This is a genomic window from Kribbella catacumbae DSM 19601 (assembly GCF_000372465.1).
In the GTDB taxonomy this organism is placed as follows: Bacteria; Actinomycetota; Actinomycetes; order Propionibacteriales; family Kribbellaceae; genus Kribbella; species Kribbella catacumbae.
The window spans coordinates 399,906-457,576 of the sequence record NZ_AQUZ01000001.1 but is presented as its reverse complement, the minus strand read 5'-3'; the positions used below and the strand labels follow the sequence as shown (position 1 = coordinate 457,576).

Annotated in this window: 40 protein-coding genes (1 of these 40 only partly in view); 10 read left to right on the top strand and 30 right to left on the bottom strand. The window is 68.1% G+C overall.

Going from position 1 to position 57,671, the window contains the following annotated elements:
* From A3ES_RS0101965 to A3ES_RS0101870, 20 genes are all read right to left on the bottom strand, one after another.
* Positions 1-810, bottom strand: the 5' portion of a protein-coding gene (locus A3ES_RS0101965; protein ID WP_020385090.1) for an oligosaccharide flippase family protein. The gene continues 522 nt to the left of window position 1, outside the view; 810 of the gene's 1,332 nt are visible here — the first part of the coding sequence; the start codon lies at positions 808-810; its stop codon lies beyond the left edge, outside the window.
* Positions 807-2,096, bottom strand: coding sequence for an O-antigen ligase family protein (locus A3ES_RS0101960; RefSeq protein ID WP_020385089.1), 1,290 nt, complete (start codon positions 2,094-2,096; stop codon positions 807-809). Before A3ES_RS0101960 ends, A3ES_RS0101965 begins: the two co-directional genes overlap by 4 nt.
* The gene (locus tag A3ES_RS0101955) at positions 2,093-3,115 is read right to left on the bottom strand and encodes an aminoglycoside phosphotransferase family protein (protein ID WP_020385088.1); all 1,023 of its coding nucleotides are present in this window, start codon (positions 3,113-3,115) and stop codon (positions 2,093-2,095) included. The genes A3ES_RS0101960 and A3ES_RS0101955 overlap by 4 nt, the downstream gene beginning before the upstream one ends.
* The gene (locus tag A3ES_RS0101950) at positions 3,112-3,534 is read right to left on the bottom strand and encodes a hypothetical protein (protein ID WP_157630259.1); all 423 of its coding nucleotides are present in this window, start codon (positions 3,532-3,534) and stop codon (positions 3,112-3,114) included. Before A3ES_RS0101950 ends, A3ES_RS0101955 begins: the two co-directional genes overlap by 4 nt.
* The gene (locus A3ES_RS0101945; protein WP_020385086.1) at positions 3,531-4,691 is read right to left on the bottom strand and encodes a glycosyltransferase; all 1,161 of its coding nucleotides are present in this window, start codon (positions 4,689-4,691) and stop codon (positions 3,531-3,533) included. The genes A3ES_RS0101950 and A3ES_RS0101945 overlap by 4 nt, the downstream gene beginning before the upstream one ends.
* Positions 4,691-5,779: a hypothetical protein gene (locus A3ES_RS0101940; protein WP_020385085.1), complete on the bottom strand. Its 1,089-nt coding sequence runs from the start codon at positions 5,777-5,779 to the stop codon at positions 4,691-4,693. The genes A3ES_RS0101945 and A3ES_RS0101940 overlap by 1 nt, the downstream gene beginning before the upstream one ends.
* Positions 5,776-7,020 (bottom strand): GumC domain-containing protein, encoded by a 1,245-nt coding sequence (locus A3ES_RS0101935; protein WP_157630258.1) that lies wholly within the window; start codon positions 7,018-7,020, stop codon positions 5,776-5,778. Before A3ES_RS0101935 ends, A3ES_RS0101940 begins: the two co-directional genes overlap by 4 nt.
* 28 nt (positions 7,021-7,048) lie before the next feature.
* Entirely contained in the window at positions 7,049-11,236 is a 4,188-nt protein-coding gene (locus A3ES_RS0101930) for a right-handed parallel beta-helix repeat-containing protein (protein WP_020385083.1), read from the bottom strand.
* A gap of 68 nt (positions 11,237-11,304) precedes the next feature.
* Positions 11,305-12,765: an RtcB family protein gene (locus tag A3ES_RS0101925; protein ID WP_020385082.1), complete on the bottom strand. Its 1,461-nt coding sequence runs from the start codon at positions 12,763-12,765 to the stop codon at positions 11,305-11,307.
* Positions 12,766-12,792: 27 nt separating this feature from the next.
* A complete protein-coding gene (locus A3ES_RS0101920; RefSeq protein ID WP_157630257.1) occupies positions 12,793-14,274 on the bottom strand; it encodes a nucleoside-diphosphate sugar epimerase/dehydratase in 1,482 nt (493 codons plus the stop codon).
* Positions 14,271-15,488 carry a DegT/DnrJ/EryC1/StrS family aminotransferase gene (locus A3ES_RS45900; RefSeq protein WP_020385080.1) on the bottom strand — a complete coding sequence of 406 codons (1,218 nt, stop codon included), beginning with the start codon at positions 15,486-15,488 and terminating at the stop codon, positions 14,271-14,273. The genes A3ES_RS0101920 and A3ES_RS45900 overlap by 4 nt, the downstream gene beginning before the upstream one ends.
* Positions 15,489-15,579: 91 nt before the next feature.
* Positions 15,580-16,296: a response regulator gene (locus tag A3ES_RS50905; protein WP_020385079.1), complete on the bottom strand. Its 717-nt coding sequence runs from the start codon at positions 16,294-16,296 to the stop codon at positions 15,580-15,582.
* Positions 16,293-16,937 (bottom strand): response regulator transcription factor, encoded by a 645-nt coding sequence (locus tag A3ES_RS50900; RefSeq protein ID WP_020385078.1) that lies wholly within the window; start codon positions 16,935-16,937, stop codon positions 16,293-16,295. Before A3ES_RS50900 ends, A3ES_RS50905 begins: the two co-directional genes overlap by 4 nt.
* Complete coding sequence (locus tag A3ES_RS50895) at positions 16,934-17,572, bottom strand: sensor histidine kinase (RefSeq protein WP_020385077.1); 639 nt, start codon at positions 17,570-17,572, stop codon at positions 16,934-16,936. The genes A3ES_RS50900 and A3ES_RS50895 overlap by 4 nt, the downstream gene beginning before the upstream one ends.
* A gap of 282 nt (positions 17,573-17,854) precedes the next feature.
* Positions 17,855-19,186 carry a right-handed parallel beta-helix repeat-containing protein gene (locus A3ES_RS0101895; RefSeq protein ID WP_020385076.1) on the bottom strand — a complete coding sequence of 444 codons (1,332 nt, stop codon included), beginning with the start codon at positions 19,184-19,186 and terminating at the stop codon, positions 17,855-17,857.
* 272 nt (positions 19,187-19,458) lie between these two features.
* The gene (locus A3ES_RS0101890; protein WP_026162480.1) at positions 19,459-20,553 is read right to left on the bottom strand and encodes a sensor histidine kinase; all 1,095 of its coding nucleotides are present in this window, start codon (positions 20,551-20,553) and stop codon (positions 19,459-19,461) included.
* Positions 20,525-21,190, bottom strand: coding sequence for a response regulator transcription factor (locus tag A3ES_RS0101885; protein WP_020385075.1), 666 nt, complete (start codon positions 21,188-21,190; stop codon positions 20,525-20,527). Before A3ES_RS0101885 ends, A3ES_RS0101890 begins: the two co-directional genes overlap by 29 nt.
* Positions 21,191-21,366: 176 nt before the next feature.
* Positions 21,367-21,969, bottom strand: a complete 603-nt coding sequence (locus A3ES_RS0101880) for a COG1361 family protein (protein ID WP_020385074.1) — start codon at positions 21,967-21,969, stop codon at positions 21,367-21,369.
* A gap of 91 nt (positions 21,970-22,060) precedes the next feature.
* A complete protein-coding gene (locus A3ES_RS0101875) occupies positions 22,061-22,876 on the bottom strand; it encodes an ABC transporter permease (RefSeq protein WP_020385073.1) in 816 nt (271 codons plus the stop codon).
* Positions 22,876-23,835, bottom strand: coding sequence for an ABC transporter ATP-binding protein (locus tag A3ES_RS0101870; RefSeq protein ID WP_020385072.1), 960 nt, complete (start codon positions 23,833-23,835; stop codon positions 22,876-22,878). The genes A3ES_RS0101875 and A3ES_RS0101870 overlap by 1 nt, the downstream gene beginning before the upstream one ends.
* Before the next feature lie 287 nt (positions 23,836-24,122).
* Between A3ES_RS0101870 and A3ES_RS0101865 the strand changes: the two genes are divergently transcribed.
* The 6 genes from A3ES_RS0101865 (at position 24,123) to A3ES_RS0101840 (ending at position 34,262) form a co-directional block, all read left to right on the top strand.
* Positions 24,123-25,100 (top strand): hypothetical protein, encoded by a 978-nt coding sequence (locus tag A3ES_RS0101865; protein WP_020385071.1) that lies wholly within the window; start codon positions 24,123-24,125, stop codon positions 25,098-25,100.
* Positions 25,101-25,130: 30 nt separating this feature from the next.
* The gene (locus tag A3ES_RS0101860; protein ID WP_020385070.1) at positions 25,131-25,811 is read left to right on the top strand and encodes a response regulator transcription factor; all 681 of its coding nucleotides are present in this window, start codon (positions 25,131-25,133) and stop codon (positions 25,809-25,811) included.
* Positions 25,804-27,276 carry an ATP-binding protein gene (locus tag A3ES_RS0101855; RefSeq protein WP_237744830.1) on the top strand — a complete coding sequence of 491 codons (1,473 nt, stop codon included), beginning with the start codon at positions 25,804-25,806 and terminating at the stop codon, positions 27,274-27,276. Before A3ES_RS0101860 ends, A3ES_RS0101855 begins: the two co-directional genes overlap by 8 nt.
* Before the next feature lie 183 nt (positions 27,277-27,459).
* Complete coding sequence (locus A3ES_RS0101850) at positions 27,460-30,669, top strand: efflux RND transporter permease subunit (protein WP_020385068.1); 3,210 nt, start codon at positions 27,460-27,462, stop codon at positions 30,667-30,669.
* Entirely contained in the window at positions 30,662-31,090 is a 429-nt protein-coding gene (locus tag A3ES_RS0101845) for an efflux RND transporter periplasmic adaptor subunit (protein ID WP_020385067.1), read from the top strand. Before A3ES_RS0101850 ends, A3ES_RS0101845 begins: the two co-directional genes overlap by 8 nt.
* 40 nt (positions 31,091-31,130) lie before the next feature.
* Positions 31,131-34,262 (top strand): efflux RND transporter permease subunit, encoded by a 3,132-nt coding sequence (locus A3ES_RS0101840; protein WP_026162479.1) that lies wholly within the window; start codon positions 31,131-31,133, stop codon positions 34,260-34,262.
* 476 nt (positions 34,263-34,738) lie between these two features.
* Here A3ES_RS0101840 and A3ES_RS0101835 read toward each other — a convergent pair whose 3' ends face one another.
* The gene (locus tag A3ES_RS0101835; RefSeq protein WP_020385065.1) at positions 34,739-35,035 is read right to left on the bottom strand and encodes a chorismate mutase; all 297 of its coding nucleotides are present in this window, start codon (positions 35,033-35,035) and stop codon (positions 34,739-34,741) included.
* 35 nt (positions 35,036-35,070) lie between these two features.
* Here A3ES_RS0101835 and pta point away from each other — a divergent pair, with 35 nt between their 5' ends.
* Entirely contained in the window at positions 35,071-37,158 is a 2,088-nt protein-coding gene (pta, locus tag A3ES_RS0101830) for a phosphate acetyltransferase (protein WP_020385064.1), read from the top strand.
* The gene (locus A3ES_RS0101825; protein ID WP_020385063.1) at positions 37,155-38,357 is read left to right on the top strand and encodes an acetate/propionate family kinase; all 1,203 of its coding nucleotides are present in this window, start codon (positions 37,155-37,157) and stop codon (positions 38,355-38,357) included. The genes pta and A3ES_RS0101825 overlap by 4 nt, the downstream gene beginning before the upstream one ends.
* A 3-nt stretch (positions 38,358-38,360) precedes the next feature.
* On the opposite strand, the gene A3ES_RS0101820 is transcribed toward A3ES_RS0101825, so the two are convergent.
* Positions 38,361-38,870, bottom strand: coding sequence for a DinB family protein (locus A3ES_RS0101820; protein ID WP_237744829.1), 510 nt, complete (start codon positions 38,868-38,870; stop codon positions 38,361-38,363).
* 99 nt (positions 38,871-38,969) lie between these two features.
* On the opposite strand from A3ES_RS0101820, the gene A3ES_RS0101815 reads away from it, so the two are divergent.
* Both A3ES_RS0101815 and A3ES_RS0101810 read left to right on the top strand, forming a co-directional pair.
* Positions 38,970-39,989 (top strand): zinc-dependent alcohol dehydrogenase family protein, encoded by a 1,020-nt coding sequence (locus A3ES_RS0101815; protein WP_237744828.1) that lies wholly within the window; start codon positions 38,970-38,972, stop codon positions 39,987-39,989.
* A 77-nt stretch (positions 39,990-40,066) separates the two neighbouring features.
* Positions 40,067-41,041 carry an RNA polymerase subunit sigma-70 gene (locus A3ES_RS0101810; RefSeq protein WP_020385060.1) on the top strand — a complete coding sequence of 325 codons (975 nt, stop codon included), beginning with the start codon at positions 40,067-40,069 and terminating at the stop codon, positions 41,039-41,041.
* On the opposite strand, the gene A3ES_RS0101805 is transcribed toward A3ES_RS0101810, so the two are convergent.
* The 8 genes from A3ES_RS0101805 to A3ES_RS0101770 all read right to left on the bottom strand — a co-directional run bounded on the left by A3ES_RS0101805 (position 41,028) and on the right by A3ES_RS0101770 (position 57,651).
* On the bottom strand, positions 41,028-41,969 hold the full coding sequence (locus tag A3ES_RS0101805; RefSeq protein WP_020385059.1) for a TIGR03560 family F420-dependent LLM class oxidoreductase: 942 nt from the start codon (positions 41,967-41,969) through the stop codon (positions 41,028-41,030). The two genes, A3ES_RS0101810 and A3ES_RS0101805, sit on opposite strands and share 14 nt — an antisense overlap.
* An 82-nt stretch (positions 41,970-42,051) precedes the next feature.
* Positions 42,052-43,821 carry an exodeoxyribonuclease V subunit alpha gene (recD, locus tag A3ES_RS0101800; RefSeq protein ID WP_020385058.1) on the bottom strand — a complete coding sequence of 590 codons (1,770 nt, stop codon included), beginning with the start codon at positions 43,819-43,821 and terminating at the stop codon, positions 42,052-42,054.
* A complete protein-coding gene (locus tag A3ES_RS0101795) occupies positions 43,818-47,150 on the bottom strand; it encodes a UvrD-helicase domain-containing protein (RefSeq protein ID WP_020385057.1) in 3,333 nt (1,110 codons plus the stop codon). The genes recD and A3ES_RS0101795 overlap by 4 nt, the downstream gene beginning before the upstream one ends.
* A complete protein-coding gene (recC, locus tag A3ES_RS0101790; RefSeq protein WP_026162476.1) occupies positions 47,150-50,458 on the bottom strand; it encodes an exodeoxyribonuclease V subunit gamma in 3,309 nt (1,102 codons plus the stop codon). The genes A3ES_RS0101795 and recC overlap by 1 nt, the downstream gene beginning before the upstream one ends.
* 60 nt (positions 50,459-50,518) lie before the next feature.
* Positions 50,519-53,872, bottom strand: a complete 3,354-nt coding sequence (locus A3ES_RS54925; RefSeq protein ID WP_083933120.1) for a discoidin domain-containing protein — start codon at positions 53,870-53,872, stop codon at positions 50,519-50,521.
* A gap of 137 nt (positions 53,873-54,009) precedes the next feature.
* The gene (locus tag A3ES_RS0101780) at positions 54,010-55,644 is read right to left on the bottom strand and encodes a glycosyl hydrolase family 8 (protein WP_020385054.1); all 1,635 of its coding nucleotides are present in this window, start codon (positions 55,642-55,644) and stop codon (positions 54,010-54,012) included.
* A 168-nt stretch (positions 55,645-55,812) separates the two neighbouring features.
* Positions 55,813-56,748, bottom strand: a complete 936-nt coding sequence (locus A3ES_RS0101775; RefSeq protein ID WP_020385053.1) for a nucleoside hydrolase — start codon at positions 56,746-56,748, stop codon at positions 55,813-55,815.
* Between the two features lie 324 nt (positions 56,749-57,072).
* Positions 57,073-57,651: a sigma-70 family RNA polymerase sigma factor gene (locus tag A3ES_RS0101770; protein WP_020385052.1), complete on the bottom strand. Its 579-nt coding sequence runs from the start codon at positions 57,649-57,651 to the stop codon at positions 57,073-57,075.
* Positions 57,652-57,671 lie beyond the last annotated feature (20 nt).

Sequence of the window (57,671 nt, the reverse complement as noted above, 5' to 3'; positions counted from 1 at the left end):
GGCGTAGCTGCCCAGTACCGCGGGACCTGCCATCGCACCGAGGATCGCGAAGTCCAAGCGCAGGTTGAGCAGCGTGATGAACCCACCGACCTGACCTCGCAGGCCGTACGACGCGATCTGCTTGCCCAGGGCAAGATCTGGCCGCCCCCACCAGCCGGCGCCGATACGGGCCAGGCCGAGTCGCCGCCAGCCGAGTCGCCGGCTGACTCTGCGCCACGCCTCGACGGCGACGACGAGATCCGCCAGTCCGAGTCCGATCACGATCGCCGCGATCCCGTGGAACCCGGCCAGGAGCGGCAGCAGGTAGCAGGGCAAGAACGCGAGCTCCTCGGCTGCGATCACCACGTCGCCACCCCGGCGATCCTCGAGACCCTGCAAGGCCGTCTTCCCGATGGTGAGCAGTAGCTGAGTCGCAACTGTCGCACCGGCGGCCGCGATCAAAAGCACCGACTCCTGCGGGAAGAACACCTTCGCGACGACGGGTGCGGCGATCAGCCAGCACACAGTGCCAAGCAGTGCACCTCCGAAGCCGATGGCGATGAGCGTTGGCCACAACCTCGGCAGGTCGCGCCGGGGCGCCGCGAGGAAGTACGCCAACGCGCCGGGCAGCCCGAGCACGCAGAGGACGCCTACCAGGCCGGGCAGCATGCGGAGCAACGCGTACTCGCCCACAGCGGCGGGGCCGCCGATTCGGGCGACGAGAACGGTAGCGAGAGTGAGTCCGACGATCGCCAGTCCACGGGCAGAGGTGTTCGCCACTACCGTCCGGAGGAGTTCGCCGGTGACAGGGATCCGCAGTCGGTTGCTCATCGGGCCCGCTTCTTCTGCTGGTCCTGGATCACCAGAACCAGCGCCGCGATCAGGCCGAGCCAGGTCCAGAGATGGCGGAAGTGCAGGACTTCGTAGAACCCCGCTGCCGTGGCCATCACCGGTCCGATGACGGCCAGCAGCCAGGGTCTTGGAACCAGGCCGGCATAGTCTTCCGGCAGCTTCCCGACGATCAGCCGGATGCAGCGCACGCCGACAGCGACGCCGAGAGCCAGCAGCCCGAGCGCGCCGATCAATCCGCGTTCGAGCAGTGTCGCGAGGTAGTCGTTGTGCGCTTCCTTGACGTACGGCGCCTGGTTGGCCGCCAGCGTCGCCTTCGTCCGGGCCGGACCGAAACCGGTGGCATCGCCTTGCAGGAAGAGGTCGGTTCCTTCCTGCACGATCGTCGCGCGTTCGCTGCTGGAGCTGCCGCTGCGGCCGAAGGAGTCGCGAAGCAACGGCACACTGCCGGCTGCCTCTTCACGGATCTGCCCCAGGTCGACCCGGGGCATCACGAAAGCGAACACCAAGCCCGCCGCCAGCATCGCCGCAGCCAGCGTCGTCAGACCGACGACCGCGCCATGCCGCTTGTACCTGGTAACGGCCAGGCAGAGAACCAGCGCGACCAGCAGGGTCAGCATGGCGCCGTTCGATCCGGTGAAGCCGATGGCGACAAGCACGAGCACATAGGCGATCCGCCGTACGCCGGGCGACCGCGGATGCTTGCAGGCGGCCATGATGAACAGCGAGACGACCAGGTAGTTGCCCGCCAGGTTCGGATCGCCGAACATGTATGACGCACGGACGCCGTCCTTGGCCGAGACGCCGCTGAGCGCGCTGATGCCGAGTACGTAGGAGGCTGCCATCACTCCTGAGTAGATCGGCGCGGTCCGGCACCAGGCCCGGGTGACAGCGGCGATCACGGCCGGGTTGTGCCTCCCCATGGCCAGGGCCGCGCCCCAGGCGAGGAGCAGTAGGTCCTGTGCCAGCACCAGGCCGACACCGACGGGCGCCTGCGCCACGATGGCCGCGAAGACACCGCCGAGGACAAGACCGGCGATCCCCACGAGATAAGGCACCTTGATGGGCAGGTGCTCACGACCCGACCACAGCAGGGCGAGTCCGATGCACACGACCATGCCGAGGTCCGCCAGCGCGGTGTTGCCCGCCCCGGACGGCAGCAGGAACGGCAGCAAACAGACGGTGAGTCCCATCATCGTCGCGAGCACGTCGCCGCGAGGCCGCCGGGTGATGCCGCCGGGTACGTGTTGTGGAGCTGTGGTCGTCATCGGTTTGCCCCCAGTCCGTCGTGATCGGCCAGCCCGAGCGGAAGCCTTGCCAGTAGTTCGAGGTGGTTGCTGCCGAACTCGTCATCGTTCGCCAGGGCGGCCACTTCGCCCAGCCCGGTCAGAGCTGCGCAGTACCAGAGCTGAGGCGGCAGGCCGAGCGAGACCAGACCGTCGCGCAGGTAGCAGCGGACAAGATCCGGTAGCCAGCCGTCAGCCAATAGCCCATAGCTGATCCCAGCCCCGAAGCCAGTACGCCGGAGCCCTCGGTGTCCCAGTACTCGATGGCCGGGACGTGTGTGGCGGTCGAGGTAGAGGCAATAGCTGAGGGCGAACCGGACCAGGTCGCGCAGCGGCCAGCCGTTGCTACCGCCGCCCTCCCAGTCGACGACGCCTGTGATCGCGCCGTCTTGCAGGAGGAGGTTTCCGAACCAGTAGTCGCCGTGCACCATGGTGCGGGCAACTCGCTGCGCATCCAGCCGGCGATCGGCTGATGCCAATCGAGCGAGGGCGGCCTCCAGTTGCGGGTGATCCGGCCAGCGGTGACGCAGTTGGTAGCCAACCTCGGCGGCCCACTCGATCCGGCCGCGTTCACCTGCGGTCGCGGTCTGGAACTGGCGCAGCCAGTCGCCGGCGACGGTGAAGTCTGCGGCCACTAGCCGAGGTCGTGCCGTGTGGAGCCAGTGGTGGTACCCGACGCTCATCGGCGTACCGCGCAAGGCCGTCGAGACGAGTGCCGGCAGACCGTCGCTGTCCAGGGTGTCGACGTACTGCGGAACGGTCGCGGCGATGCTGCCCAGCGAGACCTCTCGCAGATCGAGAAGCATCCGCGTCTCACAACTGATCGCGCTCGCGGCCATCGGGGTGGACGGAATCTTGATGGCCAACGCACCAGTGCCGGTGGTCGGGGTGACGATGAAGGTCAGCTTGGCGTCCGGATCGCGTGAGGCAGCGATCAGGACGCCACGGGTGGACGGCGCGAACAGCAGGTCCTGCACCGATCGAGACCGTGCTTCGATCATGATCGTCTCCCCACCAGAGCACGGCCTGGTGCGACCCCGCCGGTCCAGCTCCAGGGCAGGATCCGTGCCAGCGCGAGCAGCGCGGTCGCCGGCCCAGCGGTGAACGCCAGGCCCGGCGGGACGGTGGCCACCGCGGACCAGAAGTGGCGGACCGCAGCCTCGGTGTCGTCGATCAGCATCAGCGGACGGTGCAGCGTCGGCAGCACGATGAACTCGCGCTCGACCTCGATCGACAGCCCCCGCGCGAGTCGCCGCAGCCGGCGGCGGCTGAACGGCCGCTGGTCGATCAGAACGACCGGCAAGTGCGGATTCAGCTGATCCGCTGTGCCGGCGTCGATGGACCGGGAGTCGATCTCGACAGTGCCGAAGGGACACAAGGTCATCCAAGGCGAGGTGGTGGCCGGGCCGGGGGTGCTCATCGCGCCACCAGGCGCGCGGTCCGCCCCTGTGAGTAAACCTGGTCCAGTACCTCGGCCAGTCGCTCGGCGTCAAAGTTGCCCCCGGCAAGGACTCGCCCTTGCGCGACCATTCGGTCCGCCGCCCGCGGGTCGTCCAGTACGCCGTCGATCGCGACCGCGAGCAGGTCCGGCCGCCCGGGCGGAACCAGTACTCCGCTCTCGCCGGGGACCACCAGATCCGGTAGGGAGTTGACCGCGGTGGCCACCACGGGCACCCCGCAGCGCATTGCCTCTACGACGGCACAGGGCAGTCCCTCGTAGCGGCTGGCCATCGCGAACACGTCGAACGCCGGCAGCAGGCCGGCCACATCAGATCGTTCGCCGGCGAAGACGAAACGGTCGAGCAGCCCCGCGCGACGGACCAGCTCCCTGGCCTCGGTAAGGCCCGGCCCGGAACCGATCCAGACGGCCATCGCGTCCTGGTGGCGCAGTCTGGCGATCGCGGTGATCAGGTGCTCGGGTGCCTTCTGGTAGTCGATCCGGCCGACTGTCCCGATCACGAAGCCCGCGTCGCTGATCCCCAGGGCAGCTCTCGCGGCGGCTTGCGACTCCGCGGTTTTCGGCACGGTGACCGCCTCGACCACGGGCGCGATCGTTCGCAAGGCCGAAGGCCTGGCCAGGCCACGCCGCAGCGCTTCGACGGCGACCCCGCTGCCGATCGCCAGGACGACATCGGTGATGGCCGCGAGCCGCCTCTCGATGGCGATGTACGCCGCCTTCCGCAGCGGGTTCTGGAACTCGTGGAACGGGAACCCGTGGTAGGTATGAACGATCCGCGGTACGCCGGCCCGGTGCGCGGCCAGCCGGCCGAGTGCTCCTGCCTTCGCGCTGTGCGTGTGGACGACGTCGTACCGGCCGGCCAGACAGAGCGCGGTGAGCTTGCGCAAGGCAGTCCTGTCATCGCGCGGGGACAGTGGCGAGACCAGAGACGGTTCGAGGATGACGTCGAGTCCTGCGGCTTCGGCCCTGTCGGTCAACGGGCCGCCCTGGCCGGTGATGATCGTGACGTGGTACCGGTCGGGATCCAGCGGCAGTACTCCGCGCAGGGCGACGCCGCCCGCGCCGGCGATGAACCGGGTGACGATCTGCGCGACCTCGATCCGCGTCTGGCCGGACATCAGTGGCCTTCGTTCGAGCCAGCGACAGTGTTCGAGCGAGCGACAGTGTTCGAGCGAGCGACAGTGTTCGAGCGAGCGGTAGTGTTCGAGCGAGCGGCAGTCAGGTACGGCTGCAACAGTTCGGCCAGACCCGCGCCTGGCCGCACGCCCAGCTGGAGCTCGACGCAGGGCAGCCGTGCTGCCAGGGTCGCGGCGACCTCTTCGACCGGTGGGTGGACCGGACCGCACTTGGTGGCAAGCGCCAGAACGGACGCGATCGCCCAGAACCGGCGGAGTTCACCGGCGGAGTAGGTTCCAGCGACGATGGCCCGCGCGGCTTGCCTTTCGGTGATGTGCCGTGCTCCAGGATCGGCCTGCAGTCCGCGACGCAGGACGACGATCAGGCTCGGCCGGAGCGACTGCATCCGCGAGTCCCAGCTGACCTCGCGCCGGCCGTGGAATGTCTTGCGGCCACTGGAATCGGTGATCTCGGCGGGCAGCCGGAGCGGCTCGGCGACGCCGTAGGCGACGCTGCCGTCGCAGGCGGCGAGGTTGTCGCAGGTCGCCCGGCCACCTGCCGCCAGCTCGCGGGAGACCAGGCTGGACTTGCCGACCCCACCCGGCCCTGCCAGCAGAACGGCGACTCCGTCGATCTCGACGACCGAGACGTGCAGCGGCGCGAGACCCTGCTGCAGGGCGAGCCAGAGCGCCGGATAGTGCACGAGCACCTGGCCGGACAAGGCCCGGTGCCTGGCCGGCAGCAATCTGGCTGCCACGGCCTCTTTCGCGGTCGGTGCCCAGCGAGTCGACACCCGCAGACCTTCCTCGTCGATGCACCACAGCTGGTGGTAGCCCGAGCCGCCGACGCTCTCGATGATGGCCTCGCCCCGGTCGGTCGCCCAGACGCCGCGGGTGATCGGCTCGCACCCGGCGGTGTCGAACCGCCGGCGGCGTTCTTCCAGCGAGAGCACGAGGTTGGGCAGGTCCGCAGTGGCGATCTCGGCTCCCCCTGTTGCCGAGATCACCGCTCGGACCGCGCCCGGCGGTCCTTCGACCATCACCCGCTGCCCAGCGGTGTGGAGCAGCAGGCGAGTCGTCGAGGTGCTCACCCGAGCCTGCCGAAGCGGCGTTTGGCGGGCCCGTTGACGATGCCGAGGACCGGCCAGCGAACGGCCTTGAGTACGTCGTCCAGATCGTCCAGCCGGCGCAGCAGGACCGTACCGCCGGAAACGACCACCACTCCCGCGGTCATCTCGTCCTGGGGAGTGACCGCGGACAATCCGGTGAAGCGCACGTTCGCGAAGGGTGCCTCCATCTCCAGCACGCTGGGCTCCGCGCCATCCTCGATGCCGGCCGGTGACGGACTCCTCAGCCGGTCCGGCCTGGAGGAGAAGCCCGACAGGGCGAAGAGCAACCGGCTGACGGTGTCGGCGTCCGACTCCTCCGCACCCATCAGTACGACCGCGTCGACGCCCTGACGCCGCGCTGCCAGCGCCATCGTGTTGCGCAACGAGCTGATCTCCTCAGATGTTCTGCCGAGCACCGGTGCCTGCAGCAGATGAGCAAGCGCCCGGACACTGGCCACCCGCGGCCGCATCGTCTCGAGGATCGCGGCGGCGGTGAGGCCCAGCACCAAGCCGAGCAGCAAGGCCAGCGCAGCCTGCGGAAGGAGTGGGGACGGTACCTGGCTGACCTCGGGCTTGTTCCCGACAAGTACCACGATGTCGCGGGTGGCGTCCTGGACCGCGAGGGCCGCCCGCTGGGTGGTCAGCTGTCCGAGCAGCTGGTTGGCCGACTGGATCTGGGTCTGGATGTCGGCCCGGGCGTTGATGTCCGCGATGCCCTTCAACTGGGCCGCAAGCTTGTCACGCTGGACGGTGGCGTTCTGGACCTGTTTGTCCAGTTCGGCCAGGGCCGCGTTGAAGGTCGCTCGATCGCCCTGGTTCATGAAGAGGGCCACTCGCTCGGCCAGCGCTGCGACGATCTGGCCGGCCGCGATCGGATCCTTGTCGGTCACGCTCAGCTGGACGATCGACGACTCACCGAGCCGCTGTGCCGCGACATGGGTGGCAGCGAAGTCGGCGACGTCGCGCTGGGCGCCGACCTGCTTCAGCGAGGCGTCCAGCAGGCCGGGCGTCGTGGCAAGGGCCAGCACCCGGCTGCTGATGCCCTCCGCCTCGGTCGCCGAAGTCGGCGCACCGGAAATCACCTGAAGCCTGATCGAGGCGAGGCTCAGAGCCGGCTTGTCCGCCTGCAGTCCGATCGCCGCCGCGACCGGGAGGAGCACACACACCAGGATGATCCCCAGGTGGGCCCGCACGATCCGACGGAACATCTCTTCGATGGTCATCGACATGCCCTTCGTCTGATGGTGTGCCTCATAGGAACACCGACACTGTTTTCGTGGCGGAGCTGGCCAGCCCGACCGTGTCCGTGACCGTCACCCGGACGGTGAAGAATCCGAACGAGGGGTAGGTGCAGGTAGTGGTCGGCGAGGTCTGGACCGGCTTGGACGGCCCGGTTCCGCAGTTGAACTGGTAGGTGGCGATCGGGGACTTGTCGACGCTCGTCGACCCCGAGGCGTTCGCCGTGATCGATTGGCCGCGCCTGATGCTCGACCTCGACAGCGTGAGGTTGGCCGTCGGTGGGACGTCGGCCAGAATCCTGACCTGCGCCGTTGCGGTGCTCGTCAGGCCTTCAGTGTCGCGAACCGTCACCCGAGCGGTGAAGGTCCCCGCGTTCGGGAAGCTGCAGGTGAAGGACGAGGTTGTCAGCTGACCAGTGGTCTGGCCGTTGCCGCAGTCGTACGTGTAGCCGGCCAGCGGTCTGCCGTCGGCGTCTGATGAGCTGCTGGCGTTCAGAAGGACCTGCTGTGGCCGGTAAGCCTCGCTAGGCGTAGCGGTGAGCCGTGCGGTGGGTAGCCCGTTCGCCTGCACCACGATCGGCGCGCTCGTCCACGTGTCGCTGAGACCGGACGAATCCGTCACCGTGACTGTCGGCGTGAAGGTGCCGGCCGCGACGTACCGGCAGACGCCGCTGGACGTGGTCAGCACCGTGCCGTTGCCACAGACGATCCGGTACGTCGTGATCGGTGCGCCGAGAGCCGCACTGGTCGACCCGTTCACGGTGACGTCCAGCGGAGCGAATCCAGTCGCGGGAGCGACGGTCCCGCGGGCGACGGGTCCGGTGTACTCGAAGGCACCGAGGTCGGCGAACTTGATCGGGCCGATGCCGGTGTTCGCGATCGTCGGATGGTCGGCCGGTGCCGTGCCGTCGCGGTTGGTGGCAGTCCACCCGGTCACCCCGGTGTCAGCGGAGTCGATCGCGGGGGACTGGCTGGTGAGATGCAGATCGCGACCGGCCAGGTCCACGAAGCGCGGGTCGGCTTGCTTGCCGGCGGCCTCCTGCCCGCTGGCGGCACGGAAGGCCCCGATCGAGTTGTAGTCCTTCGATGCCCATTCGAACACTGGGTTACCGCCGGCGCTCTGGAAGACCAGGTCCCGGTTCAGCGTCGTGCCCGGGATCGAGGCTTCGTCCACGCGGATGTCGCTGACCGTCCGGGTGCTGCCGACGGCATTGTCCATCGCGATGTTGTTGCGGCTGGTGGAGTTGGTCGACCCGCCCTCGAAGTTGATCCCGGCCGTAGCGTTGCGCAGGACCGTGTTCGACACCACGGTGGTGTTCGGCGCGAACGACGTGTCGATGCCGTGGTCGCCGTTGTCGTAGACGACGTTGCGGCGGATCGTCGTACCGGTCGAGCCGCTGTAGGCCTCGATCCCGGAATCGTCGTTGTTGTAGGCCAGGTTCAACTCGATCAGCGTCTGCTGCGACGCGGCGCTGACGTCGATACCGGTGGCGATCCGGGTTGACAGCCGCTTGTTCAGGTAGGTGGCCACTCCACTGACCGTCACCCCTGTGCTGCCCTGGACGCTGACCCCGTGGTGCTGGTTCTCATGCGTGACAGAGCTGCGCAGTTCGCTGTCGGTCGAGTTGAAGAACCGGACGCCGATCGAGAGGTTGAAGGCCGACTGGATGCCGGTGAGCTTCGCGTTGCTCGACGCGTCCACCGTGATGCCGGGTGCTCCGGCCTGGGCCACGTCCAGATCGGCGAGGGTGATGCGCTGGCTCCGGTCGACCGCCACCGCGTTGAAGTTCTGCTGGCGCAGCGCGAACCCGGAGACGGCGATGTCGCTGACCTGGCGGAGCAGGATGCCGAAGCTGCGGGCACCGGCGGACACGGTGTGACCGGCCGCCGGGTTGGTACCGCCCGTGTCGACGTACAGGCTCGTGGTGGCGGCGTCGTAGAACCAGCTGTTCGTCGTGGTCGTCGTCGCGCTCGTTGCCTTGGGCAATGGCTGGCCGTCCAGGAAGACCTGGGTGGGAGTGACGGCGAAGGCGTGCCGCCAGGCGGTTGTCGCGGTCGTGGTCCAGCCGGCCGCGTCGGAGACGTCGTTGGTCCCGACGATGACCGCGCTCGGAGAAGTGGCCTGCAGCGTGATCGGGTTGGCCGGCTCGCCGCTGGCGGTGATGCTGACCTGCTCGCGGTACTGACCAGGTCCGACGAGTGCGGTGTCACCCGCGAGGAGCTTCTGGGTGGCGGCGCCGATCGTGCAGAACGGCGCGGCCGCGGTGCCCGGACCGGTGTCGGAGCAGGCCGGGTTCGTCTGCTCCACCGAGTAGGTCTGGACCGGCCGCGTGCTGATGACCTCCTGCGAGCTCGCCGAGTCGGTGAGACCGGCCGCGTCCGTGACGGTCACGGTGACCGCGTAGCTGCCGGGACCGGCGTACAAGTGGGTAGCCGTCGGTGCCGGCTGCGGGCCCACCACGGTGCCGTCACCGAAATCGAAGGTGTACGACACGATGCCGTTGAGATCGGCGTCGCTCGAACCGCTCGCGTCGGCGGTGACCGGAATCGAGGGCGGTGCGGCCACCGCGGCCGGGTCCAGGATCAGCGCCGCGTGGGGCGGATAGTTCGTCGCCCCTGCGACCGGCTGGAACTCCAGCGCGCCGCGGTCGGCGTACGCCGGAGTGCCGGCGCCGGTGTCGGCCACGATCGGATCGTCGGCGAGCGGGCTACCGGCGGGATCGGTCGGGCGGAAGCCGGTTGCGGCGGAGTTCGCCGAGTCGACCGCGGTCGAGCCTGCTGTCAGCTGGAAGTCCCCCGAAGCGGGGTTGACGAGATCAGGGTCGAGCGACGATCCGTGACTCTCCTGGCCACTGGCCGCCGCATACGCGGACAACTTCTGGTAGACCGTGCTACCGACCTTCGTGGTTGCTGCCGTGGTGTGGTTGTACGCGGTGTCGTAGTCGGCGCTGAAACCGGAGATGGACCCGGCGTCGACGGACAGGTTGTATGAGTTCGTGGTGATGCCGTTGTCGACCATCAGGTTGTTGACCAGCGTGGCGCCGGTGGACACGCCCTCGACGGAGATGCCGTCGCGACGGTTCCCGTACGACGTGTTGTTGAGGTAGCGCGCCCCGGTCGACGCGAGCGTGTCGAAGCCGTGGTCACCGTTGCCGTACGAGACGTTGCGGGCGACCACGGAGCGGTGGGACCCGTTGTAGATCTGTACGCCGGTGTCCTGGTTCTGATAGGTGACGTTGTTGATGATCGTGTTGTCGGGCGAGTTCGTGTTGATGTCGATACCGGTAGAGGTGGTGGTCGGGCTGGGCGACGTGTTCGCGTAGGTGGTGTTGCCGTCGATCACGTTGTTCGCCGACGTGGACAGGCCGATCCCGTGCAGGCCGTTGTGATGGCTGGTGGACCCGGTGACGGTGACGCCGTTGGAGCCGGACACCCGGATGCCGGTCGACAGAGAACCGTCGACCGCCGCTGCGCTGACGACGTTTCCGCCGGCCGGACTGGCCTCGATCAGGATGCCGTTGCTCCCGGCCTGCGAGGCGGTGACATGGTCGACGATGCTCCCCGTGGAGGAGGACAGGCGGACTCCGGCGAAATTCGGCCGGATCACCTGGAGGTTGCTGATGGCAACGTTCTGGCGGCCGGTCGCGGTCACGCCGAACGATTGGGCACCAGCCTCGATCAGGTGACCGTCACCGGGGTTGCTGCCGCCCGCGTCGACGTACAGGACCTTGGCCGTCGCGTCGTAGAACCAGGTGTTCGCCGAGGTCGTGGTCGCCGAGGTCGCGGCGGCCAGTCGCTGTCCGTCGAGGAAGACCTGGCGAGGGACCGAGGGCGGCGCGTACGGCGTACTCCAGGCTGTTGTACTCGTCGCGGTCCAGAGCGCCGCGCCGCCCAGGGCGCGGGTTCCGACGATCACGACGCCCGGGCTGTCGCCGGTCACGGTGATCGGGTCCGCGACGGTGCCAGAGGCGTTGACGGTGACCTGCTCGCGATAGGTACCGGGTGCGACGTGCACGGTGTCGCCTGGTGCGATCGCCTTCTTCGTTCCCTGCGAGATCGTGCAGAACGGCTGTGCCTGCGTACCCGCGGTGGCCAGAGTGTCGCTGCAGTTCGCCGCACCGTTGTCCACCCAGTAGCCGGTGCCGGCCGCGGCCGCCGGACTGCTCGTCAGCACCACCAGACCGGATGTGGCCAAGATCATGACCGATCCGGCTGCTAGCGCCCTGCGCCGTCTGAACATGATCGCTCCTGCGTCTAGATCTGATGTGGTCAGTGGAGAACTGCAACCGGCCGCATCCGGGCTACTGGCTTGACCAGTCCGTTGCGGACAAGGACGTCGAGGGCGGCGTTCACGCCACGGTCGTCGAAGTGGGCGGCCTCAGTCGGAGCGCCGTCGTCATAGCGGTAGCGAAGGGTCTTGCGACGGAGCGGGTCGTCGCCTGAGATGCCTCTGTCGGCGAGGTCCTGGACGACCGTGCCGGCACCGTGGCAGGCGGAGTAGAGGCTGGTGGCCGCTTTGTCACCAGCCACCGCGAGGTAGCTGGACGTGCGGTGCGTTCCCGGAAGGAGCACGGCCTGGCCGGTGTCGGCGAAGGTGGTGCCCGGCGGCATCATGCCGGCGGGGAAGGCCCGGCAGGCGTTGTGCCTGTGCACCACGGCGGTGGAGTTGCCGACCGGCTCCTCGTAGATGCTGTTGTGGGGCGAGTCGACGACGAGACGCCCGGTGGCACCGCCGAAGGACTCGGCGGCGATCTTGCGGAGCGCGGCGTAGGTCGCGGTACGGAAGGCGAAGCCGTAGTTCATCGCGGCCGCCGTGGCGAGCATCAGCCGCTGGCCTTCGTCGCTGGCGAGTTCCAGCGGAGTGCAGCCGTCGGTGAAGTAGAGGCTCAGCCTCGCCTTGAGCTGAGCGAAGGACTTGGCCGACCTGAGATGGAACCACGGCTTGAGCGCCGCGTTCACGGCCTTGATCTGGCGCGGGTAGTCCTTGCGACGGAAGAAGAGCCGGCCGATCTCACCGGTGAACACGCCGCCGCCGCCGTGGTACTGGATAGTCAGCTGACCCTCGGTCACACCGAGCTTGGCCGCCCGCTCCGGGTCGAGGATCTCCTCGACCCGCTGCAGTTCCACGAAGTGGTTCGACGGGCCGACGGTGCCGAAGCGGTAGCGGGCCAGCTGGAAGGCGACACCGGGAAGCTCGGACCGCAGCCGGTCGATCCCGCCGTAGCGCTCCAGCTCCAGCCGGCCACCCTCCTCGATCCGCTCGAGGTCGTCCGCGGGCGCGCCCCACCGCTCGACGCTGAACTCAGAGCCGTCCCGGACCGCCCTGACCACTTCCGAGCGGGACAGCTCCCGGGTGCCCCGGGTCGGATAGGGGTAGCGCTCACGGACGGCCCGCATGAAGGTGTCGATGGCCCGGTCGTCGGGAACCTCGGAGTCGACCGCGATCAGCGCCATCCCGCAGTTCACCGACGAACTGGTCAGGTCGGGACGGATCGTGCCGGTCGTCGCGACGGCGACGCTGGACGGCAGTTCCATTCTGGACTTGTGGTGGAAATCGGGCAGTACCACCGGTGGCGCGGCAAGGTCCGCGCCCCCGACCCGATGACGTAACGCCGCTACGGTGGTCTGTCTTGCCGGTAGCAGGCTGAGGTCATCGAAGACCGTCGGGGGGTCCGTGACGGTCGCGTCGAGGACGCGGACGTTCAGTGGTGGCCTTGCCTCAGTGGTCATCTGTCCTCGCAGTCGTCGCAGGTGGTCTCAGAAGTCGTCCGGGTAGGGCGCGCCCATGGTGACGGCGGACAGCAGCCCGGGAGCCGGCGTGTACTCCGGGACGAGCCGGCGCAGATGCCGGAACACCTCGTCGGGCCGGTTGTGTGACGCGGCGTCGTACAGCTCGCGCAGGCCGGCCCGGAAGCCCTGGATCGCGTGCGGCGGCAGCGTCATCGAGATCCGCGGGTGGTCCGTCGGCAGTGGTTGCTCCTCGCAACCGAAGAGCTCCTCGGTGAGCTTCTCGCCGGGCCGCAGCCCCGTGTACCGGAACTGCACGTCGCGGATGTTGAGCAGGGTGGCGAAGTTGCGGACCAGATCGACGATCCGGACCGGCTCACCCATGTCGAGCACGTAGGTGGACGAGCCGTCGGCCATCCGGGCGGCCTCCAGGACGAGCCCGACGGCCTCCTCGATAGTCATGAAGAAGCGGCTGACGTCCGGGTGCGTGACGGTCACCGCGGAGCCACTGGCGAGCTGGTCGCGGACCACGTGCAGGAGCGAGCCGCGGCTGCCGAGGACGTTGCCGAACCGGACGGCGGTCAGCACGGTATCCGAGCCGTGGTGTGCCTCCAGGACGAGTTCGGCCAGCCGTTTGGTTGCCCCGAGCACCGAAGTGGGGTTGGCCGCCTTGTCGGTCGAGATCAGTACGAACCGTTCGACGTCGTAGGCGATCGCCGCCTCGACCAGGTTCTCGGTGCCGCGGACATTCGATTTGACGCCCTCGCAGGGATGGCGTTCCAGTACCGGCAGGTGTTTCAGCGCCGCTGCGTGGAAGACGATCTGCGGACGGTGGTCGCGGAACAACTGGTGGATCCGCTCGCCGTCGCGGATGTCGGCGACCACGGTGCTCTCGGTGTCCAGCAGGGCCTCGCCCCACAGGTCGAGCTGGGTCCGGTGCAGGTTGGACTCGTCGTGGTCGAGCATGATCAGCTCGGCTGGACCGAAGCCGTAGACCTGTCGGCACAGCTCGCTTCCGATCGATCCACCCGCCCCTGTCACCAGGACTCGCTTGCCCGCGATGGCTTCGGCCGCGCCCCGGCTGACCACGTGCATCTCCGACCTGCCGATCAGGGGACCGACCTGCAGCGCACGCATGTCGGTGCCCGCGATCTGTCGTTGCAGAGCGGACAGGAAAGGTGGCAGGTGCAACACCGTCACGCCCTGCGCGGCGGCCCGGAGCCCGAGCTGCTTCACCTCGTGGGTGGGCATCGATGGAATGGCGACCACGACAACGTCGACGCGGTTGCGCTCCAGCACGTCCTCGAGGTCGGCCAGCGTGCCAAGGACCCGGCGTCCCCCGAACCGCCGGCCCTGCTTGGTCTCGTCGTCGTCCAGGAAGCCGACCGGTTCCAGCCCGAACGAGCTGACCCGGTGCAGGTCGCGGGCCAGCGCGAGGCCGGCTTCACCGGCCCCGACCACGATGGTCCGCAGCAGGTTCGCGTCTTGCCGTAGCAACACAGGCTGACTCATTCCGCTTCCTTTCTGGAAAACCGCCGGTGCATGACGTCTGCCAACGCCGCGCACACGGCATCGATCTGGCCGTCCGTCAGACGGGGGTAGATCGGTACTGACAGCAACTGGTCGAACAAGGTGTCGGCCCCGGGCATCCCACCCGGCGGGATCGACGCGATCCGGCCGAAGTACGTGAGCTGATGAACGGGGATGAAGTGCACCGACGTACCGATCCCTCGCCGGGCCAGCTCGGCGATCACCTCGTCCCGCTCGATCCCGGTGGCGAGCCGGATCGGGTAGAGATGCCACGCGTGCGTACCGGTTGCGGACTCAGGGCGGTGGGGGAGTCCGATCCCGGGTTGCGCGGCCAGCAGGTCGTCGTACCGGGCGGCGATCTGAGCTCTGCGGTATTGCCAGGCGGGGAGGTGGCGGAGCTGTGCTCGTCCCATCGCGGCCTGGATGTCGGTCATATTGGCCTTGAGGCCGGCGGCTGCGACGTTGTAGCGCCAGCTGCCACCGGGCAGGTAGCGCCGCCAGGCGTCGGCGGTCATCCCGTGTAAACGGGCCTGACGCAACCATCCGGCCCGCTCGGCGTCGTCCGTCGTGACCATGCCGCCCTCACCGAGTGGCAGGTTCTTCGTCGCGTAGAAGGAGAAACAGGTGGCTCCGCACTCCGAACCGATCGGTGTCGACCCGCTGTAGGTGCCGATGGCGTGCGCGGCATCGACGACAACGTGGTCGAGTGTCAGCCCGGCAGCCTCGGCCAGCGCCGGTACGTCGGCAGGATCGCCGGCCCAGTGCACCACCGTCATCGCGGCCGGCTGTCCGAACGCTCGGACTGCGTCCCGGACCGTGGCCGGCGTCGGCATCCCTGTCTCGGGGTCGACGTCCACGAGGACCGGGTGCAGCCCGGCATGCGCGATCGCCTGGACCGCACCGCAGAACGTCATCGTGGAGGTGAGGACGAGCGATCCCGTCGGTAGTTCGAAGGATCGCAGCGCGAGCTCGATCCCCTGTGTACACGAGGAAACGGCGACGGCGTGCTCGGCGCCGACGTACTCGGCGAACTCGGCCTCGAAGCCGGCCACCTCCTTGCCGGTGGTCACCCAGCCGGAGCGGAGTACGCGGAGTGCCGCCATCTGGGCTTCGGCCGAGATGTAGCAGTCCGCGAACGGAACCTCGACGCTTTCGGCCGGGATCGCACGCGGCACAGCGGTGATTCGGGTCGTCATCCCGTTGCCCCCCTCAGAGCCCTGCCTTTGGCTTCGACGTTACGGGCCGTGAGCGTGGCCCGCGCCCGACGAGGAGGTGAGAACACCTACGTCAATATGACGATCCGGGTCCATCGATGGACCGGCGATCCTCGATCTCGTCGATGCCTGTCACACCGTGTGAGCGGGCGAAGGCGACCAGCGCCAGTGCCGAGTGCTGGTCCGACCTGCGGAGCAGGCTCTGGACGTGAGTGCGGACGGTGTTCATCGACACGAACAGGTGCTTGGCGACCTCGGCCCGCGTCATCCCGGAGACGAGGCACCGCAGTACTTCGAGCTCGCGCGGCGTGAGGTCGGCGACGAAGCCCGCCGCCGCGTCGCGTCGCCGCAGGTCGGACAGCAGATGATTCAGCACGGGTCGCAACGTGGTGGGCGCGAGGTACATCTGGCCGTCGAGGACCTGCCAGACCGCGGTCACCAGTGCGTCCAGCCGGGTGGTCTTGCTCAGCCATCCCTTGGCACCACACTCGAGTGCTTTGACGATCAGGTGCGGCTGGCTGCTGCCGGACAAGACGATCACGGGCGGTGCGTCCGCGCTCCGGGCGAGCTCGCCGAGCAGCTCGAAGCCGGATTCGCCGGCCAGTACCAGGTCGAGCAGGACGAGATCGGGTGGATCGGCGGCGAGCAGAGCACGCGCCGCATCCAACGTCGAGGCGCGGTCGACGCGGGCGATCCCGCGTTCTTCCAAGAGCGCTTCGCCCAGCACGTCCGCGAAGACGCGGTGATCATCGACGAGCAGGATGACCGCTCCCGCGTCGCCGGCCGTCATCTCGGTATGCCTTCGGCACGCGACAACGTCGTCGAGTCGACCAGTCCGGCTGCCGCGGCCGCGCGGGCGATCTTGCCTCTGCCGTGAACCCCGAGCTTCCGCAGTACCTGCTGTACGTGGGTGCGAATCGTGTGGGCGCTGACGCCGAGTTGGTCAGCCATCATCTGGGTGGACTGCCCTTGGACGACCAGCCGCAGTACTTCGAGCTCCCTGCTGGTCAAGGTGTCGATCACAGCATGGTCCTGGCGTCGTTCGGGCGACTGCCAGCCCTCCGATACCTGCTCACCGGCGGCGATCCGGTCGATCGCCTCCATCAAGATGGGGAATGCGCAGGCCTTGTTGACGATGCCCTGGAAGAGCCCTCGCTCGTAGGCTTTCCAGACACCGTCCCGGCACGAGTCGGTGAGCAGCAGGACAGCCGGCCTCGGGTCGAGCGCAGTGAGGTGCTCAGCCACCTCCACGGCAGATGGGGAACCGGTCACGATGTCCAGGACACAGAGCTCGAACCGGACTTCGGCCGCATGGTCCAGTAGGACCGACGGTTGGTTGGTGGCCAGCACCGTCTGGTGGCCATGCTGGGCAAACGCTGCCGCTAGGACGGACGCGAACAGCCATTGCTCGTCGCAGACGGCGAGCCTCATGCCGGCCTCACTGCACGTCGCAGCGCGGGTACGCAGAGCCGGACGGTGGTACCGACGCCCGGTCCGCTGGAAATCTCGAGCCGGCCCCTGCAGGCACGTACGGCAGCGGCGATGACTTGGAGGCCGTGGCCGGTGCCAGCAGAGATACCGCCGAAACCGGCGCCGTCGTCGACGACCTCGATCTTCGCCTCATGGGCGTCCACGCCGACCTTGACGGTCACTGTTCCGCTCGGGCCGGCGGCGCGGCACGCGTTGTCGAGCATGTTGCCGACAGCGCGCCTCAGCAGCGCCTGCTCGCCGTCGACGAGGACCTGCTTCGAGCCCATGACAGTGATCTGGCCTCGATGGGTGAGCCGCACCATGTCGGCGCATTCGGTGACGAGCCGGGCGAGGTTGATCGGGCCCATGCTGTCGACGCGGTCGAACTCGGCGGCCAGCATTTCGGCGATCGCGGTGAACTGCTGGTGGATCAAGGCCATCCGGGTCTGCGCTTCTTGCCCGGTCCTCGGCTCGGACAGCAGAAGACCCGCGGCGACGTACTGCCGTAGGTCATGGCAAAGCCTCATCAACTGGTCCGGACCGCCGGCCGGGGACCCCTCCCCGACGGACGATTCCGGTGCACTGACAGCACTCATGTGTGACCCCCCTCAGAGTCCATCACCGAGCGAACCGCTGCCCCTGTGGTTCCGTGCTGACCCAAGCCCGACATTCGGCTACGGACGGTAGTCCCGTCGTTCGCCGCTGGTGAGCCCCCCAAGCAGACACGTCTCGGTCTCAGGGCTCCAGTAGAGGCGTTTTCCCGCCTGAAATAGACGATCTTGGCCGAGTCGTCATGATTCGGTCATTTTTCTGTCATCTACTGTTCACCCGATCCGGGCGGTAAGAATCTCACGGATCGTGACGGCCGGCGCCGGTGATCAGGGCCGGAACTCGTAGGCACCGAGGTCGTCGTAGCGGCGCGGCCCCTCGGCGAAGGTGTTCGCCGTGGCGGGATCGTCGTACCGCGAAACGCCCGCGATGTCGGTCGCCTGGGCACCCGAGACACCAGAGTGGCCGCGGTCGATCGCCGCCGAGCCGGCGCTCAGCCGAAGGTTCCAGCTGGCGGGGGAGACGAAGCGAGGATCGGCCTGGACTCCGTGGGACTCCTGACCGGTCGCTGCCTGCATCGCGGCAAGGGAGGTGTACGAAGAGCCGAACGCGTACATCTTCCCGGCCTTGGTCAGCCAAACCAGGTTGTGATCGACGACGGTGCTCGAAGGCGCGGAGTCCCAGATACCGATGTTGCCCGCTCGCCTGGCACACGAGATGCCCTTGTACGCCGGGTAGACGGCGTTGTCGACGGCGATGTTGTTGAACACCTGGTAGTTGCCCGAGCTGCCCTCGACGTTGAGGCCGCTGGTGCAGTTGCGATAGACGGTGTTGCCGATCATCCGGCCGCCGGTGACGTTGAGGTTGTCGATGCCGTGGTCGCCATTGTTGTAGGTGACGTTGAGCGCCGCCAGGTTGTTGTTGCCGCCGGTGTAGAACTGGATCCCGGAGTCCTCGTTGTCGTGGGTGATGTTGCGCAGGACGGTGTTGCCCGGGCTCACCACGTTGATACCGTTTCCGTTGCGCCGGTATCCCTCGGCGTTGAAGCTCGCGGTGTTTCCGGACACCGTGATCCCGGTGGCCCCGGAGGTGAGCACGATGCCGGTGCCGTTGTTGTGGTGCACGTAGTTGCCGCTCACCACCGAAGAGGTGGCGCCGCGAATGCTGATGCCAGGTGCTGTCTTGCCCTGGATCTGGCGGCCCGCGCCGCTGACCGTGTTGCCGGTGATGGTGAGGTGGTCGCCCATCGACACGTAGATGCCATCGGCAACAGTTCCGGCGAAGGTCAGTCCGGCGATGGCGACGTAGCTGCGGCCGGTCAGGCTGGCGCCGTAGTACGTGGAGCCGGTGATGGTCGGGTTGCGTCCCGGCCACTTGGTGATGGTGACCGGCGCTGCCGCGGTGCCGGAGACGACGGGCTTGATCGTCTCGGCGTAGCTCCCGTTGCCGATGTACAGGGTGAATCCCGCGGCGAGCTTGCTCACGCCCTTGCCGATCGTGCAGTACGGCGTCGTCGCGGTGCCTGAGCCGGCGTCCGAGCAGGCCGCGGTCCTGTCGACGTACAGCGACGTGGTCGCGGCCTGGGCGAGCGAGGGGAACGCCAGCAGCCCGGCCGGGACGAGCGCTGCAGCGCACAGTCCCAGACTTCTGATGCCTCTCATGCTTTCACGGTAGTAGCGGGACGGGATCGTTGCATCGCGCAAACGACGTAGCCTCCGGCGTCCACTGGACGAGACCGGACTTACCACTGCGTACGTCGGCCGAGCGTGGCCGCGCCGCGCGGCTTGGGGGGCCGTCGTGCAGGCGACAGGCACGGCGTCGGCACGGACAGGGGGTAGTGCCGTCCCGGCGCGTCGACGTACGCAGTTCAAACCAAGGCTGCGCCCCGCGCGGCTTCAGGGCAAGGAAGATGACAAGCTTGTCATCGAGTGGTTCAGACCGCTTGGCCGGCCTGGCGCGGGAGGGAGAGTTCGAGTACCGCGCCGCCGAGGGGATGGTTGCGGGCCGTGAGCGTGCCGCCGTGTGCCGCTGCGGTCGCACGGGCCATCGACAGCCCCAGACCGCTGCCCATCCGGCCGTTCGGCGGCATCCGATGCCAGAACCGGTCGAAGACGTTCGCCAGATCCTCGGCCTCGATGCCGGGGCCCGAGTCTGACACCGTGATCAGGTAGCTCGTGTCGAGTGCCTGGCAGCCCACGCTGATCGTGCCGCCGTCGGCGGTGAAGTGCACGGCATTCTCGATCAGCGCGTCGACCGCCACGGCGATCCATTCGGGATCGAGCGAGACGCTGCCGGTTGGTTCGTTCCGGATCCGCCAGTTCCGGTCGGCGCTCGCGGACCAGTTGCAGCCGAGCCGCCCGACGAGCTCGGCCAGATCGGTCGGCTGGCGGCGCAGGGCCTCTCCCGAGTCCAGCCGGGCGACTGCGAGCAGCCGGTTCGAAAGGGCCGACATCCGCTCCAGTTGCTGGAGAGCGACGGTCAGGTCTTGTCGCACGCCGTCCGGCAGGTCGCTCGCGGCGGCAAGTTCGAGGTGGCCGCGAGCGATCGTCGCCGGTGTCCGGATGGCGTGGGAGGCGTCACGGAGGAACTCGCGCTCGCGGTCCAGCGCGTCGAGCTGCCGCAAAGCCATCTCCTCGACCTGCCGCAGCGCGGTCGCCCGGCGCTGGGCGTGCCAGACCATCACGAGCACCACGGCCGGCATCAGCCAAAGCTCGGTCAGCTCGGCGTACGGGAGGTAGCCGTCGGAGGCATGTTTCCACATCAGCCAGCCGCTTGGCAGCGTGATCGCCACCATGACGGCCAAGGTAGGCAAGACCGGCCACACCCGGTAGCCGTAGGCCAGCGCGAGCGCGACGAAGATCAGGTGGAAAGGAGCGGCCATGTGCTCGGGAAACGCCACGATCCACCCGATCATCGCCGCGACGAAGACGGCCAGGCCGATGTCGATCACCAGAGCGACTCTCGGGCGCAGTACCGGGACGGCGTCCGCCGTCAGCGCCTCAGGCGCTCTGGAGCTGATAGCCGACATTGCGCACCGTCACGATGAGATCCGGCCGCACCTTGGCGCGCAACCGGCCGATACAGACGTCGACCACGTTGGTCGCCGGGTCGAAGTCATAGCCCCAGACCTCGGACAGCAGCTCCTGCCGCGAGCAGACCGTGTCCGGATTGCGCATCAAGTGCAGGAGGAGCAGGAATTCCCGCTGGGACAGGGGCGTGGACTTCCCGTCGACCAGCAACTGCCGCGCCTGCAGGTCCAGGACGATGTCGCCGACCTGCAGCGTGTCCCGCCGCCTCGACGTGGCATTCTCCTGGAGTCGGCTGCGCACCCGGGCGATGAGCTCCCGGACAGCGAACGGCTTGGCCAGGAAGTCGACCGCGCCCTGCTCGAGACAGGAGATCCGCAGTTGGACGTCCCCGGTCGCTGACAAGATGAGCACCCGCATGCTCGGATCCTGTGCCATCAACGCGGACAGCACCGCCTCGCCGTGGATGCCCGGCATGACCAGGTCCAGAACGACCAGATCGGGTTGTTCGGTCACCGCGAGCCGGATGCCGTCGAGCCCGTTCGTCGAGGTCAGCACCTGGTAGGACTCTGTCTCCAGGGCGCGTCGGACGAACCTCACCAGGTCGGGTTCGTCGTCGATCACCAGGACTTTGGTCATCTCGGCCCCCCTCAGGATGATGACCCTTGTACTGCCCCCGCCGCCCATTGTGGCCAGGGCGGCGTCAACCACGCTAGGCCTGGAGGTCCCGGAAAGCGGTGGAGATTGGCTAACGGCGCCCGGCTGGTCGCGTCGACGGTACAGTCGGTGACCGGCCTGGCACTCAGAGTCCGCGGTCAGGAGCCGTTGCCTTCTTCACCCTTCGAGTTCGTTGCGCTGGACAACGGCTGGTACCGGCGGCGGCGGATCATCACCAGGCCCATCAGCAAAGCGATCACACCGGGTGCGCCGGCCGCGATCGGCAGCAAGCCGCCGGCGTTCATTGTGTCCTGCGCCGCGACATCGAGCCGCAGTGACTTGCTGGCGACGACCATGCCGGCGGTCTGGGCGAAGGTGATCGCCACGTAGACGATGAACCGCCCGCTGTTGACGGCCTGCATCTCCCACTCCAGCGGTTCCGACTCGCCGGCACCGATCGGGTCGAGGTACTGCGTGCGTTCGCCGGACCAGTCCTCTGGATCGACGTAGACGCCCGGGTCGACAGCGAGGACGTTGAGATGCGCGATGGCGCCGGTCACGTCGTCCGCACCAGGGTTGCCTACCGTGGAAGTGAACTTGAGGGTCTGGCCCAGTCCGATGGCGGCCTGGGTCTTGTCCAGCTCTACGGTCAGCGAGCCTGGCCCGGCAGCGGCCGGCGACGACGCTCCCGCGCTGGCCGGCGCCAGTGCGGTGACGGCGACGACCGCGCTGGCCGCGACAACGGCGAACAATCTGCTCATCCCCGGCTCCTGACGTCCAGTCTGAGCCGCCTCGAAACCACCAGCGCGAGCACCAGGGCGAGTGCGGCTACCAAAGTCCCGTAGTACCTGGTCATTCCCGGCCTCCGAGCCTGATTCGGCCCGCGACTGCGATCGCCAGCACCAGGGCGATTCCTGCGACGATCGCGGGCCCGATCAGCCAGTGGCCTTCCTGGGCGAAGCTGCGGGCGTTGATGATCACGCGGCCGAGGTAGCGCAGGCCGGCCGTGAACGGGTCCGCACGCAGCAGCAGATCACCGAACCAGCCGCGCTGGGCCGAGCTCGGCATCTGGGTGGGGGCGAACAACGCGAGCAGGGTGAAGACGCTGACCGACAGGCTGACCCGGTTCGAACTCGCGAACGTGCTGATCAGCAGACCGAGACCGACCATCGTGCACGCGAGCAGCGAACCGACCAGGAGTCCGTTCAGCAGCGAGGTCCGGACCACGCCGACACCGCGGCCGAGGTACCAGATGTACGGCACCGAGATCACGAAGGCCGCGAACCACAGCGACAGCGCGGCGATCCCTTTGCCGAGAGCAAACGATCGGTGGGAGACCGGGGCGAGCAGGAGTGATTCAAGCGTGCCGCGCTCGCGCTCGCCGCTGAACGCGTCCGCCGCGGCCAGCAACGTGAGCAGAACGCCGATCGCCACCGCGACCTGCAAGGTGAGGCTGACGGACTCGCGCTGTTCGAGGAAGTTGAGCGCCTCGTTGGTGGCGGTCAGGTAGGTGGTCACGCTGAGCGTGATCGCGTAGGCGAACAGCAGGATCAGCGCGCGTCCGCCCAGCCAGAGGTCACGGACCTCCCGGTCGGCGACGACCAGCCAGGACGGGCGTCCCGCTCGCGCTGCCGACCCGGCGGCTGCCGGCTTGGCATCGAGGGTCATCAGACCTCCTCGGTGACAGCGAGGAAGGCGTCGCTGAGTCGCCCGCCTTCCAGGGTGAACCCCAGCACCGGTACGCCGGCTTCGAGCAGGCTCTTGATCGCCTGCGTCGCGGCTGCTTCGAGCTCGAGTCCGGCGGGCATGCTCAGTTCCAGCTCGCCCAGCCGGCCGCCGCCGTTCGCCTCCGCGTGCACCTCGGTACGGGCCAGCGCGGCCAGGGCGTGGTCGAGTTGCTCGGGCGGGACCTTCACCTGCCCGTGCCGAGGCGCGGCCGCCTGCCGGACCACGTCGGCGACGGTGCCTTCGGCAACGACCTTGCCACGGTTGAGGATGACGACGCGGTCGCAGACCTGTTCGACATCGGCCAGCACGTGGGTGCTGAGGAAGACCGTCGCGCCCCGGTCGCGAGCGATCCGGCCGATCACGTCGAGCATCTGCGCCTGGCCCATCGGGTCGAGGCCGAGGGTCGGCTCGTCGAGGAAGACGACGTCCGGGTCGTTCACCAACGCGCGCGCGATCCCGAGTCGTTGCCGCATGCCCCGGCTGTAACCGCCGATCAGTGCCGGTCCGCGATCCGCCAGGCCCACATCCGCGAGCAGCCTCCGGGCCGTGTCCCGGGCGTCGGCCCTGCTCTGGCCGAACAACTCGGCGTGGTAGCGCAGCCATTCCTCGCCGGACTGGCCGAGTGGATACCCCGCGCTCTCCGGCAGCACACCGACCCGGCGGCGGATCGCGATCGGCTTGGTGTGCGGTACGCCGGCGACCGTGAACGACCCACTGTCGGCCGGCAGGATCGTGGTCAGCATCCGGATCGCGGTCGTCTTGCCGGCCCCGTTGGGCCCGAGAAAGCCCAGCACCGTACCGGCCGCGACGCGCAGATCCAGCGACTCCACGGCCACCAGCCGCCCGTACGACTTCCGCAATCCACTCGCTTCGAGTGCCACCTCACCGGGCATGCTCATCGCTTCGCTCCGGTTGTGAAACCGCGTAACGCCCCCATCACGCCCCCTCGCCCAGGCGCACCGGGGTGGTCGTACGCAGCGCAACTACGAACCGCGATCCCCGTGCGCTTTGCGGTCAGCGTGCGCCGTGAATTCCGGTTCGGCAAGAGGACGCGCCGAAATTGGTCCCCGAGCGAAACCTTCGGGCCACTTCTCAGGACGGGCCTGGCGCGCGACACTCGGCTCATGGGCACCCGGTCGGGGGAACAGGCCGCCGGCCTGCGATCGGGCGCCGAGGGGGAGGAAAGATGCGCAGAATACGCATCGGATACGCGTTCGCACTGACCGCCGGGCTCGCCGGTCCGCTGGCCTTGGTGGCTTGTTCGTCCGACGGGTCGACCGGGGTCCAGGCACCGGCCCAGACGACGGCTACACCGACCAGCAGGCCGGACGCGAGCCCGAGCAAAACGCCGGCAACCACACCACCCACGAAGACGCCCAGCACGCCGGCCAAGCAACCGGAGACGGGCCCGGAGCCGGGGTACGACCGGACCGCGTTCAAGCGTTCGACCGCGGTCACCAACAAGTGGTACCCAGTGCGGCCGGGCACGCGGCTGAACTACCGCGGCCAGACGATCGAGGACGGCCAGACCTTCGGGCACACGCTGACGGTCATCGTCACCGACCTCGTCAAGGTCATCGACGGCGTGCCCAACGTGGTGGTCTGGGAGCGGGACTTCAAGGAAGGTGTGCTGGAGGAGGCGGAGCTGGCATTCGTCGCCCAGGCCGACAACGGCGACGTCTGGCGGTTCGGTGAGTACCCGGAGGTGTATGAGGAGGGCCAGGTCGTGGAGGCACCCGCCTGGATCCACGGGGTCAAGGGCGCGCAGGCCGGTATCAGTATGAAGGCGCAACCGCCGACCGACGGCAGCAGCTATGCACAGGGCTGGGGTCCCGCCGTCGACTGGTCGGACCGGGCCAAGGTGTTCAAGGCGAACCAGAAGACCTGCGTCAAGGCGGGCTGCTTCCAGGGCGTTCTGATCACCGACGAGTGGTCCGCGGCAGAGCCGGGCGCGCACCAGTTGAAGTACTACGCGGCCGGCGTCGGCAATGTCCGGGTCGGGTACTACGGCAACGACCCGACCAAGGAGACGCTGGAACTGGTCAGCGTGCAACGCCTGAACAAGGCTGGTCTCGCCCAGGCTCGGGCCGAGGCGTTCAAGCTGGAGAAGCGCGCGTACGGGTACAGCAAGGACGTCTACGGCCGGACCGCGCCGATCAAGTGACGCGCCGATCAACTGAGAGGGGCAGGAGCTGTGCGGATCCTGGTGGTCGAGGACGAGCGCCGGCTGGCGCGCGCGATCGGCCACGGGCTGGAGGATCACGGGTTCGCCGTCGAGCTGGCGCATGACGGCGACACCGGACTGTGGCTCGCTCAGGAACAGGAGTTCGACGCGATCGTGCTCGACCTGATGCTGCCCGGGCTGTCTGGGTACGAGGTGTGCAAGCGGTTGCGGGCCGACGGTAACTGGACGCCGATCCTGATTCTCACCGCCAAGGACAGCGACGACACCGAAGCCCGCGGGCTTGATCTCGGTGCCGACGACTTCCTGCGCAAGCCGTTCTCGTATCTCGTGCTGATCGCCCGGCTGAACGCCCTGCTGCGTCGTGGGGCACCGGCTCGGCCGGCGACGCTCGTGGTCGGGGATCTGGAGCTTGATCCCGCGCGGTGCACGGTGCATCGCGGCGAGGTCGAGATCGAGCTGACCCGCCGGGAGTTCTCGCTGCTCGAATACCTGATGCGCAACGTCGGCCAGACCCGGTCGAAGGCCGAGATCCTCGATCATGTCTGGGGGGCCGACTTCGACCGGGAGCCGAATGTCGTCGAGGTGTATGTCGGGTATCTGCGCCGCAAGATCGACCAGCCGTTCGGCACCGCCACCATCGAGACGATCCGCGGCCACGGCTACTTGATCGGCCCGGTGGGCGATGGCTGAGCCACCACGGCGAACCAAGCCGGCACGGCGATCGGTGTCCTGGTGGCGGCCGCATCCGTCGCTGCGGACCCGGATGGTGCTGATCGCGGCCGCGGCGACGGCCGTAGTCCTGATGGTCGGCGGCGTGGCGTTCGCCCTCACGCTCCGGGCGGTGATGATCGACGAGGCGATGGACGCCAGCCGGCTCCGGGCCCGCGACCTCGGCGCGCTCGCCGCGGGAGATGCACTGCCGCCGTTCGCCCCCATCGGCCACGATGGCGACCTGGTGCAGGTGGTCGGCGCCGGCGGCCAGATCCTCGTCTCCAGCGCGAACATCGCCGGCCGGCCCGCCCTCGACCTGCCCCGCCGGCCACCCGGGTCCACCCGGGTGATCAGCGTCGGCGCCTTGCCGATGGCCGAGTCGGGCCCGTACCGCATCGTTGCCCACGGCATCGAGACTCCGTCCGGTCCGGCCACCGTCTACGTCGCGGTCTCGATCGAGGAGATCGAAGAGGTCGTCGTCCTGGTCGGCCAGGTCGGCCTGGCCGCGATCCCGATCTTCGTCCTGCTGTTGTCGGTGGCGATGTGGACGGTACTCGGCCGGACTCTCGCGCCGGTCGAGACGATCCGCCAGGAGGCCGACGAGATCACCGGCCGGCGGCTGGACCGACGGGTCTCCGAGCCGCCGCAGTACGACGAGATCGGCCGGCTCGCGCGGACGGTCAACGCGATGCTCGCCCGCCTGCAGGACAGCGCGGAACGCCAGCGCCGGTTCATCGCCGACACCGCGCACGAGTTGCGCAGCCCGATCGCCAGCCTGCGGACGCAACTCGAGACCGCCCGGGCCAGCCATCTTCCGGTCGAGTGGGAAGACGTCAGCGCCGACCTGCTCGACGAAACCGTCCGGATGCAGCAACTCGCGGAGCAATTGTTGCTCCTGGCCCGTGCCGATGCCGGCACCCTGGGCCGGACGCGGACGACGGTCGACCTGGACGACGTCGTCGACACCGTCGTCGCGGGTGCTCGCGGGCGAATCCACGCCATCGGCTCAGAGCGGTCACCCACAGGCGGTCCGGTGCGGGTCGACAAACATGCGGTTGAGCCGGTCCAGGTGACCGGCGACGGACTCCTGCTGGAACAACTCGTCCGCAACCTCGTCGACAATGCGGTCGCGCATGCCACCCGGGAGGTCCGCGTCGGCCTCTCGGTCCAGGGCGACCAGGCGGTGCTGACCGTCGACGACGACGGGCCCGGCGTACCGGCCGAGCGGCGGCAGGAGATCTTCGAACGCTTCACCAGGCTCGACGGCGCCCGGGATCGCGATCACGGCGGTGCCGGCCTCGGCCTGGCCATCGTCGCCGACATCGTCAAGGCACACGCCGGGGTGGTCGATGTCGTCTACTCACCCCTCGGTGGTGCCCGGTTCCAGGTCCGGCTTCCGGTGGCCGGTGCGAATTATGTCCGAGGGTCGCTGAGAAAGTCCTGAGAACCGGCGCGTTGACGCGAGTACATCTCGGACTTACTCTCCGACTAAGGGGCTCAAGTAGGCGGTATCACCGCTACATGGGATTGAGGTAGGGGGTGCGGTCCGGGGGATTCCGGTGCACGGCATAGTCCGCTGTGCACGTCCCTCGGTGCTGCCTCCCCATGGGGGAGGGGCGGGACCATCATGCGTTGGATCGTATCGTCAAGCCTGAAATTCCGGCGGCTGGTGGTCGCCGTAGCGGTCGGGGTGATGATCCTCGGCATCGTCCAGATCGGCCGGTCCAGCGTGGACGCGTTGCCCGAGTTCAAGCCGACGACGGTCGAGGTCCAGACCGAGGCGCTCGGGCTCTCGGCCGAAGAGATCGAGCAGATGGTCACCGTCCCGCTGGAGCAGGACCTGCTGGCCGGTGTCGCGTTCCTGGACAAGATCGAGTCGGTGTCGATGCCCGGCCTGTCCTCGGTCGTGATGACGTTCGAGCCGGGCACGGACCTGCTGAACGCGCGCCAGGTCGTGCAGGAGCGGTTGTCCCAGGCAACCGCCGTGGCAGGGTTGCCGCAGGTGTCGAAGCTGCCGCAGATGATCCAGCCGCTGTCGTCCACCAGCCGGCTGTCGATGATCAAGATCTCCTCGGACTCGCTGACCCCGATCGACCAGTCCGTGCTCGCCCGCTGGGTGATCACGCCACGGCTGATGTCGGTGCCCGGCGTCGCAAACGTCACCGTCTGGGGTTACCGCGACCGGCAGCTGCAGGTCCTCGTCGATCCCCAGCAGCTGCAGCAGAACAAGACGACGCTGGCCGACGTGATCGAGACCAGCGGTAACGCGCTCGAGGTGTCGCCGCTGTCCTTCCTGGAGGCGTCCACGCCCGGCACCGGTGGGTTCATCGACACGGTGAACCAGCGGCTCGACATCTTCCACCAGCAGACGATCACGACCGCCGGCGAGCTGGCCCAGGTGCCGCTCGAGAGTTCCGCCGGCCGGCCGACCTCGAAGACCTTGGGCGACGTGGCCCAGGTGGTCGAGAACCACCAGCCACTGATCGGCGACGCCATCTGCCCGGGCGGCGAGGCGTGCCAGCTGCTCGTGGTGGAGAAGTTCCCCGGCGCCGACACCGTTCAGGTGACCAAGGACGTCGAGGCCGCGCTGGAGGCGATGCGGCCCGGTCTCGGCGGCCTGCAGATCGACTCGTCGCTGTACCGGCCGGCGTCCTTCATCGAGTCGTCCTTCAGCGACCTCCAGTGGGCACTGCTGATCGGCGGAGTCCTCCTCCTGCTGCTGATCGTCCTGCTCTTCTGGGACTGGCGCCGCGCGCTGGTCGCCCTCGTGGCGATCCCGGTACCACTGGCCGTGGCGGCCGTGGTGCTGTATCTGCGGGACGTCCCGATCAACTTCATGGTCGTCGCCGGGCTCGTGCTCGGTCTCACCGCGATCGTCCACGACGCGATCACCGACGCGCACGGCCTCGGTGCCCGGCTTCGTGAGCGGCGCGATCAGGACGGCGCATCGACCACGCTCGCGGTCGTGAGTGAGTCCGCCGCATTGCGCGGCGGGATCCTCTACGCGGTCCTCATCGTCGTCGCGGCGACAGTGCCGTTCTTCTTCCTGAACGGCGAAGGCGGCGCGTTCCTGCCGCCGATGGTGCTCTCGTACCTGCTCGCCGTCGGGGCGTCGATGCTGGTCGCCCTGACCCTCACACCTGTGATCGCCCTGATGCTCATGCCCGGCAGCAAGCGCCGGCAGTCGCGGATTTCCCGTCAGCTGGCCAGCGGCTACGATCGCAGGGCTCCCGGCCTGGTCACCCGCACACGGACCGGCCTGATCGTTGCCGGCGTCCTCGCCTTGATCGGCCTGATCGCGTTGCCCTTACTGAACGCCTCGCTGCGGCCGTCGCTCAAGGAGCGCGACGTCCTGGTCCATGTCGAGGCACCGCCCGGTACGTCGCTGCCGAAGATGACCGAGATCACCGAACAGGCGGTCCAGCAACTCGGCGCCGTGCCAGGTGTCGTCAACGTCGGCGGCCAGGTCGGCCGGGCGATCGCGTCGGACCAGATCGTCAACGTCAACTCGGGCGAGATCTGGGTCAAGGTCGGACCGGATGCCGATTACGACGCGACCCTGAGCTCGATCCGCGGTTCGGTCCGTGGCCTGACCGGGGTGACGACCGACGTCCTCACCTACTCCGACGAACGCGTCACCGACGTCCTCGGCCAGTCCAGCGAGGACCTGGTGGTCCGGATCTACGGCGACGATCCTGCCCAGCTCAGCAGCAAGGCCGACGAGATCGGCAACCTGATGACCGGCATCGACGGCGTGGCCACGGTGAATGTCGACCGTGCGCTCGAAGAGCCCACCGCGCAGGTCCAGGTCGACCTCGCCAAGGCCCAGGCAGCCGGGATCAAACCTGGTGACGTACGCCGGGCGGCGACCGCGTTGATGGGTGGCCTGACCGTCGGCAACCTGTTCGAGCAGCAGAAGGTGTTCGACGTCGTGGTCTGGGGCAAGCCGGAGATCCGGCAGAACGTGACCGACATCGAGAAGCTCCTGATCGACACGCCGTTCGGCACTCACGTCCGGCTCGGTGACGTGGCGAACGTCGAGATCGTGCCGAACCCGACGGTGATCCGGCACGAGGCCGTCGCGCCGTACCTCGACGTGATCGCCGACGTGGCCGGGCGCGACGTCAGTGACGTCGCCGGCGACGTCAGCAGCCGGCTCGCGCAGGTGCAGTTCCCGCTGGAGCACCACGCCGAACTGCTCGGCGGATATGAGGAACAGCAGGCCGACCGGGCGCAGATGATCGCGTTGGCGATCGCCGCCGCCATCGCCGTGTTCCTGCTGCTGCAGGCGGCCGTCGGGAGCTGGCGGCTCGCGCTGATCGCGTTCCTGGCACTGCCGCTGGCCCTGGTGGGTGGCGTCGCCGCGGTCATCCTGACCGGCCGGACGTTCAGCCTCGGCTCGGTCGCCGGACTGGTCGGCGTGCTCGGAATCGCCGCACGGACGGTCATCCTGCTGATCCGGCGGTACCAGCGACTGCAGCGGGACGAGGGGATGCGGTTCGGTCCAGAACTCGTCGTCGCCGGCACCCGGCAGGCGATGGCGCCGGCCCTGATGTCGATGCTGGCGGCAATGATCCTGCTCGCGCCGATCGTAGTCATCGGCGGCGAACCGGGGTTCGAGCTCCTGCACGCGATGGCGGTCGTGCTGGTCGGCGGCCTGCTGACGGCAGCGGCGGTCACCCTGTACGTGGTACCGGTCGTCTACCTGCGGTTCGGGTCGATCGCCGAGCAGGACATGTGGGCCGACGAACCGGTGCCACCGGTTCCTGAGGAGACTCCGGTCCCGGCCCCGCAAGAAGCAGGAGTAGGGGCGGGACGGGGGCCGGACGATGCGTAGGAAGGGTCGCGCGGCCGCGGGACTGATCACCGTCCTGCTCGTCTCCTCCTGCGGTGGGACGGTCACGGACAAGTACGCCGTCAGCCACGAGCCCGCCCATATCGAGGAAGTGGCCGGCAGCGACCGTCCGCGGGTCATCCTGGAAGCGGAGGCGCTGAAGCGGATCGCCCTCGAGACCGCACCGGTCAAGAAGTCGGCGAACCTGCTGGTTGTCCCGTCCGCCGCGGTGTTCGTGGACCCGAAGGGGAAGTGGTGGGTCTACACGAACCCCGAGACAGGTGTGTTCATCCGCCACGAGATCAAGATCCAGCGGCAGGCCGGCGACCTCGCCTACCTGCTGAGCGGTCCGGCCGCCGGCACCAAGGTGGCCACCGTCGGCGTGCCTTCGCTGTACGGCGTCGAAGAAGAGATCGGTCACTGAACCGCCGACCAGGCGACAGAGAAAGGGGGGCGGTGCAGTGATGCGTTTGATCGTTGCGTCGAGTCTAAGGTTCCGGTTCCTCGTGGTGGCCCTGACTGCGTTCCTGATGTTCTTCGGGGTCCAGCAGCTCGGCAAGTCGGCGGTTGACGTCTTTCCCGAGTTCGCCCCACCGAAGGTCGAGGTGCACACCATCGCCATCGGGCTGGGACCGACCGAGGTGGAAGAGCTGATCACGGTTCCGATGGAGCAGTCGCTGACCGCGATTCCCGGCGTCAACACCGTCCGGTCCCGGTCGGTCGAGCAGCTGTCGCAGGTCGTGCTGCTCTTCGACGAGGGTACGGATCTGCTGACCGCGCGCCAGAACGTCGCGGAGCGGATCGCGGCGATCACGCCGAAGCTGCCGACCTGGGCGGCGCCGCCGGTCATGCTCCAGCCGCTGTCGGCGACCAGCCGGGTGCTGAAGATCGGCCTGTCCACGACGGATCCTCAACTGGACATGATGGATCTGTCGATGACGGCGTACTGGAAGATCCGGGCCCGGCTGCTCCAGGTGCCCGGCGTCGCCAACGTGCCGATCTGGGGCGAACGGCTGGAGATGCTCCAGGTGCAGGCCGACCCCGAACGGATGGCCAGTCAGAAGGTCACCCTGGATCGGGTGATGACGACGACCTCGAACGCGCTGGACGCCGGCCTGCAGCAGTACTCCGACGGCAACTTCATCGGGCGCGGCGGCTTCGTCGACAGCGCGACCGGACGGACCGGAATCCGCCATGTCACGCCGATCGTGTCCCACGAGAACCTGGCCAACCTGCCGATCCAGACCCTCGACGGCCGGCAGATCAAGCTCAGCGATGTGGCGAACCTGGTCCGCGATCACCAGCCGCTGATCGGTGACGCGGTGATCAACGAGGGCGACGGCCTGATGATGATCGTCGAGAAGTTGCCGTGGGCCAACACCCTGGACGTCACCAGGGGAGTCGAGGAGGCACTCGCGGAGATGCGTCCCGGTCTGCAGGGGATCGCCGTCGACTCCGCGATCTTCCGGCCCGCGACCTTCATCGAGGACGCGATCGACAACCTGACCCGGTCGCTGATCCTCGGCGCGCTGCTGATGATCGCGATGCTCGCCCTGTTCCTGTACTCCTGGCGGACGGCGGTCATCAGCGTCGTGGCGATCCCGTTGTCGCTGCTCACCGCGTTGCTCGTGCTCACCCTCCAAGGTGCGACGATCAACACGATGGTGCTGGCCGGCTTCGTGATAGCCCTCGGCGACATCGTCGACGACGCCATCATCGGGATCGAGAACATCGTCCGCCGGTTGCGTCAGCATCGCCAGGAGGGCAGCACCAAGTCGACGGCCAAGATCATCCTGGAGGCGTCGATGGAGGTCCGGGCCGCGATCGTCTACGCGACCCTGATCGAGATCGTCGCGATCGCGCCGATCTTCCTGCTCGCGGGGCTGTCCGGGGCCTTCTTCCGCCCGTTGGCGGTGGCGTACGCACTCGCCCTGGGCGCGTCGATGCTGGTCGCGCTGACGGTCACGCCCGCGCTGGCGCTGATCTTCTTCCGCAGCCCGAAGTCGCTGGCCCACCGCGAGTCGCCACTCGTCCCGCCGATGAAGCGTGGCTACGAATGGGTTCTTACCCGGATGGTGAAGCGCCCGCGCCGCGGGTACGTCGCGGTCGCTCTCGCCACGGCCCTCGGGCTCGTGGTGGTGCCGCTGCTCGGTCAGTCGCTGCTGCCGAACTTCAAGGAACGCGACTTCCTGATGCACTGGCTCGGTAAGCCCGACATCTCCCTGCAGGAACAGGTCCGGACGACGAAACAGGTGAACGCCGAGCTGCTGACGATCCCTGGCGTGCGCAACGCTGGGTCGCACATCGGGAACGCGTTCTTCGGCGACGAGCCGCACGGCGTGTACTTCGGGGAGAACTGGATCAGCGTCGACAAGTCGGTCGACTACGACGAGACGGTGAACAGTGTCCGCCAGACCGTCGACGGCTATCCCGGGGTGTTCCGCGACGTGCTGACCTATCTGAAGGAACGGATCCGGGAGGTGCTGACCGGGACCAGCGACCCGATCACGATCCGGATCTTCGGGCCGGATCTGGAGACCCTCCGGGCGAAGGCCGAGGAGATCAACAAGATCGTCGGCGAGGTCCCGGGGGTCGGCGATCACAGCGCCGACTTCCAGGACGCCATTCCGCAGATCCGGGTCGAGGTCGATCTCGAGGCCGCGAGGAAGTACGGTCTCAAACCCGGTGACGTCCGGCGCGCAGCCGCCTGGTTGATGGCCGGCGAGGAGGCCGGCGACCTCTACACCGCCGGCAAGGCTTACGACGTCCAGATCTGGACCCCACCGGAGAAGCGACGCAGCGTCACCGATCTGCAGAACCTGCTGATCGACAAGCCTGGCGGCGGCCATGTGCGGCTGAGGGAGGTGGCCGACATCAGCATCGTGTCGGTGCCGAACGTGGTCCAGCATGAGGATCTGTTCCGCAACATCGACGTCGGCGCCGAACTCGACGGGACCCGTGACCTGGGATCCGTGGTCGCGGACATCGAGAAGCGGCTCGAACAGGTGGAGATGCCGCTGGAATTCCGCACGGAGATGCTCGGCGAGTACGCCGAGCGACAGGCGGCCCAGCAACGCCTGCTGATCTTCGCGATCGCGGCCGGCATCGGGATCCTGCTGCTGTTGCAGGCGTCGTACCGGAGCTGGCGGCTGGCGATCCTGACGTTCGTGACGTTGCCGATCGCGTTGGTCGGTGGGCTGATCGCGGCGTACCTGGGGTCGAAGGTGATCACGCTGGGTTCACTGGTCGGGTTCCTGACCGTGTTCGGGATCGTGGCGCGGAACGGGATCATGCTGATCAGTCACTGCAAGCATCTGGAGGAGGAAGAGGGCGTGCCGTTCGGGCCCGAGCTGGTGATCCAGGGCGCGAAGGAACGGCTGGTGCCGATCATGATGACGGTGCTGACCACCGGGCTCGCGCTGATCCCGCTGCTGGTGACCGGGTCGATCCCGGGCCAGGAGATCGAGCACCCGATGGCGGTGGTCATCATCGGCGGCTTGATCACGGCCACGTTGCTCAACCTGCTGGTCGTCCCGGGGTTCTACCTCAGGTTTGCGAAGAGGCGTCGCGAGCGCCTGGAGGCGATGGCTGCCTGAGCCACGAGTAGAGCAGGGCCCAGTCGGCTTCCTCAGCGCGCCGGCGGGCGCGGGCGGCACGAGCCTCCGCGATCCCGCCGACGACGCTGATGGCGATCAGTACGAGGACATCCACAGCTAATATCCACGGAAGCAGATTCATCTGTCACAACCTCGGCTCGGGGGGCAACGAGCAGTCACCTCAAATGATGCCCGCCGCCGGCTGAGAGACCGCTGAGTAACGCTGCGTAGCCAGGCGACCTGGCCCCTGGGGTGTCCGGTACGGCAGTCCAGCTGAACGGCTCAACGGCGTACGTCGGGATGCCTGTCCGCGGGGTGGTCACCAAGGACAGCTTGACGATCGCGGCATGGGTGTTGCCGACGGCAAGGGCCCGAATACCGTCCTTGCCCAGGACGGCACCCGGATGAGCCCGTTCTTCCTGCAGTACTCGACCATGCGGGACAGGTGGATGCTCGGCGCCTTTGTTTGCCTTCGGTCACTTTTCCTCGGCGAGCCGTTCGTGGTGGTGGATCACCTCGGCGATGACGAAGTTGAGGAACTTCTCCGCGAACACCGGGTCCAGCCCCGCATCGGTGGCCAGCGAGCGGAGCCGGGTGATCTGCCGCTCCTCCCGCGCCTTGTCGGCCGGCGGCAGACCGCTCCGCGCCTTGAGCGCACCCACCTGCTGGGTGCACTTGAACCGCTCGGCCAGCAGGTGCACCAAGGCGGCGTCGATGTTGTCGATCGTGCCGCGCAGACGGGCAAGTTCAGCCGGGACATCCAGATCGTTCACCCGGCCACTCTGGCACAGAGACTAGGGTTCTGTTCATGGGTAGCAGCGTGTACGTGGCATCGGTGGAGGGGTACACCGGTAAGTCCACGGTGGCTCTCGGGGTCCTTCAGCAGTTGTCCAGGCGGGTCGAGCGGGTGTCGGTGTTCCGCCCGATCGTGCGGCCGGACACCGCTTTGCATGGCGGGCGCGACTACGTCCTGGATCTGCTCATCTCGCATGATGCGGTGTCGCTGGCGTACGACGAGTGCGTCGGGGTGACCTATGACGAGGTGCACAAGGATCCTGACGCCGCGCTCGACCGGATCGTGCAGCGCTACCGTGACGTCGCCGAGCGTGGAGACCCGGTGCTCATCGTCGGGAGTGACTACACCGACGTGGGTACGCCGACCGAGTTCTCCTACAACGCGAGGATCGCCGCCAACCTGGGCGCGCCGGTGCTGCTCGTCCTGAACGGGTCGGGGCGGAGCCCAGAGGATCTGCGCACGTTGACCGATCTGGTCGGCGCCGAACTGGCGGCCAACCACGGTTCCCTGTTCGCGGTCATCGCCAACCGGGTGGGCGAGGACGAGCTGGCGTCGACCGTCGCCGCTCTGGCCAGCGCCGACGTACCGGCGTACGCGATCCCGGAGGAGCCGTTGCTGAGTGCGCCCGCCGTGGCGGATCTGATGAGCGCGGTTGATGGGCAGTTGCTGAGTGGTGACTTTGGGCTGCTGTCGCGTGAGGTCACCGGCCTGGTGATCGCCGGGATGACGATGCCGAACGTGCTCGACCGGTTGTTCGAAGGAGCGGCCGTGATCACCGCGGCGGACCGGCCTGAGGTGGTGGTCGGCGTACTGATGGCGCACGCGTCGCAGAACTTCCCGCAGGTGTCGGCGATCTTCCTCAACGGCGGATTCGCGTTGCCGGAACAGATCCTCCGGCTGATCGATGGCATCGGGAGCACGATGCCTCTGATCGAGACCGGCCTCGGTACGCATGCGACCTCGACGGCGCTGACCGCCGTACGGGGCCGGCTGACGAAGAACTCGCCGCGCAAGGTGGACACGGCGCTCGCGCTGTTCGACCAGCATGTCGACGGGCCCGCGCTGCTGGATCGGCTCGCGGTCGCGCGCAGCGGCGCGGTGACGCCACTGATGTTCGAGCACCAGTTGATCGACGAGGCAGTTGCCCACCGCAAGCACATCGTGCTGCCAGAAGGGGAGGAGGAGCGGATTCTGCGGGCGGCGGACGTGCTGCTGCGCCGCGGGGTGGCGCAGCTGACCCTGCTCGGTGATCCTGTCGTGATCAGCGCCAAGGCAGCCGGGCTGGGCGTGGACATCTCGGCGGCGCGGATCATCAGCCCTGACGACGAGGAGCTGGGGGAGCGCTTCGCACACGAGTACCACCGGCTGCGGCAGCACCGCGGGGTCGACCTCGACAAGGCCCGCGAGCAGGTGAGAGACGTCTCCTACTTCGGCACCATGATGGTTCAGCTCGGCTTGGCCGACGGGATGGTGTCCGGCGCCGTCCACACCACCGCTCACACGATTCGTCCGGCCCTGGAGGTCGTCAAGACGTTGCCCGAGGTGTCGGTGGTCTCCTCGGTGTTCTTCATGTGCCTGCAGAACCAGGTCCTCGTGTACGGCGACTGCGCGGTCAACCCTGACCCGACCGCTGAACAGCTCGCCGACATCGCGATCTCCTCGGCCGGGACCGCAGCGGTCTTCGGTATCGAGCCGCGGGTGGCGATGCTGTCGTACTCGACCGGCAGCTCCGGCACCGGGACCGACGTCGAGAAGGTGTCGAAGGCAACCGAAATCGTCAGGGAACGCGCGCCCGAGCTGCTCGTCGAGGGACCCATCCAGTACGACGCCGCGATCGACAGCGCGGTGGCCCGGACCAAGCTGCCGGAATCGCAGGTGGCCGGCCGGGCGACGGTGTTCATCTTCCCCGACCTCAATACAGGCAACAACACGTACAAGGCAGTGCAGCGCTCAGCGAACGCGGTGGCTGTCGGCCCGGTACTGCAGGGTCTGCGGAAGCCGGTGAACGATCTGTCCAGGGGAGCGACGGTGCGGGACATCATCAACACGGTGGCGATCACCGCCGTCCAAGCGCGGCTTGGGGAGGGGAGCGGTCAATGAGCGACCACGTCCTGGTGATCAATGCGGGGTCTTCGTCGCTGAAGTACAGCCTGATCGACGCAGCCTCCGGCGAGGCTGCAGCGTCCGGCGTGGTCGAGCGAATCGGCGAGCCGGAGGGCCACCACGTTCACCATGGCACCGACGGCGAGAGCAACACCAGTCTCAAGATCGCTTCCCATGAGGACGCGTTGCGCGCGGCGCTGAAGGCCTTCGAAACCCATGGCCCGTCGCTCGACGACATCGAGATCGCGGCTGTCGGCCACCGCGTCGTCCACGGCGGCTCCCAGTTCGCCGACCCTGCTCTCATCGACGACGACCTGGTTGCCGCGGTCAACGACCTGGTGCCGCTGGCTCCGCTGCACAACCCGGCGAACCTCGAGGGCATTCAGGTCGCCCGGCGGCTCTTCCCCGACCTCCAGCAGGTCGCGGTATTCGACACGGCCTTTCACCAGACACTTGCGCCACATGCCTACACCTACGCGGTTCCGCTCGACTGGCGAGACGATCACGGAATCCGGAGGTACGGCTTCCACGGTACGTCGCACGCGTTCGTCGCCGCGGAGGCAGCGCGACTGCTCGGGCAGGAGCCGGCCGATCTGAACCTCATCGTGCTTCACCTCGGCAACGGCTGCTCCGCCGCAGCGGTACGGGGTGGCCAGTCGGTCGACACCTCGATGGGGATGACTCCCCTGGAGGGTCTGGTGATGGGCACGCGCTCGGGAGACCTCGACCCGGCGATCCACGCGCACCTGGTCCGCGAGCTCGGCTGGACCGTGGAAGAGATCGACCATGCGCTGAACTACGAGTCCGGCCTCAAGGCCCTTGCTGGCGGCAACGACTTCCGGGAGCTGTCCATCAGTCGCGAGGCCGGCGACGCCCGGGCGCAGCTGGCCTTCGAGATCTACTGCTACCGGATCAAGAAGTACGTCGGCGCGTACTACGCCGTCCTGGGCAACGTGGACGCGATCGTCTTCACGGCCGGCGTCGGCCAGCACTCGGCCGACGTACGAGCTGCCTCGCTGGCGGGTCTCGAACGTCTCGGGATCCAGCTCGATGCCGAACGCAACAACACGTCGTCGGGTGAAGCCCGCACCGTGTCCGCCGACGACAGTGCTGTGGCAGTGCTGGTCGTACCCACCAACGAGGAATGGCAGATCGCCCGCGAGGCACTCAGCCTGGTCCGACTCGCAGAGGCCTGAGGCTCAGCGCGGTGGGTCGGTCAGCGTGAGCTGGCGACGGTGGAAGTCGTAGTGCTGGGTCGGGAAGTGGTAGAGATCCGCCAAGGTCATGTAGTCCTTGAAGTACGGATCCCACCGCGTCGGGTAGTGCATTCCGCGAGCGAGGTCGGCGTCCGATTCGGCGTCGAGCCGCTGATGCAGTTTGGCGACGACGTGGTCGAACATGACCACCATCCGCTCGGGACTCACGGTACGCCCAGCGGCGTACGAACCGAGAAAGTTCACCTGGTCGAACGGTCCGGTTGCCGCGTTGAGCAGTCGGCTGTACCCGCGGCTCGCGCCCTGTGGCAGGCGGCCGAACACCCAAACCAAACGCCGCAGGGCGCGGATGATCAGGTAGCCGAGCAGCATGTGGAACAGCAATTGACGGTTGTTCCACCGAGTACCGTTCGTTGCCCTCAGCAAGTCCGCCCGATCGGCCGACTCGACCAACCGCCGAAAGTCTTCCCGAGCTCGCTCAAGCTCCTCGTGCAAAGCCTGCCTATCCATATCTCATGTCAGCACACCCACGCCTCCAGAACCAGATCCGGCCCGGTCCCGCGGTTGTCGCCGGATGTCTGGCATGGTCGGAGGATGACCGAGAGGATGGATGCCTGGGCCGTGCGTCGTCCTGGGCCGATCGATCTGGGGTCGCTTCGGCTGGTACGGCGCGAGGTGCCCCAGCCTGGGGTGGCGGAGGTACTGGTTCGGGTGCTCGCTTGTGGGTTGTGCCGGACTGATCTGCATCTGTGCGAGGGCGATCTCGAGCCTCGGCGGCCCGGCGTCGTTCCCGGGCATCAGGTCGTCGGCGAGGTGGTGGAACGCGGCAGTGGAGCCGACCGGTTCGAGCTGGCCGAGCGGATCGGGATCGCCTGGCTCCGTGGTACCTGTGGCGCTTGTGAGTTCTGCCGGCGCGGAGCCGAGAACCTCTGTCCACGATCGACGTACACGGGCTGGGATGCCGACGGCGGGTTCGCGGAGTATGCGGTCGTCGCCCAGGACTACGCCTACCGGCTGTCGGAGGATCGATCATCCGAGGAGCTTGCTCCGCTGCTCTGTGCGGGAATTATCGGCTATCGCGCGCTCAAGCGCGCGAACCTCCCGGCGGGCGGCCGGCTCGGGATCTACGGGTTCGGGTCCAGCGCGCACCTCACCGCGCAACTGGCCGCTGCCCAGGGCGCCGAGATCTACGTGCTGACCCGAGGACAGGCGAATCAGGAGTTGGCCCGCGAACTCGGTGTCGCCTTCGTAGGCGGGACCCAGGACGTGCCGCCGGTGGGGCTGGACTCGGCGATCGTGTTCGCGCCGGCGGGAGAGCTCGTGCCGTTGGCTCTGCAGGCGCTCAAGCCGGGAGGAACGGTCGCGGTGGCGGGGATCCACCTCAGCGACGTACCGGCGCTGAACTACGACCGTGACCTGTTCCGGGAGCGTGACTTGCGCAGTGTCACGGCGAACACCCGTCGCGACGGCGAGGAGTTGTTGCGGCTCGCCGCACGGGTGTCCGTCCGGCCCCGGACCACGGTTGTCGGGTTCGACCGGATCGACCGTGCGCTGTCCGACCTGGCGCACAGCCGTGGCTCAGGCTCGCTGGTCGCTGTCAGGACCAGTACCTAGTACGAGTCGGCCCCGGCGATTCCTTTTGGTCGCGGCGCGGGTCTATATCGTCTGATTCGCGCGAAAGGTAGGTAGCCATGTCCGACGAGGCTGTGTCCGACGAAGAGGGTCTGCTTCGCGACCTGGAGCGCTTCCGCCGTGAGTTGCTCGCCCACTGCTATCGCCTGATGGGATCTGTCGACGAGGCCGAGGACCTGGTTCAGGAGACGTACCTGAGAGCCTGGAAGGGATACGAGAACTTCGACGGTCGTGCGTCGGTCCGCGTGTGGCTCTACCGGATCGCGACCAACGCCTGCCTCTCGGCGCTCAAGCACCGCAGCAGACGCGTCCTTCCCTCCGGACTCGGCGCTCCGTCGGACGACCCGGACGCGCCGGTGCGGGAACTCGACGGTGAGGTCCGCATGGTGCAGCCGATTCCGAACGCGCTGCTCGACCCGGCGACGATCGTGGGCTCCCGGGAGACTCTGCGGCTCGGGATCATCGCGAGCCTTCAGCATCTACCGGTCAGCCAGCGAGCAGTTCTGATTCTGCGCGATGTGCTCTCCTTCTCGGCGGCCGATACCGCAAAGGTGCTGAACACGACCTCGACCGCGGTCAAGAGCAGCTTGCAGCGTGCCCGCGGCAGGATGGCCGAGGTGACGCCGCAACTCGAAGAGATCGTGGCACCGACGGATCCGGCGCTCAGCGCGTTGCTCAACCGGTACATCTCCGCCATTGAAATGAGTGACGCCTCGGCGCTGGCGGCGGTACTCCGAGACGATGCCACCTTGCAGACGACCGGGACGAGCACCTGGTTCTCCGGCCTGGAGACTTGTCTCCCGGTCCTGGTCAATCATGTCATCGGTGATCCAGGCAGTTGGCGGATGCTTCCGACCGCGGCCAACGGGCAGCCGGCGGCGGCCGGGTACCAACTGCAGGCAGACGGTTCGTACGCGGCGTACGGGCTGATCGTCCTCGACCTGACCAAGACCGGGATCGCGGGCATCACGTCGTTCGGCGATCCAGGTCTGGTGGCCAGGTGTGGGTTGCCGTTGGTGCTCAGAGTCCGATGACCTCGGCGAACTCCCGGATCGCGTCCGGATCGGTGGAGTGGTGGAAACCGACGACCAACTCGTCGACGCCGGCCTTCTCGTAGGCCTTCACCCGTGCCTGAACGGTCTCGGCCGTTCCATAGAGCAGGTACGAAGCGAAATCCCCAGCGTAGAAGGCGCCCATGCCCGGATGCAGCTGACCTTGTGCTTCCTCGTCGCTCCCGGACAGGAGAGCCGCGGTCGTGGCGGTGACTCTGATCGAGTCGAGGTCCCGGCCGACCTCGTCGGCGTGGCGGCGGAGGATCCGCAGCTTGCGTTCGATCTCGGCGGGCGACGTCATCAGGTTGCAGGCGTCGGCGAACTCGGCGACGATGCGCAACGTCACCTTCTCGCCGCCGCCGGCGATCATCATCGGGATCCGCGGTTCCTGAACACCCTTGGGCTCCGCGTAGGCGTTCTTGGCCGTGTAGAACTCGCCGCTGAAGTTGGTGACTTCCTCGGTCCACAGAGACTGAATCACCTGTACCGCCTCACGGAGCTCACGCAGACGCTGACCGGCAGCCGGGAACTCGTACCCGAAGGCGTCGTAGTCGGGCTGGTACCAACCGGCACCGATCCCGAAGGTCAGGCGTCCGGCGGACAAGGCGTCCAGAGTCGACGCCATCTTGGCCTGGAGCGCCGGATTCCGGTAGCCGTTGCCGGTGACCAGCTGGCCGACCCGGACCGTGGTGGTCTCCCGAGCGATCGCTGTCAGCAGCGTCCAGGCCTCGAACAGGTAGCCGGCCGACGGCGGGATGGTCTGGAGATGGTCAGGCAGCCACACCTCGGAGAACCCGACGGCTTCGGCGGTCTGCGCCAGCTGGATCACCCGCTCGGCAGCCTGCGCGGGATCACTGAAAGCGGCGAAGTCGGCACCGAAGCCGGTGGGGAGGAAGAGGTTGAACTTCATGTCGCACTCCTGCGTCGTCTGGGCCAGTTGGTCACCCAGGTACAGACGTTCTTCGACAACAGAAGGAATCGCGCGCGGTGGGTCAGCTTTCGGTGGTCAGGCGCTGGCGGAGGCCGGTGGCACGGAGGGCTCGACGGCTGAGTGCCAGGCGGACGGCGGTTTCGGTGCCGACGACTCGTACTCGTTCCTGGGCGCGGGTGACGGCGGTGTAGAAGAGTTCACGGGTGAGGAGCCGGGATTCTTCGCCTGGCATCAGGACGGTGACCTCGGCGGCCTGGCTGCCTTGGGCTTTGTGGATGGTCATGGCGTGCAGGGTTTCGATGTTGCCGAGGCGGCTGGGAGCGAAGTCGAGGCGGCCGCGGGAGCTGTCGATGCAGACTCGGAGGGTTCCGTCGGGGCGCCGGATCGTGACGCCGACGTCGCCGTTGTAGATGCCGAGGGCGTAATCGTTGGCGGTCACCAGTACCGGCCGGCCGACGTACCAGGTGTCCCAGAGTGGGTCCTCGGTCTCTTCGGTGATCCACCGCTCGACAGTTCGGTTCCAGTGGTTGACGCCCCATGGACCTTCCCGGTGGGCGCAGAGCAGGCGGTGGCGATCGAGTGCGGCCAGGGCAGCGTCGATGTCTCCCGCTTCGGCTGCTGTCCGGATCGCGAGCGCGTCCGGCAGGAGCACGGACCGTAGGCCTTCGCGGGGATCGTCGTCCGCCATGAAATGCACCCGGTCGCCGCCGCTGCGCAGTACGGCGAGGACGTCGTCGGCGCGGTCTTCGCGGACAGCCAGTGCGAGGTCGCCGATCTCGCTTCCGAACCGGTGAGAGGTCCGAAGCTCGGCTGTGTCGATGTGCCCGCCGGCGACCAGTCCCTCGACGAGGTCGGCCAGTACCGCCCCTGCCTCGATGGAGGCCAGTTGGTCGGGGTCGCCGACCAGGATCAATCGGGCCTCGGGCCGGACCGCCTCGAGGAGCCGCGCCATCATCGTCAGCGAAACCATCGAGGTCTCGTCGACCACGATGATGTCGTGCGGCAGGCGGTTGTCCCGGTCGTGGCGGAAGCGAGTCGACGAGTCGGGGCGCCCACCAAGCAGCATGTGCAGAGTCCGGGCGTGGAAGTCGCCCAGCCTGTCGGTGTCCTTGGCGGTCAGGCGCCCGGACATCTCGCGCCGTACCGCCTCCTCCAAGCGACCGGCGGCCTTGCCGGTTGGTGCGGTCAGTGCGATCCACGGACGACGTTCCCCGGCGAGCTCTGCCTGTTCCGCGAGTAGGGCAAGCAGACCGGCCACGGTGGTGGTTTTGCCAGTACCCGGGCCACCCGTCAGAACTGTCGTCCACTGCCGTGCGGCAGTCTCCGCTGCGGCCCGCTGCTCGACGTACGCCGTACCGGGGAAGAGCCGGTCGAGCCCTGCAAGCAGAGCGGCTTCGTCGGCGATCTCCGGTACGGGTCGGCCGGCCCGGCCGCGAAGGTCCTGTTCGACCTGTCCCTCTTCTCGCCAGTAGCGATCGAAGTACAGGCGAGTGTCCTCAAGGTGGAGCGGGTGCGGATCGGCAAGCAGCGGGCTGGCGGTGAGTGCGGCGAGCCATTCGTCCATGGCGGGCCAGGGGAGCTCGGCGCCGTCATCGCCGACTTCGGCGCGGACCTCGGTCAGGTCGAGGCAGATGGATCCGGCCCGGACGGCCCGTGCCACCAGGGCACAGGCGAGTGCCACCGATTCGTTGCCTTCAGCAAGCAGCGTGGTGAGCCGGGAGGCGACATGGACGTCAGCGGCCAGGATCACGCCGGCTCTGTTGAAGTCGCGCAGCATCCCGGTCGCGCCGAGCGCCAAGGTCGAGTCGAACTCGTCGACGGTCGTGGTCATGTCGCGCTCCCGTCGAGCAACTCGGACAGCGCCAGTACGAGCGCCGTCGGCATCGGCCAACTGAACACCCCTGCGGGATGCCCGTCCACGACAGGCGTCTCCGGTCCGCACATCCCGCGCAGGTAGAGGTAGATCACTCCGCCGAGATGTACGTCGGGGTCGTAGCCCGGCAGTCGCCAACGGAGGTACCGGTGCAGCACCACCGAATAGAGCATCGCCTGCAACGGATAGTCGGAGTGCAGCATCGCGGCAGCCAGCTGATCCGGGCCGTACTCCGCGGAGGTGGCGGGCTGTTCCGGGTCGCCGAGCCGGTTGGTCTTGTAGTCGACCACGACGAACCGGTGACCGCTGCCGTGAGGGACGCGCAGTACGACGTCGATCGAACCGGAGAGGTAGCCCCGCAGGCTTTGCCGGCCGAGTAGTGGCTGTTCGAGCCGGTCGGCGTACGCAAGGAGCGGATCGCCGGCTGACAGGTGGGTGCGCACCAGCGGCGCCAACTGAGCCAGCCGTACGTCGTTCGCCACCGCCTGATCGCCGCCGGCCAACGGGATCTCGAAGTCGAGCTCGCGGAGCCGGTCGGCCCGGCCCAGATCGCCGAGGGTCAACCCCGGAACGAGCGGCCCGAGCGGCGTGCTGTGCAACGGCAGCATCGCTGTGGCCAGGGCATCGGGCGTCACGTCGACCCGCCAGAATCGCAACTGCTCGCGGACCTGAGCGACCAGCTCGGCGTGCAGATCGGGCGCGTGTGGATCCGCCTCTTCCAGTACTGCGTGGACCAGCGACCCGAACGTGGCTCCCGCCGGCAGCCCGTCCATCGGGGACGGCAGCGCATCGGTCGGCATGGCCTCCTGACCGGGGTGGTGGGGTGGGGTCAGCATGTGCTCCGCCGTCGGCGCCGGATCCACGGACTCGTCCTCGAGCTGACTCTCCTCCTGTTCGCTGGCCACACCGCCCACCTGCTGGTCGGCCGCCCGGATCAGCCCCGAGTACGACGTACGGCGCCAGGCGAGGTCGACCTCGCGGGAGAAGGTTCCGACTGCGAGCCCACCAGGCAGCTCCTCGCGGACGGGCTCGACCTGCTCGGCGATGACCGAGTCCTCGACCACTGGACCGCCGGCCTGCTGCCAGCGCCGTAGCCAGATCAGTACCTCGTCGTCGGACGAAGCTCGGTCCACGGTGTCGGGCACGACCGCTTCGCCTTGTTTGCGACCGCGCAGCAGCCGCGAGATCCCGCCGTTGATCTCGTCCCAGGACGGCGCCCACCAGGCCACGACCTGTGACTGGGCCCGGGTCAGCGCGACGTAGGTGAGGCGGATGTCGTCGCCGGCCTCCTCGGCCCGCCAGAGTTTCTGGTTGGCTCGATGGCCACGGTGCCTCTTGCCGCCGAGGTCGAGGCACCGTTCGCCGTCCTGGTGGAAGACCAGCAGTTCGGTGTCCTCGACGACGTGACGGGTGAAACCGAACGGCAGGTAGACGACGGGGTACTGCAGGCCCTTGCTGACCCACACCGTCATGATCTGTACGGCCGCGGCGTCGCTGTCGAGCCGACGGGTCCGCTCGGTCGTCCGGCCGCTGCCGGTGCATTCCTCACGCAGCCAGTCGAGCAGGGCGGGCAGGCCGAAGCCTTCGCGGTGCGCGGTCTCGTGCAGCAACTCGGCCAGATGCGCGAGGTCGGTCATATCGCGCTCGCCGCCGCGCCAGGCCAGTACTCGCTCGGTCATCCCGTGAACCTGCGCGGCCTCGAAGACCGCCGCCACGCCACTGGTCCGCAGCCGGTCCGCCCAGGCTCGCAGCGTCTGCCCGGTCCGGTCGGTGAGCTCTTCGCCGCCGGCCCGCAGGCTCGCCGCCGTCTCGCCGAAGAACATCGTGGTCGCCGCAGCGCGGACCAGGCCGGAGCGGTGCGGCTGCTCGAACGCCTCGAGCAGGCACAGCCAGTCCTGGGCGGCCTGCGACGCGAAGATGTCGAGGTCACCTGAGTAGACGGCGGGGATGCCGGCCACGGCCAGTTGCTCCCGGCAGACCCGCGCGTCCTTGTGCGTCTCGACGATCACCGCGACGTCGCCGGCGCGCAGCGGTCGACCGGCGTACGTCGCGTCGGAAGCCAGCAAGCGGCCGATGTCGGCCGCCAGATCGCGAGCGATGTAGTCGCGGAGGTCGTCCATCGGGACGTTCTTGCGTCTGGCCGAGCCGAAGTGTTCCCTGCGCGCGACGCGAAGCCGGAACGGCGCGTCGGATGGCGCCCCAGCAAGCCTGCTGCCCTCGTGGTGAGCGGCAACCGGGTGAACGACGATGTCCTGATGGCCGAGTTGAGCGCCGCCCAGCACGACCTGGAGGCAGTCGACCAGCGGCTTGTCGCTACGCCAGTTGGTGTCGAGGGTGCGCCGCTGACCGGCGGTTGCCGCGGCCGCGAGGTACGTCGCGATGTCTCCACCGCGGAAGGCATAGATGGCCTGCTTGGGGTCGCCGATCAGCACCAGCGTGCTGGGCCCGTTGAACGCGGCGTCGATGACCTTCCATTGCACCGGATCGGTGTCCTGGAACTCGTCGACCATCACCACCGACCAGCGACGCTGCAGTTGCCGCCGGGCCGGAGCATCGGGATCCTCCAGCGCGGCGGCTAGGCGGGTGAGCAGGTCGTCGTAGCCGAGAATGCCGAGGCGGCGTTTGCGGCGCTCCATCTCGGTCAATACGGCGTGCGCGAACTCGATCCGCACACCCTCCAGTGAGCCCTCGTCGTACTTGTCCGGAACCAGTCGGGTGTGCGGGTTGCTGACTGCTTTCAAGGCGATCTCGAGAGCAGTACCGCGGCTGATGGGCGGCTGGTCCGGGGAACTCCCGAAGAGATTGAGGTAGAGGTCGTCGACCACCTCGGTGACGAGTTCGCGTAGGTCGTCAACCAGGGTGACGCCCGCGTCGGTGTCACCGGCGACGCCGAGCGAGCGCAGTACGAGCTGGCAGAACTGGTGCGTCGTGGCGATGGTGGCCGTGTCGAAGTTGGCCAGCGCGTCGCGAAGGCGCAAGTGCCGCAGCGCGATGTCGTCGGCGCTGCCTTGGACGAGGTGGCCGAGCAGACCGGGGTCGTCACGCCAACGGGCGGGGTCGGCCAGTGCGAGTTCGGCTTCCAGCAGCTGGGTGCGTACGCGTTCGCGGAGTTCCTGGCTGGCCGCGCGGCCGAAGGTGATCAGCAGCATCTGGTCGAGCCTGGCGCGTCCTTCGGCCACGAAGCGGGTGACGAGCCCGGCCAGCGCATAGGTCTTGCCCGTGCCGGCGCTCGCCTCCAGCACGATGGTTCCGGTCGGGAGTTCACCGAGCAGATCGAAGGGCTCCATCAGATCGCTCCCTGCTCGAAGCGAAGCATCGGTTCCCAGAGCCGCGCCGAGTAGGCGCCGAGCCGGGTCGGTTCGCCTTGACGTTCCTCATCGGGACGCGTCGGGTCCAGCAGAACGTCGAGCCGGGTGTAGGCGCCCCAGACCTTGACGTGCGCAGGATCGGCGTTCTCGCCGTCATAGCCAGTCGGGCGCCAGCGTCGGCCGGCAGCGATCGCCGGGTCGTCGCCGGTACGGCGTGCCTCGTACCAGGCGAGCGAGGTCTTGAGGGGAAGCGGAAGCGGCTCCCGGCGACCGGCGTCGTAGATCGCGGCCAGGTCGGCAAGCAAGGCGCGGGCTTCCGGCCCGACCGGACCGAGAAGCCGGCTCGCCGGGCTGTTCCGTCCACGGCCGATAGCCAGAGCTGTCCAGTTGTGGTCCTCGTCGTGGGCGGACAGGGCGAGCAGCTGAATCCAGGAGGCGAGCAGTTGCTTGGCATCGAGGCGGGAGAAGCTGACCGAGACCAGCCGGTGGCCGTGCACGCTCGGAACGGTGCCGGTGAGCCGTCGGCCGCCGCCGAGATCGACGTCCAGATCGAACGCCCTGGGACTCGTCTGCCGGTGCTGATGTGCACTGATCGCGAGCTGCTTGGCCTCGTCGCGTACGTCGGTCGCGGTCCGCCAGCCGAGTCTGCCCGGTGGCAGCGTGCCTCGTCGCCACTCTGCTTGGAGCGCGTCGTTCGGATTGACCCCCGCCAGCATGTCGCGGAGCAGCCGGTCGCCGACCGACCACTTCTGGAGGTTGTCGATCTCCACCGGCATCACGTCCGAGACACCATCGACCTCCCACGGCAGGGTCAGGTCGAGCGCCCGGAAGAATCCCTTCACGGGATGACGGAAGAACGCCAGGAGGTCGGCCAGCGCGATGTCCTCGCCGCCTGCCGATGGCGGCTGCCCGGCCAGAAACTCGGGCCGTGGTGGCCGGGATCCCGCGGCGGCTCGGGCCGCGACGAGGGCGGTCGGGTCGAACGTGAAAGGTCCCGGAGTACCGAGCCGGCCGGCTTCCAGGTTCTTCCGATCGAACGGCTGGAGCGGGTGCTTGACCAGCACCGCTTCCCGGACCTGCGACTCGGTGGTGCGGTCGAGGACATCAAGCAGCTCACCGAGCGGTACTGCGGGCGGCCGCCGTTGCCCCGTGTACTCGTTGGCGCCGGTGTAGGTGATCACCAAGGACTCGGTCGCGGCGAGAATCGCATCCAGCAGAAGCTGGCGATCCTCGCTGCGGACGTCGCGCTCGCCCGTGATCGGAGTCCTGGCCAGTACGTCGTCGCCGTCGGCCAGTCCGAATCGAGGGAAGACGCCGTCGTCGAGTCCCAGCAGGCAGACCACGCGGTGGGGGACCGATCGCATCGGCACCATCGTGCAGACGGTCAGCGTGCCGGTCCGGAAGCTGGCACGGCTCGGGCGGCCGGCCAGGTGAGTGGACAGGAGAGCCCGGATGTCAGGCAGCCTCAGCGAGGTCCCGGCCAGATGCCCGGCGTCGGCGGCCACCTCGGCGAACTCGCGATGGACCTGGCTGATCTGCCAGTTGTCGTCGGGGACGACCCGGGTCAGCTGATCGATCCCCGCGCGCAACGCGTCGAGCCAGTCCGCGAGGGGACGCGTGCCGTCGAGCCGTTTGGTTGCCGCCTGCAACCGATCGACGTACTCCGCGAACCGGCCGGCCAGCTCGATCCGGGTGCTGCCGACATCGTCGAGCGGCAGGGTCGTGTTGATCCAGGCGTGGGCGTCGGCGGACATCGTCACGCCGGCGAGGATCCGGTCGAGCCCGAAACGCCAGGTGTTCTGGGGGTAGTCGGCCAGACCGTACGGTTCGCGGTGGTTCTGGTCGAACGCCCACCGGACCCCCGACTCGCGGACCCAGGCCGTGATGGTGTCCAGGTCGTCGTCGGTGAACCGGAAGCGCCGGCGTACCGGCTCGGCCTGGGCGAGGTCCAGCAGCTGACTGGCGGTTGCTCTGCTACCCGCGACGCCGAGCAACTGGGATGCGACGCCAAGCAGGGGATTGGTCTGGGTGAGTGACCGGTCGGCCAGCTGCACCCGCAACCGATGCGCCGGGTGGCCGTCGTCGCGGAGGTCTCCGAGGCCGAAGCGAGCGTTGATCAACGGCGCGTACGTCTCGATGTCGGGGCACATGACGAGAATGTCGCGAGGTTCCAGCGTCGGGTCGGCCTGGAGCATCTCCAGCAGCACCTCACGCAGTACGTCGACCTGCCGGGCGGTGCCGTGGCAGGCGTGCACCCGCACGCTGCGGTCATTGGCGGCCAGATGGCGGCCCACGGACCCGACGGTGTTGCTGCACAGATCCTGCTGCAGCCAGCCGAGAAGTGTGTCGGGCGTCGGCTGCGAAGGAAGGTGGCTATCGGTCGCCGGGGCAGCAGCAAGGGTCAACTGAAGCTCACGACTGTCCCGCCCGAGTGTGGCCAGCAGCGGGTGGTCGGCCGCTTGGTGACTCGTGTCGGCGGCTCGGTCGCCAGCGGTGGTGCCCGCTGCGGCCAGGCGCTCCCAGAGCGCGTTGCTGGGGTGGGGGAGCCAGAGGTGTACGTCGCGGTGCTCGGCCAGCCCGGAGAGCAACTCGACCTCGGTGACGGGGAGTCGGGTGTGCCCGAACAGTGAGAGTCGCGCGGGCAGGTCGAAGGAGTCCGGCTGATCGCGAAGCCGGGTAAGAGTTTCGGCGAGGCGAGTTTGCGGTGGCGGGGCGTTTGTCCGATCGACCAGTCGCCGCCAGAGCTCGGGTTGCCAGGTCAGGTCTTCGTCGATGGCGTCGCCCCGGCCATCGGTGTCGCGGCCGGCGCTCCAGTCCGCGAGGAGGGCGGGTCGCTGGACGGCGTACGACGCGAAGAGCCGGGCCAGCCGCGCCGCGACGGCGTACCGGCGGCCTTGACGCAGCTCGGCTTCGGCGCCGGTGTCGAAGTGGCCGAGGTGCCGGGCGACAGGCTCGCACCAGGCGTCGTCGAGGGAGTCGTCGAGCACGGCCAGCAACGGCCAGGCCATCGCGTCCGCTGCCCAGGGGTCGTCGTGGGTGAGGTCGAGCACCGCGGACACCAGCGAGCGCGGAGTTGTGAACCGGACTCCTGCGCAGACCCCGTCACCGCGGCCCGCTGCGGCACCCAAACGGTGCGCGAGCCGCTGGGAGAGCCAGCGCTCGACGCCCTTGGCAGGTACCACCACGAGTTCCTCGGCGAACGGGTCGGCGAGGGGCACGGCGAGCAGGTGCCCCAGTCCGTCGGCCAGCACGTCTGTGCGCTCGGCGCGGTGCAAGTACAGGGTCACCGACGCCAGCATGCCACGCCCGCTGCCGGGCGGTTGAAGCGCCCGGCAGCGGCTGTGGACTCAGGGAGTCACTGGGATATTGGTCAGGCCCGTCTGGGCGTTCCGGACGGTGTTGGAGGAATAGACGACGTTCTCGTCGGCGGTGCACTTGGAGCGGGAAGTGATGTAGACGGCGTACATGCCGGTGCCGCCGAGGTCGGACGAGTTGTTGCGCCAGGCGTTGCCGCAGCCGTTCGGGAACGACGGGGTGGTGGTCGGGTTGTGCGTCTCGTACCCGTTCGCGAACGTCCCGGGGGAGGAGAACGTCGCGGTGTTGTTCTCGATGACGTAACCGAAGCCCTTGACGTCCACCCACGAGTCGGCCGAGTTCTCGCCCGAGATACCGCGGCCGTCGAAGGTGTTGCCGCGGATGACCCCGCCGGTCGTGCCCTCCTTCACGTCGATCGCCTCGGCCGCGATGTTCGGGCCCAGTTGGTTGTCCAGCACCTGCACCCGGTCGGATTTGTCCACGCCACCCGAGTTGCCGTGACAACCCCAGTTGGATCCGGCCGAGCCGAGGTACACGCCCTCGCCGTACCCCTTCTGGACCAGCCCCGCATCGGTGATCTTCGAGTTCTTGATCACCCCGTCAGCAGAGGACCGGCGAAAGTGCACGGCCTCCTCGTCGGTGTGGTGGACCGACACCCCGTCGATGGTCACGTGGTGGGAGTTGTCCAGCACGATCCCCTTCTTGGACTCCTGCACGGTGAACCCGGTGAGCTTCCAGTACGGCGCACCGAACAACCACAGCCCGTATCCTGAGTCCCACCCGGACGTCGGTGCCGGGCACGACGGCGCGGTCCCGGACGGTCCATCGTTGATCAGCACGGCGGTCGGCGGACCCGTCAGCGTGATCGGCGCCGCCGCGGATCCAGCTCGTTGGGTCAGGAATGAGCCACGGTACTGCCCGGACGCGAGCCGGATCGTCTGACCGGGTTGCGCGTTCGCCAACGCGGCCTGCAGTTGCGCGGCCGTCGACACGTCGACCACCGACCCGCCACCACCCGGGCTGCCGCCCGAGCCGTACACCTCGAACTCCCAAAGTGAGTAGCCGTACGCCGTACCGCGTGCGGTGCCGTTGATCCGCACGTACCGCGCACTGGCTGACACCGGGATCTCGTCTACACCACCGTCGCCGGACGTCGTCGAATGGACAGTCGTCCAGGTCGTGCCATCCGTCGAGGTCTGGACCTGGTACGCCTTGCCGTACGCCGCCTCCCAGTTCAGCTTCACCCGCGTCAGCTCCGCCGGGGCGCCGAGGTCGACCTGGATCCACTCGGGATCATGGGCCTCCTGCGACGCCCACCGAGTCGAGCTGACGCCGTCGACCGCGCGCCCGGCCTCGAAACCGCCGCCCTCGACCGACGACGCGGTGGCCGTCTTCCCACGAGACAACAGCGTTTCCGATCCACCACCACCGCCGGGGGTTCGCAGGAACAGTGAGCCCGATGGATCGGTTCGGGTGGCGTTGACGCCGCCGTTCGGTGCGGTGTAGTCGGCGGTTTCGCGGCCGGCCCAGTCCGTGATGGTGGCGCCGTTCACCGCGAGGTGCTGGAACTTTGTTGGGTCGGATGAGCTGCTGCCGAACTGGTACAGACGTTGCCGGTCCGGGTAGTAGCTCTGGTAGGCGCCGTTCGCGGTGGTCTGCTTGCTGAGCGCGTTGTTGTAGACGACGTTCTGCGGACCGCTGGAGCCGGACCACTTCACCGCCTTCGGGCCCGCCGCCCACCAGATCGGCCACCAGGTCGAGTCGTCCGGAACGTCACCGCCCTCGTCGCCGCAGTTGCTCCGGCAGTTCTTCGACGAGTGCTCGAACGGGATGCGGACGGTGTTGTTCTCGAACAGGTTGCGCCGTTCCCAGCCGCCGTGCACGTTCAGGTCGGAGTCGAAGTCGTTGCCGATGGCCACATTGTTCGAAGCGGACCACTGGAAGGTGAAGTGACGCAGGTTCCGGGTCGTGTTGTAGCCGTACAGCGAGTCCCAGACCCGCGAACCGCGCAGGTAGCCGTTGCCTCCCTTGCCCTTGTTCCAGGAGCCGTCCAGATGGGATTCCTGAACCTGGATGTTCTTCGCGCTCTCGGTGACGATCGGGTGCGAGCCGGTCATCTCCGTTCCGACCCGGCGGACCCAGGTGTTGATCGCCCACTTCAGCACGATCCCGTGCATCTGGTACTCCGGCGCCATGTTGCCGTAGTTGTGGACGGCGTCGGCCTTGTTCAGGTTGTAGGTCCCGCCGCTCAGCTTCGGCAGGCCGGCCATGTCCTGGGTGATGGTCAGGTCCTCGATCCCGACCCCGACGACCGGCTTGAGCGGCGTCACCCGGCTCGGATAGACCGTGCCGCCGATCGCGGCCGACCCGTCCGAGGTGGAGTTCAGCGGCAGGTCGTACTCGAGTGGCTTGTCGATCGTCAGGTTCCGCCCGGCGGTGTCGACCGCGCTGATCTGGAAGATCTGCTGGCGCATGTGCAGGTTCTGGTACTTCGACGTGTCGGTGACGGTCTGCTGCTGGTAGAACTTCACCGAATTCGCCGCACCGACCCACAGGTAGTTGCCGGCCTTGAACAGCGCCATGTTCGCGGTGCTGGCGAGCTTGATCTGGGTCGTGCCCGCGGCCGAGGACTCGCGCAGCGGAACGCCGCCGGCCCAATGCTGGTTGATGGATCCTTCGAAGATGTCCTTGCGGTTCTGCGGAGCCGAGGCGTAGTCGGCGGCGTACCGCGGTGCGACCTCGCGGCTCTGAACCCGGAGCAGGCCGCGGCCCGGCCACATCCAGCCGCCCTTGCCGGTCGCCCCGTGGGTCATCCCGTCCTCGTCCCAGTCACTACCGTCGGCGGTGAGTGCGTCGTACCTGGTGTTGGTGTCGGGACGGAACACCAGCACGGTCCGGCCCTGACCGGCACCCTTGATCAGCAGGTAGCTGGCGTCGAGGCCGAGCTGCCGGGTGACGGCGATTCGTCCCTCCGGCAAGGTGATCTGCGACAGCTTGTTGTAGCCGGCCGACGGTGTGCACTGCGTTCGGATCGCGTCGATCGCGGCCTGCAGTCCAGTGGTCGCGTCACTGCCATCAGCACGGACGCTGTACTGCGAGGCCAGCTCCGCCGCGGTGATCTGGCAGTTCTGGTCGGGGTTGAGGTCGGCGGGACCGGGTAGCGGGGCGCCACCGCGGTAGCCCGCCTTGCTCCAGTCCGGCAGACCGGCGATGGGTGCCCGCCGGTTCGCGCTGGTCAGGTCAGGAATCGTTGCCGCGACTACCTGGGCCGCGAGACCCGCTTGGGCCGGGCCGATCGCGGCCACGGTGGTCGGGATGCCACAGGTCAGTGCGACCGCGGCGACCACAGCGATCCGGCATCGCCTTCGTTGCTGGGGGGATGACATGGAGGACCTCCTAAGGGGGCGGGGAGGGGGGAGCGAGCGACCCGCGGCGCGCCGGGCAGGGTGGAGCGGCGCGGGGAGCGGAGCGGGTGACCCGCGGCGCCGGGGGCAGGGCTGGCGCCGCGGGTCCGTCCGATGGGTCAGGGCACCCAGTGGTTGTGGGTGACCGTGATCATCACCTGGAGCTGGATGCTCGCCGAGTAGTAGCTGTCGGTCGCGATCGGCGTGCCGAGCATCTTGTTCCACAGGGCGTCCAGCCAGGCCTGGCTGCCCGAGTCGGTCATCGCCGTGACGGCGAACGGAGCGAAGAAGGCCGGCTCGCTACCGCTGGAGATCTGGGTGCCGGTCAGTTTGTAGCCCAGTGCGATCTGGTCCGGGTTGCCGCCGGTTTTCGACTTGATCCAGCTGTTCAGCTTGCGGGCTGCTGCCAGCGATCGGGAATCCGCTCCGGTCACCGCGTCCGCGCCGATCCGCCACGGCGTACGGCAGGCGTTCCACCAGAACTGGCCGTCGTTCGGGTCTTCCAGCACCTGGCCGGGCGCGGGCCGCGGCGAGGTGTTGGTGTTGACGACGAAGTCGGGCAGCAGGCCGGTACTCGGGGCGAAACCGGACTGCAGGTTCGCGATCGTGGTCTGGTGGGCGTTGCGGATGGTGTCCCAAGCGGTGTCACCCGTGGCCTTCCGGAAGGCACGGAAGTGGTCGACCATCCAGTCCGACGTACGGGTGATGTAGTAGTACTGGTCGCCGGAGCTGGACCAGTCGCCGAGCTTGAGCAGATTGGTGGACGGGTTGATCTCGTCCTTCTTGATGGCGTTGATGTGCCGGATCGCCAGTTGCTTGTAGTTGTAGGTCCCTGCGCTACCCCATTGGCGATCCGCCAGCAGGAGTCCGTAGGCGACGTCCATGTCGCCGTCCGTCGCACCGTCGCCGCCGTTCACGCTGCGGCAGTTGACGTCCTGCTCGGCAGCGAGCAGATCCGGGTTGACCGACGACGGGTGGTCGATCTTCCACTTGACCAGTCCGTCGAACACCTTCTTCGCATCGGGATCCGCGCCGGCCATCGTTGCCGCGATGACCATTCCGTACCCTTGCGCCTCGGCCACGTACGGGTGGTCGGCGTCCGGCGAGATCACCTGGTACCAGCCGTTGCCGCAGTTCTGCCGGACGAAGGCCGCCTTCCAGCGCTGGTAGTAGTCGACTACCTTCGCGTCCAGCGCGGACTGAACGCCCGAAGGCCGCAACATGCCCGCGGCGTACGGGATCGTGTGGCCGCCGAACGGCACTGCTGCGTCACCACCGCCAGGAGGTGGTCCGCCGTCGCCGCCGTACACCTGGAACTCGTACAGGGAATAGCCGTACGAAGTGCCGCGGGCCGTGCCGTTGATCCGGACGTACCGGGCGGTGCCGGCTACGGTCAGGTCGTCGGTGGCGCCGTTGCCGCTGGTCGTCGAAAACGCCGTCGTCCAGGTCGAACCGTCGGTCGAGATCCGGACCTGGTAGGACTTCGCGTAGGCCGCCTCCCAGGTCAGCTTGACCCGGGAGATCGGCTGGGCGCTGCCGAGGTCGACCTGGATCCACTCCGGGTCATGCCCCTCCACTGATGCCCACCGGGTCGACGCGTTGCCGTCGACTGCCTTGCCGGCTTCGAATCCTGCGGCCTCGATCGAGGAGGCCGTGGCAGGTCTTCCTTGGGACAGCAGGGTTTCGGCCGCTCGGGCCGCTGTTGGCATCAGGATCGAGGCCACCAGCACGGCCGCCGCCCCGAACACACTCATCGCTGTTATTCGTCTCACTGCCGGCTCTCCGTCCGTCGTACGGGCCCGCATGCTGATAGCACGCTAACTATTAGGAAAGCTTCCTAACGGTTGCGAGTGAGAGTAGACCGCGCGCCCATCACGGGCAAGACTTCAACGCCGACCCACCAGAAGTCGGATCTCCAGCACTCAGCCGAGGGCTGCCACGGCGTCGAGGATCCTGGTCCAGTACGCCGGCCGGTCGAGTTCCACCGCGACGCGGGCGTTGGCCGGCCGGCCGGTGTAGTGGTGCAGATCGACCGCGGTGGCACCGGCTGTCCATTCGCCGGCGGTCTCGATCACCACGTTCGCTTCGACACAGCGGACGATCGCCGGGTCGATGAGTCTGGCGACGGCGACCGGATCGTGCAGCGGCGGCGCGGTGAATCCCCACAGGCGTCGGTAGGTCGAGGCGAAGAAGGTCATCCACTCGACGCAGATGCCCGCCAGCGGCGTACCGATTCGTGCGAAGGCGGACAGGACGTCGTCGGTCACCAGGGCCTGGTGGGTGACGTTGAGTCCGCACATGGTGAACGGGATGCCTGAACGCAGGACCTGGCCCGCTGCTTCGGGGTCGACGAAGCAGTTGGCCTCCGCGTACGGCGTGACGTTGCCGCGTTCGGTGGAGCCACCCATCCAGACGATCTGGTCGATCCTGCTGGCGACGTCCGGGCGGGCCGACAGGAGCCGGGCGATGTTGGTCAGAGCCCCGGTCGCCACCACGGTGACCGGGGAGTCGTGCTTGGTCAGTACGCCGACGAGCAACTCGTGGGCCGTGATCGTTGCCTCCGGCACCTTTGGCTCGTGCTCGAACAGCGGGCCGTCCAGCCCGGTCACGCCGTGCACGTCGTCGGCGATCCGCAACGGCCGAACGAGCGGCCGGTCGGCGCCGCGGGCGACCGGGATGTCCGGCGCACCGGCGAGCGAGAGCACTCGACGGGCGTTGAGCGTGCACTTGCCGACCGTCTGATTGCCGGCCACCGTCGTCACCCCCAGCAGTTCGACAGCTGGATCGGCGATGGCGAGCAACAGCGCCATCGCATCGTCGTGCCCGGGATCGCAGTCGAGCACCATCGGGATCGCCATCCACACATGCTAATTCGGGCTGTCCTGACTGATCCGTGGGTCGTTCGTGGTGTTACGGGGTCAGCTGGCCGGTTGGAGGGCGCCAACCGGTGATCGACTTTGGGCGCGGGCTGGGCGTCGTTGGGCGGGTGGGTGTCTGGCCGGTGCACAAGGTGGCTGGGTGGTCAAAAGGGGCGACTGATCAGGTTGGCGGGCCCCCGGCGGCTACCGGTCAGCACTCCCGGGTCAAGAGACCGACCCACGGATCCGTCAGGAGAGCCCTAATTCGGCCCCAGCGAACTAAGCGTCTGCCTCCAGGCCGTAGCCGGGAGGCGGACGCTTCGGTCAGGCTGCGGCGAGGAGATCGATGAGGGTCGTCCGGGCGCGGGCTACTCGAGAGCGGATGGTGCCGATCGGGCAGCCGAGGTGGCTGGCTGCTTGGGCATACGGGACGCCGGCCAGTTGGGTGAGGACGAAGACCTCGCGGCGGTCGGCCGGGAGTTTGTCGAGCAGGTCGGCGAGGGCGATCCCGTCGTCGAAGCCTGGCAGGTCGGATGGTTGGGCTCGTTCGGCGGCGAGTTGCCAGTCGCGGTCGGAGAGTCTCGGGCGGGATGCCTTGCGGCGCAGGTCGTCCGCGACGGTGTGCCGGGCGATGGACAGCAACCAGGTCCGTGCCGATGAGCGACCCTCGAAGCGGTGCAGGCCTTTCAGTGCGCGCAGGAAGGTCTCCTGGGTGAGATCGTCGGCCGACTGCGGATCGGCGCTGAGCTGGCTGACGTAACGCCGGACGTCACGCTGGAGGGCACGGATGAGGTTGTCGAGGGCAACAAGGTCGCCTTCGCGGGCGGCGATCGCCAGGCGGGTAGATGTCTCGTCGGGGCCGGCGGGCGGTCCGATCGGTTGTTCGAGCAGGGCAGAAGCCATGGCTTGAGTCCTTCTGGAAG

Bases quoted from the DNA above. Each gene is read 5' to 3' on its own strand.
- A3ES_RS0101960 (WP_020385089.1), bottom strand. From the start codon at position 2,096: ATGACGACCACAGCTCCACAACACGTACCCGGCGGCATCACCCGGCGG.
- A3ES_RS0101955 (WP_020385088.1), bottom strand. From the start codon at position 3,115: ATGATCGAAGCACGGTCTCGATCGGTGCAGGACCTGCTGTTCGCGCCG.
- A3ES_RS0101950 (WP_157630259.1), bottom strand. From the start codon at position 3,534: ATGAGCACCCCCGGCCCGGCCACCACCTCGCCTTGGATGACCTTGTGT.
- A3ES_RS0101945 (WP_020385086.1), bottom strand. From the start codon at position 4,691: ATGTCCGGCCAGACGCGGATCGAGGTCGCGCAGATCGTCACCCGGTTC.
- A3ES_RS0101935 (WP_157630258.1), bottom strand. From the start codon at position 7,020: ATGACCATCGAAGAGATGTTCCGTCGGATCGTGCGGGCCCACCTGGGG.
- A3ES_RS0101930 (WP_020385083.1), bottom strand. From the start codon at position 11,236: ATGATCTTGGCCACATCCGGTCTGGTGGTGCTGACGAGCAGTCCGGCG.
- A3ES_RS0101925 (WP_020385082.1), bottom strand. From the start codon at position 12,765: ATGACCACTGAGGCAAGGCCACCACTGAACGTCCGCGTCCTCGACGCG.
- A3ES_RS0101920 (WP_157630257.1), bottom strand. From the start codon at position 14,274: ATGAGTCAGCCTGTGTTGCTACGGCAAGACGCGAACCTGCTGCGGACC.
- A3ES_RS45900 (WP_020385080.1), bottom strand. From the start codon at position 15,488: ATGACGACCCGAATCACCGCTGTGCCGCGTGCGATCCCGGCCGAAAGC.
- A3ES_RS50905 (WP_020385079.1), bottom strand. From the start codon at position 16,296: ATGACGGCCGGCGACGCGGGAGCGGTCATCCTGCTCGTCGATGATCAC.
- A3ES_RS50900 (WP_020385078.1), bottom strand. From the start codon at position 16,937: ATGAGGCTCGCCGTCTGCGACGAGCAATGGCTGTTCGCGTCCGTCCTA.
- A3ES_RS50895 (WP_020385077.1), bottom strand. From the start codon at position 17,572: ATGAGTGCTGTCAGTGCACCGGAATCGTCCGTCGGGGAGGGGTCCCCG.
- A3ES_RS0101895 (WP_020385076.1), bottom strand. From the start codon at position 19,186: ATGAGAGGCATCAGAAGTCTGGGACTGTGCGCTGCAGCGCTCGTCCCG.
- A3ES_RS0101890 (WP_026162480.1), bottom strand. From the start codon at position 20,553: ATGTCGGCTATCAGCTCCAGAGCGCCTGAGGCGCTGACGGCGGACGCC.
- A3ES_RS0101885 (WP_020385075.1), bottom strand. From the start codon at position 21,190: ATGACCAAAGTCCTGGTGATCGACGACGAACCCGACCTGGTGAGGTTC.
- A3ES_RS0101880 (WP_020385074.1), bottom strand. From the start codon at position 21,969: ATGAGCAGATTGTTCGCCGTTGTCGCGGCCAGCGCGGTCGTCGCCGTC.
- A3ES_RS0101875 (WP_020385073.1), bottom strand. From the start codon at position 22,876: ATGACCCTCGATGCCAAGCCGGCAGCCGCCGGGTCGGCAGCGCGAGCG.
- A3ES_RS0101870 (WP_020385072.1), bottom strand. From the start codon at position 23,835: ATGAGCATGCCCGGTGAGGTGGCACTCGAAGCGAGTGGATTGCGGAAG.
- A3ES_RS0101865 (WP_020385071.1), top strand. From the start codon at position 24,123: ATGCGCAGAATACGCATCGGATACGCGTTCGCACTGACCGCCGGGCTC.
- A3ES_RS0101855 (WP_237744830.1), top strand. From the start codon at position 25,804: ATGGCTGAGCCACCACGGCGAACCAAGCCGGCACGGCGATCGGTGTCC.
- A3ES_RS0101850 (WP_020385068.1), top strand. From the start codon at position 27,460: ATGCGTTGGATCGTATCGTCAAGCCTGAAATTCCGGCGGCTGGTGGTC.
- A3ES_RS0101845 (WP_020385067.1), top strand. From the start codon at position 30,662: ATGCGTAGGAAGGGTCGCGCGGCCGCGGGACTGATCACCGTCCTGCTC.
- A3ES_RS0101840 (WP_026162479.1), top strand. From the start codon at position 31,131: ATGCGTTTGATCGTTGCGTCGAGTCTAAGGTTCCGGTTCCTCGTGGTG.
- pta (WP_020385064.1), top strand. From the start codon at position 35,071: ATGGGTAGCAGCGTGTACGTGGCATCGGTGGAGGGGTACACCGGTAAG.
- A3ES_RS0101825 (WP_020385063.1), top strand. From the start codon at position 37,155: ATGAGCGACCACGTCCTGGTGATCAATGCGGGGTCTTCGTCGCTGAAG.
- A3ES_RS0101815 (WP_237744828.1), top strand. From the start codon at position 38,970: ATGACCGAGAGGATGGATGCCTGGGCCGTGCGTCGTCCTGGGCCGATC.
- A3ES_RS0101810 (WP_020385060.1), top strand. From the start codon at position 40,067: ATGTCCGACGAGGCTGTGTCCGACGAAGAGGGTCTGCTTCGCGACCTG.
- A3ES_RS0101805 (WP_020385059.1), bottom strand. From the start codon at position 41,969: ATGAAGTTCAACCTCTTCCTCCCCACCGGCTTCGGTGCCGACTTCGCC.
- recD (WP_020385058.1), bottom strand. From the start codon at position 43,821: ATGACCACGACCGTCGACGAGTTCGACTCGACCTTGGCGCTCGGCGCG.
- A3ES_RS0101795 (WP_020385057.1), bottom strand. From the start codon at position 47,150: ATGGAGCCCTTCGATCTGCTCGGTGAACTCCCGACCGGAACCATCGTG.
- A3ES_RS54925 (WP_083933120.1), bottom strand. From the start codon at position 53,872: ATGTCATCCCCCCAGCAACGAAGGCGATGCCGGATCGCTGTGGTCGCC.
- A3ES_RS0101780 (WP_020385054.1), bottom strand. From the start codon at position 55,644: ATGAGTGTGTTCGGGGCGGCGGCCGTGCTGGTGGCCTCGATCCTGATG.
- A3ES_RS0101775 (WP_020385053.1), bottom strand. From the start codon at position 56,748: ATGGCGATCCCGATGGTGCTCGACTGCGATCCCGGGCACGACGATGCG.
- A3ES_RS0101770 (WP_020385052.1), bottom strand. From the start codon at position 57,651: ATGGCTTCTGCCCTGCTCGAACAACCGATCGGACCGCCCGCCGGCCCC.